This window comes from Candidatus Sulfotelmatobacter sp. (assembly GCA_035498555.1).
GTDB lineage: Bacteria > Eisenbacteria > RBG-16-71-46 > RBG-16-71-46 > RBG-16-71-46 > DATKAB01.
In genome coordinates this window covers 1-55,888 of record DATKAB010000021.1, presented here as the reverse complement: position 1 = coordinate 55,888, position 55,888 = coordinate 1, and the positions used below count along the sequence as shown (strand labels likewise).

Here is a 55,888-nt window from a genome sequence, read left to right as displayed (position 1 = left end):
CGACGCCACCACCGTGCTCGACCGCGCGATCTCGGAGCTCGGCATCTACCCGGCGGTGGATCCGCTCGGCTCGACCAGCCGCATCCTCGATCCGGCGATCGTCGGGGAGGAGCACTACAACACCGCGCGCACGGTGCAGCGGATTCTCCAGCGCTACAAGGATCTCCAGGATATCATCGCCATCCTCGGCATGGACGAGCTGTCGGAGGACGACAAGGTGACGGTGGGCCGCGCGCGCCGCATTCAGCGCTACCTCTCGCAGCCCTTCTTCGTCGCCGAAGTCTTCACCGGCACGCCCGGCCGGTACGTCAAGCTCGAGGACACCATCCGCGGCTTCAAGATGATCGTGAACGGCGAGCTGGACGACCTGCCCGAGCAGGCCTTCTACATGAAGGGTCCGATCGAGGAAGTGATTGAAGCCGGCGAGAAGCTCGCGGCGGCGGCGCGGTAGAGGCGACGATGGCGACCACCTTCCAGCTCGCGATTCTCACACCCGAGCGTTCGGTGTTCGACGGCGCGGTCGAGTACGTCCAGGTGCCCGGCGCCGAGGGCTACCTCGGCGTGCTCGCCCATCACGCCGCGCTGGTGACATCGCTCGGCGCGGGCGCGCTCACGGTTCGGCGCCCCGGCGGCCCCGAGGAGCAGCTGCGGGTGAGCGGCGGCTTCTTCGAGGTGAGCAACAATCGCGCGACGGTGCTGGCCGACAGCGTGAGCGGGGAGCTGCGGGCCTAGAACGCAGGTTCGGGCCCTGGCGAAGACTCGCGTGAACCCGGGGCGCGCCGGTCCATGAAACACCTCGACGACATCGACATCCAGACCGAAGAGTTCGCCGAATTCTACGACGAGCTGCCGCTGTGGTCGGCGCCGTTCGGGCTCGCGATGCTCGATCGCGTTCCGATCCGCGCGGGCCAGACCATTCTCGACGTCGGCGCCGGCTCCGGCTTCCTCAGCATCGAGCTGGCGCAGCGCTGCGGACCCGGCACTCGCGTGATCGCCGTGGATCCGTGGGCGCCGGTCGCGCGCCGATTGCGCCGGCGGCTGGCGCGTCTTGGCCTCGCCGGGGTCGAAGTCGTGGATCGCGATGCCGCCACGCTCGATCTACCCGGCGAATCCGTGGACCTGATCGTCTCCAATCTGGGCATCAACAATTTCGAGAACGCCGATCACGTGCTGCGGGTCTGCCATCGCGTGGCGAAGCCCGGCGCGAGCCTCGTCCTCACCACCAATCTCTCCGGCCACATGGCCGAGTTCTACGAAGTCCTTCGCGCCACGCTGGTCGAACTCGGCCAGCACGATCGCGTCGCCGGCCTCGAGCAGCACATCGCCCATCGCGGCACGGTGGAATCGGTGAGCGCGCGGCTCGTGAGCGCCGGCTTTCGAATCCACGACTTCGTGCGCTCCGGATTTCGCATGCGCTTCGCCGACGGCACCGCGCTGCTCCGCCACGCCTTCATCCGCATGGGCTTCATGCCGGCGTGGAAGGCGATCCTCCGCGACGGCACGGTCGCGGAGTCGATGGCGAAGCTCGAAGCCAACCTCAATGCGGTTGCCGCCCGCCGCGGCGAGCTCGCGCTCACCGTCCCGACCGCGCTGATCGAGGGCCGCAAGTAGGGCGACGCGAGCGCCGGCTCGAGCGGCTCATCGACCGCTCGGCGCGCGGCGTTCCGATCGAGGCGCTCGCGACCGCGAAGATCAGAGCTTCCCCTTGTCGACCTGCGTGAACCACGGGGTCGCGAGGTCCTGGATCTGATACTCGATGAAATAGTGTCGGAAGCACGCGATGTCTCGCGCCGCCGACGCCAGCAGAAGCACGGCCGCGAACGCGATCGCGATGGCGCGTGCTCGAGCCGGGCGCGCGACCGGGATCGCCCGCACCCCCGCGACCACCAGCGAACCCGCCAGCAACGCGATCGGGCCATAAATCGGGGAGAGGAAGCGCAGGTTCTTGGACGGGTAGCTGAACGAAACCGCGCTGAAGGCGATCGCGTAGATCGCGAGCGCCGCGAGCGCCGCTCCGGCGCGGGGCGCGTCGAGCCGGGCGAGCGGCCAGCGCGCGCGCAGCAGCGCCCAGATCGCCGCCAGGTAGCCGAGCATGAACGGAACCGGCTGAAGGATGCGGAATCCAGTCAGGTAGTACCCGATGCCGCCGCTCTGGTACTCGCGCATGTAGTCGTCGGGCGCGGTGGCTTCCTTGCTCAGCAGCCAGGTGGCGTGCAGCGCCTTCCAGCCGCCGTTCGCCGCCACGATCACCGCCGCGGCGAGCAGGCCCGCGGTGGCGCCGAGCGCGAGCACTCCGACTGGCGCCCGCCATCCTCCCGTGCGCCGCCACTCGATGAAGGCGAGCCCGGCGACGCCGAGCCCGACCGGAATGATCGAGCTCTCCTTCACCGTGAGCGCGAAGCAGGCGATCGCCATGAAGCCGAGCGAGGCGAGCCGCGTGCGGCGGTCGCCGTTCGCCGCCACCAGGAAGCACGCCACCATCCCCACCGACAGCAGGCTCATGACGTCGTCCTGCCAGGCCCGGCGGGCGAGCCCGAGGTCGAGCGGCGAAGCCGCGAGGAACAGCATCGCGATCACGCCCGCCCACGGATCGAGCGCCAGGAATCCGATGGCGCCGATGAGCCCGATCGCGCCGAGGCTCGATGCGGTCGAGAGCAGCTCACCGGTTTCGACGGTGCGGTGTCCGGTGACGCGCATGGCCACCGCCACCAGCGCCATGAAACCAAAGCGATTGGGCCACGGATAGTCCACGTCTTCACCGGCGTTGAACTGGCGCGTCAGCCGGGCCTGCCAGGCCGGCCCTTCCCGCGCGATCCCCGCGCCGAACTTCGTGTAGAGATCCTCATCCGGGGATCGTTCGGTGACGTGAAACCAGTGAGCCCGCAGCGCCAGCGCCAGAATGAACGTGGCGAACGCCGCGAGGTGCGCGGCGCCGAGCCGGCGGCCGAAGAACTTGAGCGTCACATCGCGATCCTAGCGCGCGGCAGCGCGCGGGCGAAGCGCGTGGCGCGGGGGTAGACTGTGGCCATGCCCCGCCTCGTCCTGCTCAACAAACCCTACGGCATGCTCTGTCAGTTCAGGGATCATGAGGGTCGCGCGACGCTCGCCGAGCTCGACGTGCCGCCCGGGCTCTATCCCGCCGGCCGGCTCGACGCCGACAGCGAAGGCCTGCTGGTGCTCACCGACGACGGTGCGCTGCAACACCGCATCACCGATCCGCGCCACAAGCTGCCCAAGACCTACTGGGTGCAGATCGAGGGCGTGCCCAGTCGCGAAGCGCTCGACGCGCTACGACGCGGCGTGGCGCTCAACGATGGGCGCACGCGGCCGGCGCGCGTCCGCGCCATCGCTGCGCCCAGGCTGTGGCCGCGCACGCCCCCGATTCGCGAGCGCTCTGCGATTCCCACCCACTGGCTCGAGCTCACCATCACCGAGGGCCGCAATCGTCAGGTCCGCCGCATGACCGCAGCGGTGGAACTTCCCACGCTGCGCCTGGTGCGCGTGCGGATCGGTCCATTCGACCTCGCGCGGCTCGCCCCCGGCGAGTGGCGCGAGATCGCGCCACCGCGCGAGCTGGCGGGCCGTTCGCGAACTTCGCGGGGGCGAGCTGGCCGGCCGGTCACGAATCGGACGTCGCCGCGTATCAGAATCGAACCCCAAGCGCCGGCCGCGGCGCCATCCCGACACGGAGGAGTGTCATGAGGTTGACTCGTGTTTTCGCCAGCCCGCTCGTGATCGTGGCGGTGCTCGGTGTGTTCTCTGCGGTGGCGCTCGCCGACACCAACCCGACCACTCGGGTCGAGAAGGCGACCGCAGCGCAGCCTGCTTCCGCAGCCCCGGCGAGCGTCAAGCCGGAGACCGCGATCTTCGCCGGCGGCTGCTTCTGGAGCATGGAGGTGCAATTTGAGTCGCGCCCCGGAGTGCTCTCGGTGGTCTCGGGCTACTCGGGCGGCCACACCTCGAATCCCACCTACGAAGAGGTGGGATCGGGAATGACCGGGCACAAGGAGTCGGTCGAGGTGAAGTTCGATCCGAGCAAGATCACGTACGAGCAGCTGCTTGACATCTACTGGCACGGCATCGATCCCACGCAGAGCGATGGCCAGTTCTGCGATCGCGGCGACGAGTACACCTCGGTCGTGTTCTACCGCGACGAGGCGCAGCACCAGGCGGCGCTCGCCTCCAAGGCCGGGATCGAGAAATCCGGCGTGCTGAAGAGACCCATCGTCACCGAGATCCGGAAGGCCGGCCCGTTTTACCCGGCGGAGGACTACCACCAGGACTTCTGGAAGAAGTCGTGGGACCATTACCACGCCTATCGTGTGGGCTGCGGGCGCGATCGCCAGCTGCAGGCGGTGTGGGGGAAGCTGGCGGTGCTGCCTGTGGCGTACTCGCAGACCAGCGCCTCGCACTGAGAGATAGCGAACCGCCCCGCAGAGTCATGCGGGGCGGTCGCGTAGGGAGGAGCCGGGCGGCCATCGCCACCTCCTGCTCCCGGCTGGGCTGGCGCGGCCCGCGGAGCCGCCACCAAACCCATGTTGAATCGTCCGTGAATCAGTGGACGAAGGTCACTCGCGTCTGAACCTGCTGTCCTCCAATGCGGCCCATCACGAAGTACAGACCGCTGCGGACCTGCGCACCGTCATCCTTCCGGCCGTCCCAGGTGATCTCGTACTGGCCGGGGGCACGGGTACCGCTGGTGAGCTGACGAACCAGACGGCCGCTGATGTCGTACACACCGATCGTGACGTCGGCCGGGCTGGCGGTCGATATCGCGAAGGCGAGCCGCGTCGACGAACTGAACGGGTTGGGCTCGAAAGTGCCGAGCGTGAGCGGGCCATCGAGGTCGTCCATGATCTCGGTGGACAGCGGCTCGGGGTCGGCGCCCGAAGCCAGCAGGGCGTCCATGTCGTCCACGGCGGCCGGCGACGTCGAAGCGTTCGACGCCGGCGGGTTGGTGTAGCAAGTCGGTCCGATACCGAGGCCGTGATTGATGTTCCAGGCGGTGCGGATCAGCGAGCGATAAGAGTCGCGCACGGTACGAATCCGGTCGTTGGTGCTATTGAGACGGGTCAGCTCCGACGACGCGAAGTCGAGGAACGACGCCACCGTGCCGGTGTAGCTCGGCAGCGACACATGGGTCGAAGGATCGAGCGCGATCGGCTGGCCATTGCGAGCGACGAGAGCCGCCTGACCCGCGCACACGTTGGCCCACACCGCCGCGGTCTGGCGGATGGCGCGGGTGCGGAGCGAACGCCGCCAACCCTGCATGACGCTGCAGAAGCCGGCGTCGGTGCTGTTCAGCATCGGCGCGTGGCTCGAGACGCAATCGGCGACCGGCAGCAGCACGTTGGCATCGATCCGATTGCCCCGGCGATCACGGCTCGGACACTCGGCCGACCACCACCAGGCCGGGCGCGGGCAGTTCTGAACCTGCGAGCAATCCGCGAAGGTCACGACCTGGGTGGTGGGAGTGCTCCAGCACCCGTCGGGCAGCGTCCGGATCTTGAGCTGGTAGCTGCCGGCATTCGACACGTTCACACAGGAGCTGGTGGCAAAGAAGCCGAATGGGCCGGTCCACTGATAACCGAAGCCGTCCGGCCCGCACAGCGAGACCGTGTTGTCGGTGCAGCCGTTGCTCGGACCGGCGATGGCCGGAGCGGCGGGCGGCGGCGTCGAGGTGATCGTCGTGGTGCACGGGGCCGACCAGTTGGTCCCGTCGAACACCGACAGCGAATAGACGCCCGCGGTCGACGCGGTGATGCAGGGATCGGAAGCGGTCGACCCGTCAGGGAACGTCCAGCGGAAGTCCCAGGCGTCGATCGGGCCGCACAGAGTGACCGGCGAGCCGCAGATCTGGGTCGCACCCGTGATCGAGCAATCGGCCGAGGCCCGGCCGGCCGCCAAGGTCACGGTGATGGCCAAAGCGAGGCCGCTAAGATGGCGGAGCGTTGTTCGGCGCATGATGTGTTCCCCCCAGGGTCGCGCGAATGAAGCCGCGCGGCCTACCGTCGGTCTTGAAAGAACGGGGCCAATCGTGCGCGGTGGCGAATTCGCCCGGTCGGGACGTGCGGGTTGCATGAAGGCTCGCGCGAATCGGGGGTTTTCGCGACGCGCCGGCCGGATCCTCCGCGCACTCGTGCAGGACGCGCGATCAGGACGGGCGCAACGCGCGCGAGCGGGGACCGACCGCCCGAGCCCGAATCGGGCAGGCCGCACGGCGATTCTGCGTTTTCAGTGTCCCCTGCGTGTGGTAATGCTCCGCGAATGCACGACGCCGCAGCCGCCGACCTGGCACCCGCCGAACGCCCCGCCGGAGCCCGCGAGCTCACCGTTCGCTCGCTGATCACCGCCATGGTGGTGGCGGCCGTGATCGGCGGCTCCTATCCCTACGTCGTGCTCAAGCTCGGCTTCGGCCCGAACATATCGGTGGTGTCCGCGTTCTTCGGCTACCTGGCGCTGGGCATCGCCTTTCGCAATTTCAATCGGTGGGAGAACAACATCGTCCAGACCGCCGGGACCTCGGCGGGGCAGACCGCTTTCCTGTGCGTGCTGATGGCGGCGTTCGACATGCTGCGCATGGATCCGGGTGCCCACTTCACCTTCGTGCTCACCCCCACCATGGCCTTTCTCTGGCTCACCACCGCGGGCATCCTCGGGGTGCTGCTGTCGGTGCCCATGCGCCAGCACTTCGTGGTGGATGAAAAGCTCACCTTCGCCGACGGCGTGGCGGCCGGAGAAACCCTGATCGTACTCGACTCACGCGGCGACGAATCAAAGAGCGCCGCGCGCTCGATGGCCCTGGGCGGCGTGCTCTCGGCCGTCCTCTTCGCCATTCGCGAGGATGCCCGCCTGATCGGCAAGGCGTGGTACCGCATTCCCGAGCTGCTGCCGCTCAGTGCCAACGGCGCCAAGATGAACGTCGGCATCAGCTGGAGCCTGCTCTCGCTCGGCTCGGGCATGCTGGTGGGTTTCCGGGTGACGGTCAGCATGCTGATCGGCTGCATTGTCGCCTGGGTGCTGATGCCGCCGTGGCTGCTCGCCAGCGGCTGGGTCCCTCACATGCTGCGGCGCGAGATGTTGCTGTGGATCATGTGGCCGGCGACCGGCGTGCTGGTGGCCGGCGGACTCACCGCGCTGGTGCTGCGCTGGAAGGTGCTGGTCAAGACCTTCAGGAATCTCACCATGGCCTCGATGGACAGCGGCGACTTCCCGATCCGCTGGGTGATCTGGGGGTCCTTGATCAGCGCGGCGGCGCTGGTGGCGGTGCAGGTATCACTCGGTATGTCGCCGTGGCTCACGATCGCGGCGATCATCCTCTCGCTGCCGCTCATGCTGGTGGGGATTCGCGTGCTCGGCGAGACCAACTGGGGACCGATCAGCACGCTCTCCAACATGATGCAGGGCATCTTCGGCGTACTCGCGCCCGGGCAACTGCTGCCCAACATCGTCTCGAGCGGCGTCACCGGTTCGGTTGCCTCCGCCTCGGAAGGTCTGATGCAGGACTACAAGACCGGTTACATGATCGGCAGCACGCCCAAGTACCTCACCTACGCACAGCTGCTGGCCGTGCCGGTGGGCGCCGCGGCGGTTTCGTTCGTCTATCCGCTGCTGCGCGACAGTTACGGCATTGGCGGCGACAACGGTCTCCAGTCGCCGATCTCGCAGCGCTTCGTCGGCTTCGGCATCATCCTGTCGAAGGGCTTGAGCGCGCTCCCGCACGGCGCGGTGGCGGCGCTGCTGGTCGGCGCGGCGATCGGGGTCGCGCTCACGCTCCTCGAGTCGACTTTCCTCAGGAAGTGGGTGCCGTCACCGGCCGGGCTCGGCATCGGCATGCTGGTGCCGGGCAGCGCGGTGTGCACGATGTTCCTGGGAGGGCTGCTCCAGGAGGTCTGGCGAATCGGCTCCAGGCGCTCGCAGGAGCGCTACGTCGTGCCGCTCTCTTCCGGGTTCATCGCCGGCGAGGCGCTGATCGCGACCCTGATTCCGATTCTCGTCGCGCTCAAGATCCTCCACCTCCAGGACTAGGCGGCGACGCCAGAGGCCGCCGGATTCTCAGCGCCGCTCGAGCGGCTGCGGCGTGGAAGTCGCGATCTCCTTGCCTTCCGACAGCGCCACCACCCGCACCAGCACCTTGCGATTCGGGTCGAGCATGAAGGGCAGCGTTCGCGCGTCGAGATCGAGGCTGGTGTCGGTGGCCGCCAGCGAGCCCAGCTTCGAGAGATCGGCCGCGTAGAGCCGCACCTCGTATCGATCGGCGCCCGCGGTCGCCGCCCACCGTGCCGTGAAGTGCCCGGCTTCGACGCGAGCGAAATCGAGCGCGAGATGCGCGCTCAACGAAGGCGTGCCTCGCAACATCACGTGCGCGGGGCCGGCGGTGGGCCGCGGCCATAGAAGCACCGCGGCGACGATCGCCACGCCCGCGAACGCGAGCGCCGGCTGGAGCCAGCTGAAGCGCGGTGCGTGCCGGGGGGCCGCCGCTCGAGCCGCGGCGCGCTCCGGCTCCGCCTCGGGCTCCGCTCCGATCTCGCGCGCGATGAAGGCCTTGAGCCGCGCCTCGGCCTCGTCCGCCTCGGCCGCGGTCACCGGTACGGGTGCGTCGCGATAGAGCTCGAAGGCGGCGACCAGCGCGCCGCACTTCGGGCACTCGCGCGCGTGCGCGCGGCGCGGATCGCCGGGTGGCGAGGCGAGCACGCGCTCGACGTCTTCGGGCGCGAAGCAAGGAACCGGGTTCACGAGACCTCCCCGGCGCGATCGAGCGCGGCGCGAAGCTTGCGGCGAGCGCGCTGGAGCAGCGCTCGCGCGCCGGTCGCGTTGTCGAGCTTCAGCGCGCGGCCGATGTCCTCGACCGAGAAGCGCTCCTCGCAGCGCAGCCATAGCGCGCGCCGCTCCTGATCGTCGAGGGTGCGTTCGAGCAGGGCGCGCAGGCGGTCCTCGTCGCGCAGCTCCTCGAACTCACGGGCGGGATCGTCCTGGGGATGCGGAAGGCTGTCGGGCTCCGCTTCGGGGTCGATCAACCAGCCCGGCTTGCGGACCGCCTTCAGGCACACGTTGCGCGCGATCACGAACAGCCACGAGCCGAACTGCGAGCGGCCTTCGAACTCGGGCAGCGCACGATAGGCGTTGAGCATCACGTCCTGAGCCAGCTCCATGGCATGCTCCGGATCCCGGGTGTAGCGCCGGCACCACAGATAGGTTCGCCGCGAGTGGCGCGAGAACAACTCCGAAGCGGCAGCCCGACCCGAGGCGAGAGCGCTCTCGCGCCGGTAGAGCTGCAGCAGTTCGTCATCGCTGGCGGCCTGAAGCCCGCGGCCCGTCACCAAATGAGACCCCCCGCGCGGGCAGGAATCACAGCCCGTCCGCCCCCTCGCTAACGCAAAGCGCCCAGCGCGGCTCCGGGAGCCTCGACGCCGTAGAGCGGGCCATACTTGCCCCAGAGGTAGCGCAGATAGGGCTCGATCCCGACCGGCTTGCCGGTCACGTTCTTGACCAACACTTCGGGTTCGAACTTGGCGCCCGGCCGATAGACCTTGTCCCGCAGCCAGTCGTGCAGCGCACCGAATCGGCCCCGCGCGATCTCGCCCGGAATGCCGGGCTGCGCCTGGCAGGCGGTCTCGAAGAACTGCGCGCTCAGGATGTTGCCGAGCGTGTAGCCTTGGAACTGACCTCCGATCGGCCCCGAAAACCAGTGGACGTCCTGGAGCACGCCGTCCTTGTCGTCGGGCACCACGATGCCGAGGTCGGACTTGATCCGCGCGCGCCAGGCTTCGGGCAGATCCTTCACCGCGAGCCGGCCTTCGAGCAGATCCAGCTCGCAATCGAAACGCAGCATGACGTGCAGGTTGTAGGTGACCTCGTCGGCGTCGGTGCGAATGAGCGAGGGTTGCACCTTGTTGATCGCGCGATAGAAGGTATCGAGCGGCACCGAGCGGAGCTGGGTGGGGAACACCTGCTGCAGCCGCGGATAGAAATACTCCCAGAAGCCGCGGCTCCGGCCCACCAGGTTCTCCCACAGGCGCGACTGGCTCTCGTGCACGCCGGCCGATGCCCCGTCGGCCAGCGGCGTCCCCTCGTACTTGCGATCGATGCCCTGCTCGTACATGGCGTGGCCCGACTCGTGGAGCGTGCTGAACAGCGCGTCGGTCACGTCGTCCTCGCGCACGCGCGTGGTGATGCGGATGTCGCCGAGCGAGAACTTGGTCATGAACGGATGGTGGGTCTTGTCCTGTCGGCCGCGCTCGAAGTCGTAGCCGAAGGCGCGGATCACCTCGAGACCGAACGCGAGCTGCTCGGCCTCGGGTGCGTGCTGCTTGAGGCACGAGTCGTCGGCCAGCGGCCGTGAAGTGATGGCCTTGACCAGCGGCACCAGCTGCTCGCGAAGCTGCGCGAACACGGCGCGCACGCTCGAGGCCTTCATGCCCGGGTCGGCCAGATCGATGAGCGGGTCGGCGATGTTCTCGCTGCCCGGGAAGTAGCCCGAAAAGCGGCGCGAGAGTTCGAGGGTCTTCTCGAGGATATCGCGCACACGCGAGAAATCGTTGGCCGGGCGCGCGCCGGTCCAGACCTGATAGGCGTGCGAAAAATGGTTCTGCATCTCCGAAACAAACTCCGACGGCAGCCGCACGGCGCGCTCGAACTCGCGGCGCGTCACGCGCACCAGCGCGGACTCGTCCGAGTCCGGCGGCAGCGAGGCGACCTCCTTCTGCAGCGCGTCGAGCAGCCTTCCGATCTCGGGGTCGGTCAGGCGCTCGTGCGCGAGCCTCGTCAACAGCGCCAGCTGCCGGCCGCGGGCTTCGGCCCCGCCCGGAGGCATGTAGGTGGTCTGGTCCCAACGCAGCAGGGACGCCGCCATGTTGAGGTCGAAGATGTCCATCAGGCGCGTTTTCAGCGCGTCGAGGCGTTCTCGCATCGCTTCCTCCGGGATCGGAATCGGCTGGAGCCGAGCGGACGATGCCGCGGCAAAGCGATGATGGGACCACCGATGCGTGCCGCGGTCAACCGCAATTCGCGGCGTGGAACGCGAACGCGGACCCGCCGGAACGGCGAGCCCGCGTCGCTCCCGCCGTTCGGCGGGCGTCGCAATCGCGAATTACTTCACTTCGATCGTAACCTTGGTCATCTTGAGCGGCTCGGTGGGCTTGCCCGCGCCAGGGCTGCCGCACTTCTCGAGCGCCTTCAGCGTCTCCATGCCCTCGACCACCTCGCCGAACAACGTGTGCTTGCCGTCGAGCCACGGCGTCGCGACGAAGGTGAGGAAGAACTGGCTGCCGTCGGTACCCGGGCCGGCGTTGGCCATCGAGAGCTTGCCGGGGCCGTCGTGCTTGACGGCCGGATCGAACTCGCCGCCGAAGCCGTAGCCGGGGCCGCCGGTGCCGTTGCCGATCGGATCGCCACCCTGGGCCATGAAGCCCGGAATCACGCGATGGAACGACAGCCCGTCGTAGAAGCCGAGCCGCGTCAGATAGATGAAGTTGGTGACGTGCATCGGCGCCACCTTGGGCAGGAACTTGATGAGGATCGGGCCCTTGTTGGTGACCATGCGCACGTAATAGGTCTTGGCGGGATCGAAGGTGGCGACGGTCGGTTGGGCCAGCGAGGTCTTCCAGTTGGGCTTCGACTTGTCGACCTTCGCGATCTGGGCGTCGATCATCATGATGGCCTTGTCCTTGGAGGTGGCGGCGGCGGTGGACGCACTGGACGCCGGAGCCTTCGCGGGCGAGGCCGGCTTGGCCGCCGCCGCGGGGGTCGAGGTCGAGGTGCTGTCCGCGATCGCCCGGGTCGCCGCGCCGGCGATCGCGAGCGCGAGGACCGCGGTGAGAATCCGCTTCATCGTGTGGGTTCTCCTGAGGTGAGGGCCCCCGGCGGCGGCGCCGCGCGGCGAGCCTGGGGTACTCGAGGGTTCGGACCGGGGAATCTAGCACGCGCTGGCCGGCGAAGCCGAGGGGACGAGAATGGGGCGAGTGGCCGCCCGCGTGACCTCGCGGCCCGCTTCCGGCTACAGTCCTCGAATGCTCCGTCCCACCGCCGTCGCGCGATCCGCGCTCTCGCTCTCCGTGGCTCTGGCGGTCGCCATCCTCGCCGCGCATCCCGCCGCCGGCCAGCTTCGAGCGCCCGACATGTCGAGCATGGACCGCTACGTTTTCGGGATCCTGTCGCGCGGGGCGAGCTGGACGCCGGAACGCACTCCCCGCACCGACAGCATTCAGGCCGGACACATGGCGAACATCCGGCGCATGGCCGCGCTCGGCGCCCTGATCGGCGCCGGGCCGTTCCAGGGCGACGGCGCGATGCGCGGCGTGTTCATATTCCGCGACCTGCCGCCCGATTCGATTCGAAAGCTGTGCGCGGACGACCCCGCGATCCGGTCGGGAAGGCTCGCGCTCGAGCTGCATCCGTGGATGGCGCCAGCGGGGATCGGCGACGCCTATCGTGAGCGCGCGAAGCAGCGCCCCGACAAGCCCGACAGCATGATCGCGATGCCGCTCGTGTTTCTGAGAGCGGGCAAGCGTTCGGCGGCGATCGATTCGACGCGCCGGGTCGCGCTCCAGCGCCAGCATCTCGACGGCATCATGGGCATGCTGCTTTCGGGCGAGCTGCTCTCGGCCGGGCCGTTCCTCGATCGGGGTGAGATCGCGGGCATTGGCGTGTTCAGCACCGACAGCGCCTCGGCGGCCGCACGCTTCGAGAACGATCCGCTGGTGCGAGCCGGCGAGCTGAGCGTGGACACCCGCGTGTGGTGGGCGGCATGGGGCGTGATTCCGCCGAGACCCACGGTGAGGCTGGCGCAGCCATGAGCGAAAGCAACGGCCGGAAGCCGCTGGCCGAAGACGACGTCCTGAATTTCGTCTGGATCGCCGATCCGCGGATTTCGCCGGATGGCGCGCGCGTGGCGTTCACGCGCGTTCACGTCGACCGCGAAGCCGACGAATACCGCGCCGCGATTTGGCTCGCCGACTCCGCCGAGGGTCCACGCCCGCTCACCTTCGGCAAGAAGGATCGCCAGGCGCGCTGGTCGCCCGACGGCAAGGCGCTGGCTTTCGTGCGCACGCCGGAGGGCGAGAAGGATGGCGAGCTGTGGATCCTGCCGATGACCGGCGGCGAGGCGCATCGGGTCGCGAAGCTGAAGGGCGGCGTGTCGTCGCCGGCGTGGTCGCCGGATGGGCTCAAGCTCGCCTTCTTGAGCCCGCATCATCCCGAACTCGACGACGAGGCTCGGAAGCAGCCGAAGAACGAGCCGGCGCGCGTCGTCAATCGGCCGGTCTTTCGTGAGAACGACGTCGGTTTCACGGATTTCGAGCGGCGGGATCACGTCTGGGTGGTCGAGGCGCCCGGAGGCACTCCGCGCGCGCTGACGCGCGGCCGGTACGCCGAGCGCGAGCCGCGCTGGAGCGACGACGGGGCGCGCGTGCTGTTCCTCTCCGACCGGCGGCCGGAGCCCTGGTTCGGAGCGGATGAGGCGATCCTGTATGCGGTCGAGGCGGATCGCGGCGAGCCCACCGACGGCGAGGGCCTGGCGACCGTGGTGGACCCGAAGGGCGGACCGGCGGCATGGATCGCGGGGCCGGGTGGGCGCCTGGCGATGATCTCGACGCGCACGCCGGCGCGGCCCAACTCCTACGACCAGCCGACATTGCTGGTTGCCGACGGTCCGGGGAAGGCCGTGCGCGAGCTGGGAGCCGTCGCCGACGTGGCTTTCGGCGAAACCGTGGCTTCGGATCAGCATCCTCCGCGTGGCGGGGGCGATATTCCTTTGTGGTTCGCGGAGGGCGGCCGCGCTGTGATAGCGCGCGTGTGCTCGAAGGGCGCCTCCGCCCTGGCGCGTGTGGACGTCGAGACCGGCGAGCTGAAGCTCCTGACGCCGCCCAAGCTCGACGTGATCGCCGGCACCGCGACGCCCGACGGCCGCCGCTGGGCGCTCACCATCGGCAGTCTCGGTTCGCCGGGGGATCTCTACTTCTTCGACGCCACCTCGGGAACGCTGACGGGACTCTACGCCCCCAATCAGGCGTTGCTCGAAGCCCGCGCGCTGGCCGAAGCGGAGGAGTTCTGGTGCGACGCGTTCGACGGGAGGAAGCTCCACGGCTGGATCTTCAAGCCGCCCGGATTCGATGCCAACCGGAAGTACCCGATGGTGCTGCAGATCCACGGCGGCCCGCACACCGCTTACGGCCACGGTTTCTTCCACGAATTCCATCATCTGGCCGGCGCCGGCTACGTCGTGCTGTTCACCAATCCTCGCGGCAGCACCAGCTACGGCCAGGAATTCGCCAACGTCATCCAGTACAAGTATCCGGGTGACGACTACCTCGATCTGATGAGCTGCGTGGATCACGTGCTCGGCCGCGGCTACGTCGACGAGCAGCGGCTCGGCGTCACGGGCGGGAGCGGCGGCGGGCTGCTCACCAACTGGATCATCGTCCAGACACACCGGTTCGCGGCGGCGGTGACCCAGCGTTGCGTGGCCGACTGGGCGGCGATGTACTACTCGTGCGACTTCGCGCTGTTCACGCCGAGCTGGTTCAGGAAGCCGCCGTTCGAGAGTCCGGCCGAGTACGCCGAGCGCTCGCCGGTGACCTACGCGTCGCGCATCCAGACTCCGCTGATGGTGATCCACAGCGAGGAGGACTGGCGGACGCCGATCCACGAGGGCGAGGCGATGTTCCGCGCCCTCAAGCAGCAGAACAAGACCGCGGTGATGGTCCGCTTCCCGGGCGAGAGCCACGAGCTGTCGCGCAGCGGAACGCCCTCTCGCCGGGTGCAGAATCAGCACCACATCCGCTCGTGGTTCGACAAGTACCTGCTGGGTTCGCCGGTGACGGAGTACGACGTCTGATCGCGCCCGACCGCGCAGGCGGTCCGGCGCAGCCGAGGAGAACACGATGAGGTGCCGGGCCGTTTTCGCGACGTTTGCCGCATTGGGAATCGGTCTCACGTCGGGTGGTACCTCCGCGCGGGCCGCCGAGACCGGAAAGATCGTCAAGTCGGGCAACGTCTCGCTGTTCGTCGAGACGCGCGGCGCGGGCGGCGCGCGGCCGCTGATCATGGTGAACGGCGGGCCGGGATTCGATCATCTGTACGTGCACTGCTCCAGCGCCTGGGACACGCTCGCGAAGCATCGCCGCGTGATCTTCTACGATCAGCGCGGCACCGGACGCTCCACCGCCTACAAGGCCGGCATGTCGTGCACGCTCGCCGATCAGATCGCCGACCTCGAGGCGGTGCGCGCCTCGCTCGGCTCGCCGAAGATCGATCTGCTCGGACACTCGTGGGGCGGGTATCTGGTGATGGCTTACGCCGCGCGGCATCCGGAAGCCATCGCCCATCTGATGATCATCGACTCGGCGGCGCCCAAGTGGGGCGACACCGAGTTCATCTTCAAGTACATCTTTCCCGACGCGCTCGAGCGCCAGGAGGCGTTCCAGTTCGCCGAGGCGCTGGGCGACACCGAGGCGGCCCGCCAGGACGTTCACGAGTACCTCCAGCTGCTGTTCTACGATCCCGCGCACCGGGACGAGTTCATGTCGCACGCCGATGGCTACCACTACTACCCGGCGGTGAATCAGGCCCTGAACGGCGACCTCGCCCGGTACGACCTCGGGCCCGAGCTCAAGAAGTACAGATTTCCGACCCTGGTCGCGACCGGCCGCTACGACATCAACGTCGCGCCCTCGACCGCCTGGAAGATTCACAACCTGATCCCGGGCTCGAAGTTCGTGGTGTTCGAGAAGAGCGGGCACCTTCCGTATTTCGAGGAACCGGAGAAGTTCGTGGCCGCGATCGAGGATTTCCTCGCCCACTGAGGCGGGGCGCGTGTCGTGCGCAGGCGCCGGTGGCTTCGCTTCTTCGCGCTCGCTCTTCTGCTGTTGCTCGTGCTGCTGGCGACACCGATCGTCCTGATTCGGCGCACGCTTCCTCCCGACGACGAACAGCGCCGGCTCCCGGGCCTCGATGGCGTGGTGACGATCGACTACGACGCGCTCGGCGTTCCGACCATCCACGCCGGCACCGATCGCGACGCGGCCTTCGCGCAGGGCTATGTCCACGCCCGCGACCGGCGCTTTCAGATCGAGCTGATCCGCCGCAACGCCGCCGGGCGGCTGGCGGAGATCTTCGGCCCGCGCGCCCTGCCCGCCGATCGCCACGCGCGGCGCCTCGGGTACGCGGCGGTGGTGGATTCGGCGATGACGATGCTCGATTCCGACCGCCGCGCGCGGCTCGAGGCCTATGCCGCCGGCATCAACGCCTGGGACGCTCACCATCCCGCGCCGCCCGAGTTCCTGGTGCTGGGTATTCCGCGCGAGCCCTGGCGCCCGCGCGACTGCATGCTGGTGCTGGCCTCGATGTTCGATGACCTGCAGTTCGCGGGAGAGACCGAGCGCATGGTCGAAGTCATGGATGCGACCCTCCCCCGCGTGCTGGTGGACTTCCTGACCCCGGAGTCCACTCCGTTCGACGTCGCGCTCGATGGCCAGCCCGCACCGAAGCCGCCTCCGACCCCGACCTCCGCGCAATTCGATCTTCGCTCGGGAGCGGGAGCGCGCGCGGCTCTGGCCGCGCCGGGGGGCGGAGGGTTCGCCGATCGGGCGGATCCGATGCGCGGAGAGCCCGCCTTCGGCAGCAACAACTGGGTGATCGCCGGAGCGCGCACTCGGGATCACCGTCCGATCGTCTGCAACGATCCGCATCTCGGCCTCCGCGTCCCGGTGATCTGGCAACGCCAGCGGCTGCTCGCGCCCGGTCTCCACGTGATCGGGGTGAGCCTTCCGGGGCTGCCCGGGGTGGTGATCGGGAGCAACGGAGACGTGGCCTGGGGGTTCACCAATCTCGAAGGCGATTTCCTCGACTGGGTCCGCGTGCGTCCGGCGGGTTCCGACAGTTCGCGCTACCGCGTCCCCGGCGGGGACGAGGCGTTTCGCTTGCGACGCGAAGTGATTCGCGTGAGCGGCGCGCCACCGGAGACGCTCGAGGTCCGTGAGACTCGCTGGGGCCCGGTGATCGATCACTCGGACGACGGTGGCTGGCTGGCGCTGCAGTGGGGCGGGATCGCCCCGGATTCGTACTGCATGGACCTGTCGGCCGAGGACCGCTCGCGTGATCTGCGCGAGCTGTTCGCCGCGCTCGACGGCTACACCGGTCCCGCCCAGAACGTGGTGGCCGCCGACGCCCGGCACATCGGCTGGCGCATCATCGGGCGACTGCCGCGCCGGGAAGGCTTCGATCCGCGCCGCCCGCGCGAGGGCGACGCCGCGGGTGGCTGGCGGGGCTGGTGGCCGCAGGACTCGATGCCGCGTGTGGAGGATCCGCCCGCGGGATTCCTCGGGACCGCCAATCAGCGCACCGTCGGGGGCCGAAACTGGGCGCGCGTCGGCACCGGGGCGGCGATGCCGTGGCGCGCACGCCGCATCCACGACGTGCTGGCGTCACGCTCCGACTGGGACGTGGCCGGCGCGGAGGCGCTGCAGAACGATCTCGACGACGCGGTCGTGGGGCCGGCGGCGCGGGCGCTCGACCGCGCGCTCACGCCCGAATCCTGCCGCGCCGACACCGATTTGGCCGCGGCGCGGCGCCTGCTCGATGCGTGGAGGCATCGCGCCGACACCACCTCGGCCTCCCACGCCTTCCTGCGCTTCGCTCGGGTGGCGATCCATCAGGAGCTGCTGGCGCCGATCGTCGCACCGTGTCACGCGCGCGATGCTCGATTCGACTATTCGTGGAGCCTGGAAGACGAGGTGATCCGCCGCCTGCTCGACGAGCGGCCCATGAACCTGCTGAACCCGCGCTACGCCGACTACGACGCGCTGGTGCGCGCCGCGGCCGACTCGGCGGCGAATCAGCTGCGCGCGCGCGTTCCCGGCCTGCCGCTCGAGCGCATCACCTGGGGGCTCGTCAATCGCGCCCGCATCAACCATCCGCTGGGCGCGGCCGTGCCCTATCTCGATCCCTGGCTCGACATGCCGCACGCTCAGCTCGCCGGCGGCTCGAGCGTGGTGCGAGTGACGCGGCCGGCGAGCGGCGCCTCGATGCGGATGGTGGTCGAGATCGGGGATCCGGCCGCCGGCCGCTTTTCGCTGCCGGGCGGGCAGAGCGGGCACTTCCTGTCCGCCCACTACGCCGACGAGTTCGCCGACTGGGTGGCGGGCCGCTACGTGGCGTTCGTGCCCGGCGCGGCGAGCCACACGCTCACGCTCACGCCGCGTTAGGCGCGGCCGGCGCGCGGCCGCGCCGGGCTCATCCGCTTTCCCAGAGCGCGTCGCGCCCGATCGCCGCGATCGACGTCAACCCCATCAGCGCCATCGCGCCGCGGAACTCGAGGTCGAGCAGCTCGACCACGCGCTGCACTCCGCTCGCGCCGGCGACCGCGAGCCCGTGCAGATAGGGCCGGCCGATCAGCACCGCGCTCGCGCCCAGCGCGAGCGCCTTCACCACGTCGGTGCCGCGGCGCACGCCGCCGTCCAGCAGCACCGGGATGCGTCCGCCCACCGCGCGCACCACGCCCGGCAGCGCTTCGATGCTGGCCGGGGCGGTGTCGAGATTGCGACCGCCGTGGTTCGAAACCAGGACGCCCGCCGCGCCGTGCTCGACCGCGAGGCGCGCGTCCTCGGCGGCGAGCACCCCCTTCACCAGCACCGGCAGTCGCGTGAGCGAGCGTAGCCACTCGAAGTCCTTCCAGGTGAGCGTGGGATCGAGGTAGGGGTTGTAGATGTCGTGCGGATCGTGGTGCTGGTTGGGCCCGTACCCCCCGGGAAGCGGCGGGAAATTCGACATCTCGAGCCCGGCGGGGAGCTGGAAGCGCACGCGTTTCTCGCGGTGTCGCGCGCCGAGGACCGGCGTATCGACGGTCAGCACGAACGCCTCGTAACCGGAACGCTCGGCGAGGCGCACCTGCTGCTCGGTCCAGGCGCGATCGCGCTGGCAATAGATCTGGTACCAGAGCCTGGCCGTGGTGGCGCGGGCCACCTCGTCGAGCGGCGTGTTGGCGACCGAACTCACCACCAGCGTGACCTGGGCCGCGTCCGCGCCGCGCGCGGTCTCACACTCGCCCTGCGCGTGGAACAGCCGCTGGTAGCCGGTCGGCGCGAGCAGGACCGGCAGCCGGTGCTCGCGCCCGAACAGCGTGATCCGCGTGTCGATCCGGCTCACGTCGCGCAGGATGCGGGGCTTCAGCCGCAGGTCGCCGAACGCGGCGCGATTCCGGCCCAGAGTCGATTCGTCGCCCGCGCCGCCGGTGATGTACTCCCACGCCATCGCCGGCAGCCGGTCCCGCGCCGCCGCCTCGAAATCGGAAAGGGCCGCGAGCGTGGTCAGGTCCTGCTCGTTCATTCGATCAACCGCCATGGTCATCCTCCATCACCAGCATGCCGGTCATGAGCCCGGCGCGAATGTACTCGAGCACCGGCGCGCGCACCTCGTCGGGCGTGGCGTCGCACCGCTCGGCGTATCCGCGGACGGCGGCCTCGAGGTCGGGCGAATTCTCCAGCAGCGAGGCCAGCACCAGCCCCTCGTCGGTCACGATCTGCTCGAGCGCCGGCCAGCGCTCGCCAAAGCGCACGCGATGCTCGGACTGTTCGCCCTCCGGCCGGGTCCGGCGGCTCACCCATTCGGCGTCGGGCGCCACGCGAATGCGCTGGGCGGTGAGGGCGCGATCGGCTGCCCGCGCGCATTCGGTGGCGGCCCAGAGTCGCTCGCGCACCACGGGCGTCGCGCCGCGCGGATTGCGCACCGCGACCATCGCGATCGAGGCGGCGTCCGAATCCGAAACCGGGCGCGCCACGAACAGCGCCTGCCGGACGCGGGTGATCCCGATCTTCTCGAGGTGCGTGAGATAGGCGCGGGCCAGCGCGAGGTAGCGCGGCCCCAGCCCGCCGCCGGTCTGGTACGAGGCGTAGGACATGGCCTGCACGTCCGGCTCCGGCCCTACCGCGTGGAGGAGCAGCACGCGCAGCGGCACCTGACCGAGTCGTGCCGCAACGTAGCTCTCGAGCTCTTCGCCCGCGAGCAGGGAGACGTCGGACAATACCAGTGCCTCACCCCCGGGTGCGATCACCGCCGGCAGCTCGCGAATCAGGCGCAGGGTCAGCGTGTCGCCGCGCTCGCCGCCGTGCATGAACAGGATCTCCGGGGTGTCGGGCGGATGGAAGAGGTAGGGCGGCTGTGCGACCACCAGGTCGAAGCGCTCGCCCGCCGCGGGCGCGGTGAGATCGCCGACGCGGAACTCCGCCTCCAGCCGATTGAGCCGTGCGTTGAAGCGCGCGATCGCTATCGCGCGCTCGCTGAGATCGGTGCCCAGCACGCGACGCGCCCCACGCCGCGCGGCGAGGAGCGCGACCCCTCCCGGCCCGCACGCCACCTCGAACACCGAGCCGGCGATCGCCTCCGGCAGGATCTCGCCGAGCTGCTCGGTGGTGGGGCCGGGCGGCATCACCGACTCGGGCTCGCCCACGCTGCCGTCGGCGACGATCCACAGGCCGAAGAACGGCTCGATCCGGAACCGGCTCGTGATTCCGGTCTCGCTGAGCTTCAGAATTCCGGCGTCGAGCAGCCTCCCGGTCAGCTCGGCGCCGAGCAGCGCTTCGACTTCTTCGCGAGGCAGGCTGCCGCCGAAGTTGAACAGCAGCGCGAGCCGGATCGGCGCCTCGCGGCGGCGTTCGAGGTGCCAGCGCACCACCGGAATGCGCGCTTCGTAGAGGGCGAGCGGCGCGATGCGATCGATGGCGTCGAAGGTCCGCGAGTCGAACGAGTGCCGCTCGAACGCACGGGTCCAGCGCGCGAGCCAGTCGTCCGATAACGCCTCGAGACCGGAAACGGAAGGCAATGTCACCCGTACCTCCGAGCTGGAGCAGACCGCCAAGACTTAGGTCATGCTCCGAAGATCGCGGTTGGCCGGCAGAAGCCCAAGCCGTTCCATAGGTTCCGGCGACCCTGAGGGAAAATCAGGCCAGGAGCTTGCGGCGCAACCGTCGGCCCTCCCGCCGACTGCAATCTTCGGAGCACCACCCAAAACTTAGCAGACTGCGGGGCTCGAGAACGCTGCGATCGACGGACGCGGATGCCGGGGCTCAATCGCCGCCCGGGGGCGGACGACCACGTCCTTCCCCGGGCTGGCGTTCCGGACGACGCACGGGTTAGCGTGCCCCGCCATCCATTCACCCCGCCCCTAGCATGGTGCTCATGACTCAGGAACTGCCGCTGGTCTCGGTGGTCATGCCGGTCCGCAACGAGGCCGGCTTCATCGCCCGCAATCTCGAGGCGGTGACGAGCCAGGACTATCCCGCCGATCGGCTCGAAATCCTGGTGGCCGACGGAATGTCCGATGACGGCACGCGCGACATCGTGCGCGGATTCATGACGTCCTCGGGAAGCCGCAGCGGGGCCCGAGTCGAGCTGGTGGACAATCCCGAGCGGATCATGCCCACCGGCACCAATGCCGCGATCCGCCGTGCGCGCGGCGAGGTGATCCTGCTGCTCGGCGGGCACGCGTCGCTGCCTTCGAACTACATTCGCGCCTGCGTCGAGGAGCTGCTGCGCAGCGACGCGGACTGCGTGGGCGGCGCGATGGTCTCGGTAGGCGACGGGCCGACCGGCGAGACGATCGCGGCGGCGATGAGCTCACCGTTCGGGATCGGCAACTCCGGGTTTCGCACCGGCGCCTCGGGCGATGAGGCCCGTCCCGCCGACACCGTGCCGTTCGGCGCGTTTCGCCGGCGGGTGTTCGAACGCATCGGGCTCTTCAATCCCCACATGGTTCGCCATCAGGATTACGAATTGAACTACCGCCTGCGCGCCTCGGGCGGGCGGATCCTGCTGCTGCCGTCGCTGCGGGCGGTGTACCACGTGCGGCCATCGCTCACCGGACTCGCGCGCCAGTACTGGCAGTACGGCATCTGGAAGGGTCGCTTCGTGCGCAATTATCCCGACTCGCTGCGGCCGCGGCATCTGGCGCCGGCGCTGCTGGTGCTGGCGCTGGTGGCGGGCGCGATCGCGGCGCTGTTCTCGCCGATCGGCCGTGTCGCGTTTCTGATCCTGCTCGCGATGTACGCGCTGTTTCTGCTGGTGGCGACGCTTGCGATGCGCGGGCGACTCGCGCCCGATCGCCTGCTTCGACTGCCCTGGGTGATCGTGATCCTGCACACCAGCTACGGCGCGGGCATGTGGAACGGCCTGCGCATGGCGCCCGTGCCGCCGGCGCCGCGGCTCTGATGCGGGTCGCCGTCACCGGCGCGAGCGGCTACGTCGGCGGGGCGGTGCGCCGTGCCCTGCTCGCGCGCGGCGATTCGATCGCCGCGCTCTCTCGGCGGCCGCCGGCGAATCCGGCCACCGGCGAGGAATGGATCGCGGGCGAGCTTTCGGAGATGGCGGCATTGGATCGGTTGCTACGTGGCGCCGACGCGGTGGTACATGCTGCCGCCTGGGTGCATCACGAGACGCCCGACGCCGCCGCGCGCGAGGCCTGCTTCGCGGTCAATCTTCGCGGCACCCAACGGCTGGTCGACTCGGTGGCTCGCGCCGGACACGCCCCGCGCTTCGTGTACGTGAGCACGACGGCGGTGTACGGCGAACGCTTTGAGAACCGCGACGAGTCCGAGGCGCCGGCGCCGGCTGGAGCGTATGGCGAGAGCAAGCTGGCCGCGGAGCGGGCGGTGCTCGCGGCTCACGCCGCGCGAAGCCTGTCCGCCGCCGTGCTGCGCCCGGCGATGGTCTACGGCCGCGGCGCGCCGGGGAATCTCGCCCGGATGATCCGGCTGGTGCGGCGCGGTGCCGCCCCGCTCGTGGCGGGGGGCCGAAATCGCAAGAGCATGGTACACGCCGACGATCTGGCCGCCACGATCCTGCGGGCGATCGACGAGCCGCGCGCGGCGGGCGGCGTGTTCAACGTGGCCGGCGAGCCGGCGCCCACCATGCGAGAAGTGGGCGAGGCGCTGGCGAGCGGGATGAAGCGGCGATTGATCTGGGTGCCGGTCCCCGGCGCGCTCTGGTCCTTGGGCGCGGCGCTCGGGCATGTTCCAACGCGCGCGAGCGGCGGTCGCTACGCCGATCTCGGACGCGCGATGGAGGTATTCGCGGCGACCACCACGGTGCGCGCGGCCCGCGTGCGCGAGACGCTGGGCGTGAGCTTTCGCGACGTGATCGAGGGGCTCGGCGACGCCGCGCGAACATGAGCGGTCGCACTTCGCTCCACTCCTGAGGCCGCCGCTCGCGCTTCGATGGCCGCCTGGCGTTTGCCGTTCATCAGCGCGAACCCGAGTCTTCGCTCGGCCTCGATCAGAGGGTGGGCGCAGCAGAGGAGTCTTGGATTTTCGAACGTGCGCTCGCCGCCGCGTGCCACCGGGAACAGCTGCCGGAAAGTTACTTCTCGATCGAGTGCCCGCGGTGGCAGCCGATGCACTGCGCCGTTTCACCGGGCGTGCCGGCGTTGTAGCCGGCGACGTGGGCAGCGCCAAGCGACGACACCAGTACGTTGCCACGATCATCCACGAGTTGCTCGAACATCGGGATCCCGGCCGGGAGCGAGCGCTCATCCACGCGTCCGCTTCTCTGCACCGGAACCTCACGCACCAGCACCAGCGTGTCGCGCTGGCCCGCGCCGCCCGGCAGCTCGGCCCAGAAGCGGATCCGCACCTGGGCCGCGCCGCGGTGCACCGCGGTCGCGAGCTTGCCGTAGGCACGCGCGAAGACGTCGCGATTCGCGAATCTGAACGTCTCGGGCCAGCCCGCCAGTCGAGTGGCGTCGATCGGCAAGTCGCGCCGCGCAATCGCGGGGCGGCGCGCCGGAGGTAGCGCGCGCGTCACCACCGGGGCCGGATCCAGCTCGAGCGTTCCCGGCAGATTGACCAGCATGACCGGAGCGCTTCCGTCCAGCGCCCCCACCCACAGCCCGAAGTCGCCGCGCGAACCCGGATCGTAGGAGAACACGACGCGTCCATCGGGAAGCGCCGCCGGCGAGCATGCCGAGGGTGCGCTCAGGCCTCTCGCGCTGCCATAGGCCGGGACGTCGGCGGGATCGAATCGGGCGCCGGCCACATGCCGGGGTGGAGCATGCGGGCTCGCGAACCAGACCAGCTCGGTCGCGCCCGGCCGCGGCGAGAGCCCGAGCTCGTCCGCCACCACGCCGATCACGCCACCGCCCGGCAGCACGGCCGGCTGATCGAGCGACTCCATGCGCCGGTCGCGAAATGCTCCGGCGAACAGACGCGGATGCGAGCCGTCCGAGCGAATCGCGATCGCCTGCCAGAGATTCGCGCGGTCACCCACCAGGGCCCGCGTCGAGTCGACCGTCACGCTGGCCCGAGCGTCGCCGCCATCGGCGTCCCGCGCCGGCCACCAGCGATTGAACCACCAGCGCGAGTAGACGATGTCGCCGCTGCGCGGATCCACGCAGGGTTCCTCGACCCCGTTGCGCTCGGAGGTGATGCGAACGCAGGCGCCGTCGTCGAGTGACAGTCGCCAGAGCTGCGGCGCGGGCGAGCCGTCGTACTGCGTCTTCCAGCCCGAGCGCGTGCTCGCGAACACGATCGTGCGCGCGTCGAGCCAGACCGGATCGAGATCGTCGTCGCCGACCCCGCGCGGCGCGGTCAGGAAGCGCGGTGCGCCGCCATCGGCGCCCACCTCGCAGATGCGCCAGGCGCTGTCGGCGCCCGGGGTGCCCGCGAACACGATCGAGTGCGCGTCAGGCGAAACCGAGGGATCGCTGACGTCGAACAGCGCGCCAGCCGGCAGCAGTTCGCGGAGACTCCCGCCCGGTTCGCGCAACAGCAGCCGGCCCCCCGGCGCCGCGGCGCGATGGAGCGGCCCGAGGCCCGGGATCGCGCCGTGCTCGGCGAGCGGCTTGCGCGACACGAACACGATCGGCGGGAGCGGGGCGCTCGGACCGGCGGCGCGGGGTTCGCTCAGGCTGGCGGCGCTGCCTTTGCTCCGGGCCGCGAACGCGGCGATCAGCGCGGGAAGGAGGACGAGAACCGGAAGGGATCGAAGCCGCACGCGCGAATGCTACGCCGCCGGAGCGCGCCAGGCGAGGTGCTACACTCGCTACCCCGAATCCACCCCTGGTGACTGGAGCCCGCCGTGACCGAAATGCTGATCGTGTGGAGTTCGTTCGCCAGCCTCGCGGATGCCGAACGCGTGATTCGTGCGCTGGTCGAAGAACGCCTGATCGCATGTGGCACGGTGCTGGGTGGGGCCCGCTCGATCTACCGGTGGCAGGGCGAGATTCACAATGAGGCCGAAGTCCTGGCGATGATGAAGACTCGCAAGCAGGATTGGACCGCCCTGCTGTCGCGCCTTCACGAGCTCCATCCCTACGACACTCCCGAGTGTCTCGCGGTGCGCGTCGCGGCCGGCGCGCCGAAGTACCTGGCGTGGCTCGAGGAGATGCTGTCGCCGGAGGAGCGCGCGTGAGCCGGGCCGAGCATCTGGTGCTCGGCATCGAGAGCTCGTGCGACGACAGCTCGGTGGCGGTGCTGGAAGACGGCCATACGCTGCGCGCCCATCTGATCGCCTCGCAGGACGTTCATCGTCTCTACGGCGGCGTGGTGCCCGAGCTCGCGGCGCGCGCGCATCTCGAGTACCTGCCGCGCCTCGTCCGTCAGGCGCTCGAGGAAGCCCGCCTCGATGCCACCGAGATCACCGGCATCGCCGTAACGCGCGCGCCCGGGCTGGTCGGATCGTTGGTCGTGGGCGTGGCCTTCGCCAAGGCGCTCGGGCTCGCGATCGGCGTTCCGGTGACCGGCGTCAACCACATCGAGGCGCATCTGCACGCCGGCACGCTCGAGCACGGCGAGAGCCCGCTTCCGGCGCTGGCGCTGGTGGTGTCGGGCGGGCACACCGAGCTGGTCGAAGTGCTCGGCTTCCGTCGCTACCGCTGGCTCGGCAGCACGCGCGACGACGCGGTGGGCGAGGCCTTCGACAAGGTCGCCAAGCTCCTCCGCCTCGGTTTTCCCGGCGGTCCCGCGATCCAGAGGGTCGCGACGGACGGAAACCCGCGGGCCTTCGCGTTCCCGCGCCCGATGGTGGATCAGCCCGGCTTCGATTTCTCGTTCTCGGGACTCAAGACCGCGGTGGCGCTCGCGCTCCAGTCGCTCGCCGCCGATCAGCGCGAAGCGCGCACCGCGGATCTCGCCGCTTCGTTCCAGGCCGCGGCGATCGATTCGCTGGTGGCGAAGACGCGCGCCGCGCTCGATCACACCCGCGCGCGCGCGCTCAATCTCGGTGGCGGTGTCGCCGCCAATCGCGCGCTCCGCGAGCGCCTCAGCGAGCTGTGCTCCGAGCGCGGCGTCGCGCTGCGCATGCCCTCGATGCGCCTGTGCGCCGACAACGCCGCTATGATCGCGCTGGTCGGCGCCTGGCAGCTCGAGCGCGGGCTCGAGACGGGTCCCGAGCTCGACGCCACCGCCTCGCTCGAAGAGTCGGGCCTGCCGATCGCGAGCTGAGACCGGGGATCGGCCGGCCAGCGGCTGACCGGGTTTTCGCCCGACCGGTTGCATCCTGCCCGGCGATCCCCGGGCGCCCCGCGTTTCCCGCCGCCAAACGCCGGGCCAAGCCGTTGCCAATACGAGGCCTGATTCCGGCTCCCGCGGCCCATGGCAACGCCCGCGCAAGCGATTGCGTGGCATAGGCGTTGCGATTGCGGAAGTGGGGGCTCGCCCGTCGTCGGGGCTCACCAGGGATCCGGAGTCCTTTCCGACGTGAACAAACCACGTGTTCTGATCGCAGAAGACGAACCGCATCTGCGTGAGGTCCTGCGCTTCCAGCTCGAAGCGGCGGGCTTCGAGGTGCTGGTGGCCGAGGACGGTCAGCGCGCCGTCGACCTCGCGCTCGAGCAGCTTCCCGACGTCCTGCTCTGCGACGTGATGATGCCCCACCTCGACGGCTTCGAGGTGACGCATCGCCTGCGCGCGGCCTATGCCACGCGACACATCCCGATCGTCATGCTCACCGCCAAGGCCGAGGCCGACGACAAGGTGCACGGGCTGCAGGGCGGCGCCAACGACTACGTCACCAAGCCCTGGCAGCAGAAGGAGCTGGTGCTGCGCATCCGCAACGTGCTCGAGTGGAGCCGGCAGCAGCGGTCGGCGAGTCCGCTCACGGGTCTGCCCGGCAATCTCTCGATCAACGAAGAGGTGGAGCGGCGACTGGCGAGCGGGGAGCCGTTCGCGTTCCTGCAGATCGACATCGACTTCTTCAAGGCCTTCAACGACCGCTACGGCTACGCGCGCGGCGACCAGGCCATCCAGGCGCTGGCGCGGATCATCGTCGAAACCGTGCAGCGCCATGGCCAGAGCAATTTCGTCGGGCACATCGGCGGCGACGATTTCATCGTGGTCAGCACGCCTCCCGTGGCGGAAGCGCTCGGCCGCGACATCCTGGCCCAGTTCGACGCCGCGGCGAAGGCGTTCTACGACGCCGAGGATCTCGATCGCGGTCACGTCGAGGTGCACAACCGGCGGCACGTGCTCGAGCGCTTTCCGCTGATGAGCCTCACCATCGCGCTGGTCAGCACCGACCGCATGCCGGTCACTCACCTCGCCCAGCTCACCGACATCTCGCAGGAGTTGAAGGCGCACGGCAAGAGCATGCCGGGCAGCGTGCTGGTGAACGAGCGCCGCCAGGGCGGCGAGTCGGCCGATCGGAATGCCGCGGCATGAGCACGATCCTTCCCGACATCCGGCCCGAGGCGACTCCGGAATCCGCGCTGGCCTCGCTCGCGCAGGCGATGCTGGCGCTGCGCAGCGCCGGCGATCTCGGCACCGCCTGCTCGATCGCCGGCGCCTGCGCCATGCAGGGCGCCGGCGCGTCCGACTGGCGGATGCTGCGGGTGGATCCGCGCAGCGGGACCCTGATCTGCATGGATCCTGCCGGCACCGAGAGCGCCTATCTCGCCGACGCCGAAGGACCGGTCGAGTGGACGCTGCAACAGGAGATGGCCGCTTACGACGACGGCATCGAGCAGCCGGAGGCTCCGCGCGAAGCGTCGCTGTGGACTGATCCTCCCGCGGCGCTCGCGACGGTGCCGCTGATTTCGGGCGGCACGGTCTGTGGCGTGCTGCTGGTGGCGTTCTCGAGCCCGCATCCGTTCACGCAGACCGACCGGCTGCTGCTGCAGACGCTCGGCGACGGAGTGGCGCTGACGCTCGAGCGCGCCGAGCTGCGGCGGCTGTTCGAGGACGCGCGCCGGCAGAGCGCCCGCCTCGAGCGGCGGGTGGCCGAGGGCGAAGAGACCGCTTCGAGCCTCATGTCGGTCGTGGCGCACGAGATTCGCAGTCCGCTGACCGCGATCAAGGCTTACGCCGAGGCGCTGCTCGAAAGCCTGCAGAACGCGCAGGCGCCGCGCGAGCGCTTCCTCAGCATCATCAACGTCGAGTGCGATCGCCTGTCGCGGCTGGTCACCGACATCCTGGACCTCTCGCGTCTCGAATCCGGCCAGCGCCCGCTCCGGCTCTCGCGCCTCGAGCCCGAGACCCTGGTGCGCGAGACCCTCGAAGGACTGCAGCCGGTGCTGCACGCGCGCCGCATCAAGACCGCGTTCCAGATCGATCCCGGGCTCAAGCTCGAGGCCGACGCCGATCTGCTGCGGCGGCTGCTGATCAATCTCCTCGGCAACGCCGCCAAGTTCTCGCCCATCGGCGGCGAAGTGCGCATCACCGCGGTGCCGAACGGGGAAGAGATCATGGTGTCGGTGGAGGACCAGGGTCCCGGCATCCCGGCCGAGGACCTGCCCCACGTCTTCGAGCGCTTCTTCCGCTCGCGGCAGGCCGGCGAGCAGGAGAGCGAGGGCACCGGGCTGGGCCTGGCGATCGCTCGCGGCATCGTCGAGCTCCATGGCGGCGGCATCCGGGTCGAGATCCCGGAGAAGAGCGGCACGCGCTTCGTGTTCCAGCTGCCCATGCGCCAGCTGGCGACGCCGCGCGCCCGCCGCATCGCCCGCGGGGTGATGGCGCGTCCCGACCTCTGCACGCTGTTCGATCACACCGTCGAGATGGTGGCGGCGGCGATGAATGCCGAGATCGTGTCGATGATGCTGGTGGATCCCGAGCGCGGCGATCTGTCGATCGTGGCCCAGCGCGGCCTCGACGGACAGCAGCTCGGCGCGCGTCGCACCACGCTGCGCTCGGGCGTCGCCGGCTCGGTGGCGGCCTGGGGCCGCCCGTTGCTGGTGAACAACATCGAGACCGACCGCCGATTCCGCCGGCTCAACCATCCGCAGTACAAGACCAAGTCGCTGCTGTGCGTGCCGCTCCACGTCGAGCGCGAGGTGATCGGCGTCCTGAACGTCAACAACAAGCGCTCGGGCGAGGCGTTCGATGACGACGATCTGGCGGTGCTCACCGCGCTGGTGGAGCGCGTCGGCAGCGCGGTCGAGCGCGCCAGCCAACATCCCGACAGCCCGCGTCTGGTGGACGAGGCGCTGCAGGCGGTGCGCAGCATCACGCGCCTCAAGCGCGAGAGCCTGCTCGGCGGCCGCCAGCAGGTGCATCTCGCCCGGGCGCTGGCGCGCGAGCTCCAGCTCCCCGAGACCGAGGTGGATCTGATCGGGTACGTCGCCAGCATCCACGACATCGGCATGGCGGCGGTGCGCGACGAAGTCGCTCACGGCGAGCCGCTCGACGATCGGGGACGATCCGAGGTGCAGAAGCATCCCGAGGTCAGCGTCGAGATCATGAGGCCGCTGGAGTACCAGCTCGCGGTGCGCGACGTGATCCTGACGCATCACGAGCGCTGGGACGGCCACGGCTATCCTCGCGGCTTGCGCGGCCTCGAGATTCCGCTGGGTGGACGGGTGCTGGCGGTGGTGGACGCGTGGGAGAGCATGACGCGCGGCCGGCCGTTCCGCGCGCCGGTGCCGCGCGAAGCGGCGGTCGCCGAGCTCCGGCGGTCGTCCGGCGCGCAATTCGATCCCGACGTGGTGACGGCCTTCGTGCGCGTGCTGGAGCGCGAGGGAGGCGCATCGTGAACACGAAGGCCACTCCCGGGGAAGGGGGCGGGGCGTGAAGAAGAAAGCCAGCCCCAAGGCCGGCATGCCGCCTTCGGTGGTGGAGCTGCGGCTCCGCTCCGACCTCGACGTGGCGCGCGCCGAGATCCAGAAGCTGCGAAAGGAAGCGGCCGAACGCAACGGCGAGTCGGGGGTCGCGAATCCCCCCAGTCCGGCGGACGAAGCGGCCGCGATCCTCGCCGCCCCCGATCCCGGCCCGCCGCAGTCGCTCGATCCGGCCGCGCTGCTCAAGCAGGTGGAGGAGCTGTCGCGCACCCGCCAGCGTCTCTCCAAGCTCTACTTCAATCAGGTCGAGGAGAATCGCAAGCGCGCGACCAAACTGCACCTGATCCTCGAGAACATTTACCGCATCAACTCGGAGCTCGACCTCGACGCGTTGCTCTCGCGGCTCGCCGAGACCCTGCGCGAGACCCTGCGCTTCCAGGTGGTGCTGATCCGCATCCTCGAGCCCGGCACCGACCGCATGGTGGCGCGCGCCTTCGCCGGGATTGACGAGGAGACGCGCGTCCGGCTGTCGCGTGAGGACATCAGCGTCGCCGAGTTCCAGTCGTGGCTGCGCGAGGAGTTCCGCATCAGCCGCTCGTACTTCATCAGCCACTCGCACGAGTTCAATCGCGAGCTGCCCGAGGGCTATCGGCCGGATCTGGGGCCGCGCGAGGACTGGGAGTGGCACGAGGACGACGTGCTTCTGGTGCCGCTCCACGGCCGCGACGGCCAGCCGGTCGCCTATTTCTCGGTGGACGATCCCGAGGATCGCCTGGTGCCGTCCAAGGAGACCATCGAGCTGGTCGAGATCTTCGGCAACCATGCCGTGGTCGCGATCGAGAACGCGCGGCTCTACCAGCAGCTCGAGAGGCACACCCGCGAGCTGGAGTCGGCCGGCCAGCGCATGCAGGAGATGAACGCCCTGCGCAGCAACTTCGTCTCGACGGTGTCGCACGAGCTGCGCACCCCGCTCACCGCGATCCGCGCCTACGTCGACACGGTGCTCGGCGCTCAGCCCGCCGAGATGAGCCAGGAGCAGCTCGCGCGGTTCATGGGGATCATCAGCGAGGAGGCCGAGCGCCTCACCCGGCTGATCGAGTCGCTGCTCGACCTCAACCGCTTCGATTCCGGCAACATGAAGATGGCCCGCCAGTCGGTGGACCTGGCGGAAGTCTTCGAGGAAACCGCCCGACTGTTGCAGCCGGTGGCCCAGGCCGCCCGCATCGCTCTCAAGGTGGAGATCGGGGCGGCCGATACCCGTGCGGACGGGGATCGCGATCAGCTCCGCCAACTTGCGCTGCATCTGGGGAGCAACGCGGTCAAATTCACGCCGCCCGGCGGCTCGGTCACGCTTTCACTGACCGGGGACGACCGCGACGTGACCATGGTGGTGCGGGACACCGGCATCGGCATTCCCGAACCGATGCTGGAAAAGATCTTTGAACGCTTCTTCCAGGTGGACTCCTCGCTGGTGCGCCGCTATGGCGGGACCGGCCTGGGGCTCGCGATCTGCAAATCGATCGTCGAGTGGCACGGCGGACGAATCTTCGCCGAGAGCCAGCCGGAGAAGGGTTCGACGTTCACGGTGGTGCTGCCGCGCCGTACGGGGCCGCGGGTTTCGGTGCGCCCGACCCCCAAAGCGCACGCCGCACCCGAAGATGTCTTGAGGCTGGCGATCGAGATGGTGGCGGAGGTCATGAACGCTCGCGTGGTGTCCCTGCTCGCGCCCGGGCCGGACGGCGACCTGGTGATCCAGGCGGCGCTGGGCGTGGACGAGACCGTCATGCGCGAGGCCTCGATCCGCATCGGTTCGGGAGTCGCCGGCTGGGTCGCCGAATCGCGCCGCCCGGTGTGCGTGACGGGCTCGGCCGATCCCCATCCGGTTCACGGCTCGGGCCGCAAGCACTACCGCACCGGCACCTTCCTCTCGGTGCCGATCGAGAGCGAGAGTGGACTTCTCGGCGTGCTCAACGTCACCGATCCGGTGAGCGAAGAACCATTCGACGCCGAGGACTGCCAGCTGCTGCTCCAGCTCGCCGAGCGCGTTGCGGCCGCCTGGGAGCAGGCGCGCGCGATGGACGCACGGCGGTCCGATCTCGACGACGCCGATCGCGCGGTGCGGGCGATCCTCAAGGGCGCCGACCGCTCGCCGCGCGGCGTCACCGGGCGGGTTCGCCTGGCGACCGCCCTCGCGCGTGCGCTCGAGCTGCCCGAGTCCGACGTCGGCGTGATCGCGCACGCCGCCTCGATGCGCGACGTGGACCTGCCGGCGCCGGGGGGTGAAGCGCCGCGCAACGAGCTGAGCCAGGAGCTGCTGCGGCCGATCGACGCCGCCGGCGTGGTGCGCGACGTGCTGGTCTCGCAGAACGAATGGTGGGACGGCAGCGGCTACCCGCAGGGCCTCTCGGGCGAAGAGATCCCGATGGGCGGCCGCATTCTCGCGGTGGTGGAAGCCTTCGAGAGTCTCACGCAGGGGCGTTGGGGCCGACCCGCCCTGACGCGACAGGAAGCCATGGAGGAGCTGAAGAAGCTGTCCGGGCGGCGGTTCGACCCGGAGCTGGTGAGCGTGTTCGAGAACGCGTGGCGCGACGTGGAGCACTTCACGCGCGCGCCCGTGAGCGAGACGCCACAACTCAAGTCCAGGGAACGGAGGTGAGTCGCATGGCCAAGGGCAAAATCCTGGTGGTGGACGACGAGATCTACATCGTTCACATCCTGGATTTCAGCTTGGGGATGGAGGGATACGAGGTCCTCACCGCGCTCGACGGCGAGCAGGCGCTCGAGAAGGCGCACGCCGAGCACCCGGACCTCATCGTGCTCGACATCATGATGCCGAAGCTCGACGGCTACGAAACCTGCAAGATGCTCAAGTCCGACGAGTCCACGCGAGCCATCCCGGTCATCCTGCTCTCCGCCAAGGGGCGCAACGTCGACCAGAAGATCGGCTTCGAGGTCGGTGCGGACGACTACATCACCAAGCCGTTCAGTCCGCGCAAGCTGGTCGAACGGATCAACGCCATCCTCGGGCAGACCAGCAGCCAGCGCATGCAGGCCTAGGCCTCCGGCCGACGTCGTTCCTCATCGCCGGAGGCCCTGCCCGGGATCAGGGCACGCTTCCCGCCGGGGCGCACTTGCGATCGCGCCATCCACGCCTCAAGCTGCGCGCGTCGCCCCTCGATCCCAAGCGCCCGGTCGCCGCCGCATCCACCCGCCACCCGCACACGAGCACATGTCATTCGCGCAGGTTGCGCTCCCGCTCCCCTTGCGGCGCACGTTCGTCTATCGCGTTCCCGATTCGCTCGGCTCCACGGTTCAGCCGGGGGTCCAGGTCGAAGTGCCGTTCCGGGGCCGCACGCGTCGCGGCCACGTCCTCGAGCTGAGCGGCCACACCGATGTGGCCGAGGTGCGCGACATCGCCGCGGTCACGCCGGCCCCTCGACTCACGCCGCACCTGATGGCTCTGGCCCGCTGGGTCGCCGACTACTACCTGGCGCCGATCGGCGAAGTGCTGGCGGCGACGCTTCCTGGCGGACTCGAGGGCTTCGCACGCTCGCGCGCGCGCAAGGAAGCGCGCGAGGACCCGGTGATGCGCCTGCCGCTGCCCCAGCGCCTCACGCTCACCCCGGCGCAACGCAGCGCGGTGGAGGCCCTCGAGAGCGCGATCTCGACCGGCGGCTTCAAGGCGTTCCTTCTCCACGGCGTCACCGCCAGCGGCAAGACCGAAGTCTACATGCGCGCGGCGCGCGCCGCCCGCGAGCTCGGCGGTCAGGCGCTGGTGCTGGTACCGGAGGTGGCGCTCGGCTCGCAGGTGGTGCGCGAGTTCGAACGCCGCTTCGGCGGCCGCGTGGGCGTGCTCCACAGCTACCTCGGCGTCGGCGAGCGCCGGCGCAACTGGGAGCTGGCGCGCCGCGGCGCGCTCGACGTGGTGGTGGGCGCACGCTCGGCGGTGTTCGCGCCCTTGCCGGGGCTGAAATTGATGGTGGTCGACGAGGAGCAGGACGCGGCCTACAAGCAGAGCGAGCAACTCCGTTACCACGGCCGCGATGTCGCGGTGCGGCGCGCGCAACTGTTGGGAATCCCGGTGGTGCTGGGCTCGGCGACCCCGAGTCTCGAGTCGCTCGCCAACGCGGCGCGCGGCAAGTACACGCGGCTGCGGCTCCCCGAGCGCGTGGATCGGCGGCCGCTGCCCGAAGTGCGCGTCGTGGATCTGCGCGGCGAGGGCGTGACCGACGCGCTGCTTTCCCGGCCGCTGCGCCAGAGCCTGGCGGAGCGGCTCGAGAAGGGTGAGCCGTCGGTGCTGTTCCTCAATCGCCGCGGCCACTCGCATCACACCCAGTGCCGCGCCTGCGGCTGGGTGCCGCGCTGCCCGCACTGCGATATCGCCCTGATCCTCCACCTGAGGCCGAGCGAATGGCGCTGCCATTACTGCGACCATCGCGAACCGGCACGCGGCGCCTGTCCGCAATGCGGCGCCCGGCTGCTGCGACTCTCCGGCGCCGGCACGCAGCGCGTCGAGCGCGAGCTGGCCGAGGTGTTCCCGAAGGCGCGCGTGTTGCGCCTCGACACCGACGTGGCGCGCGAGCGCGGCCGCCCCGCCGAAATCCTCCGGGCGTTCGCGAACGGCGAGGCCGACGTCCTGCTCGGCACGCAGATGGTGGCGAAGGGGCTCGACTTTCCACGCGTGACGCTGGTCGGCGTGCTGGACGCCGACGTGGCGCTCCATCTGCCCGACTTCCGCGCCGCCGAGCGCACCTTCCAGTTGCTGGTGCAGGTGGCGGGGCGCTCGGGGCGAGGACCGGCTCGCGGCGAAGTGTTCGTGCAGACCTGCACGCCCGACCATCCCGCCATCGAGGCGGCAGTGCGCCACGACGACGCGGCGTTTCTCGAACGCGAACTGAACGAGCGTCGCGAGGCCGGATATCCACCCTTCAAGCGGCTGGCAACGATCCTCTTCTCGGGCAAGGACGAGGCGCGGATCGAGGCGCTGGCGACCGGTGTCGAGGAAGCCCTCGCGTCGGAGGCCGCCGAGGCCGGTGTGGAGATGCTGGGTCCGGCGCCGCAGGCGCTGGCGCGGCTGCGCGGGCAGCATCGCTGGCACCTGCTGCTCAAGGCCGAAAACGCCGCGAAGCTCCACCAGATCGCCGCGCGCGGCCTCGAGCTGGCGGAAGGGCACGAACACGCGGCCAGCGTGCGCGTCGTGGCGGATGTGGACCCGGTGGACGTGCTGTAGCGGCCCCGCCACGGCTCGGAAGCCGGTCTCTCCACAACCCCGGAACATCGGCCCCCGCTCTTGACGCATCTCGAAGGGCGTGCCTAGATTGCGGCCGCTCCCCGCGCCGGTTCCATGCACCGGCCGACGGCACGATTCCCGCTCGCCATGAGAATCCTGTGACCAATCACATCGCCCCCTCCAGCCCTGACAAGGCGGCCGACAAGGCCGGGGACATCGTCACGTTCGAAGCGGTCAAGGAGAACCGCCGCGCCCGGGCCTACATCCGAGGCGCCGACCAGGCGCTGGCCGAGATCGGCTACACCGAGCACGGCGAGCGCCACGTCGGGCTGGTGGCGCGCATCGCCTTCAACGTCCTCAAGCGCCTCGGCCACCCCGAGCGCGAGGCCGAGCTGGCGGCGATCGCCGGCTGGCTGCACGACATTGGCAACGCGGTGAATCGGGATCAGCACGCGCAGACCGGCGCGACCATGGCCATGCAGATCCTGCACGAGATGGGGATGCCCGACGACGAGATCTGCACCGTGATCGGAGCGATCGGCAATCATCACGAGAACGACGGCGAGCCGGTGAGCCGCGTGGCGGCAGCGCTGATCCTGGCCGACAAGAGCGACGTCCATCGCACCCGCGTGCGCAATCCCGAGCAGATCAAGTTCGACATCCACGATCGCGTGAACTACGCGGTGGAGAAGAGCTTTCTCAACGTGGACGAGGCCCAGAAGCAGATCACGCTCGAGCTGACCGTCGACACCAAGATCTCGCAGGTGATGGAGTACTTCGAGATTTTCATGACCCGGATGCAGGCTTCCCGCAAGGCGGCGACGTATCTCGGCTCCCGGTTCGGGGTGACCGTGAACGGCTTCCGCCTCACGTCGTGAAGGAGGGTGCAGTGAATCTTCGACGGCTCGGCTGTGGCGCCGTGGTGCTCGCGCTGCTCGCGTGGGGCACGGCGGCCGAAGCCCGCAACCCGCATTGCGCCGGAGGCATTCAGTACGTGGTGGGAGGGCTTCGCGACAAGCAGAACGGCAACACCGAGGACTACATGCGCCAGATGAACAAGGCGGTGGCGCAGCTCGAGCAGTGCGCGGCCGAGGACCCCGACGACGCCGAGGCGCTCGGCTATCTCGGTTGGGCGTACGCCGAGATCGACAGCTCGTGCCAGGCCGGCAAGGTGTTCGCCTCGGCGATCGAGAAGCTCAAGGCCAAGGGCGACGCGAAGAAAGCGGAATGGGCCGCGAACAATCGCGATTCCTACTGGGCCAACGCCTTCAACGACGGCATCGGCAAGATCAACGCCGCGCAGGCGGCCTATCCCGACTACACCAAGAATCCCGAGAACGACGCCGACAAGACCCTGAAGGAAGAGGCGGGCAAGAACTACCAGCAGGCGATCGCCAGCCTCGATCGCGCGAACTGTCTCCGGCCCAATCACCCGCAGACCATCCGCAATCTCGGCTCGGTGTACGTGTTCCTGGGCGACTACAAGACCGCCTCGGACATCTACACGGCCGGCCTCAAGGTGGCGCCCTCGGACTCGTCGCTGATCGCGGGGCTCAAGTCGGCACGCACCGGCTACGCCAATCAACTGCTCGAGGACAAGAAGTACGACGAGGCGGTTTCGTACTATCAGGATCTGCTCAAGGGCGACCCGACCAATTCCGAGCTGCAAAGCAGCATCGCCGACGCTCGCTTCCAGCAGGCTCAGAAGGACACCAGCAAGGCCGGCAAGGCCGCCTACTTCAAGCAGGCGGGCGACGCCTACGCCAAGGCCTTCACCATGAAGAGCGACAACGCCGATCTCGCCTTCAACGCCGCTCTGGCCTACCAGAACGCCGGCGAGCCGACGCTGTCCGAAGCCCAGTGGCGGAATGCGCTCAAGCTCAAGCCCAACGACGCCGACGCGCTCTCGTCACTGGCGGCGGTGCTCGCCGATCAGAAGAAGTACGACGAGGCCAGCAAGATCCTGCTCCAGGCGCTGGCCAGCAATCCGCAGAACAAGACCCTTCACCGGCAGCTGGGAGGCGTCTACACGCGCGGCGGATACAACGCCAAGGCCAACGAAGAGCTGATGATCTTCCTGGCCATGCAGAACGGGCAGCCGGCGGCGGACGCCGCCGCCGCGGCCAAGGGCAACACGTCCGCGGGCGCGGCCGGTGCCAAGGCGCTGGCCTCGAACGGTGCTCCCGATCAGGTGATCGACTGGGAGGCGAGCGGCGAGAAGTATTCGACCTGGTTCTACTGGTCGAAGAAGCAGGCGCTCCACTTCAAGGATGGCGCGCTGATCGTCACCTCGGACTGGAGCGCGGGACCCTCCGGCAAGAAGTAACGCGAGCCGGCCCGCTCCCATGAGCGCAGCGCCCGAGATTCGCGCGGTCGCCGTGCTCGGTTACGGCAATCAGGGCGAGGCGCACGCGCGTGCGCTGCGCCGGGCCGGCATCCCGGTCGCGGTCGGCGCTCGTCGCGAGGGCGCCGGCGCCCGGCGGGCAGTCGAGCATGGCTTCGCTCCCACCGGGCTCGCGCAGGCGATGAAGGACGCCGACCTGGTGGCGGTGATGCTGCCCGACGAAGCGCTGCCGCCGCTGTGGCCGGCGCTCCGCCCGGCGCTCCGCCCCGGCGCCGCGGTCCTGTTCGCGCACGGCTTCAATCTGCTCTACGGCGGCCTCGACTTCCCGGCGGATTCCGATGTGGTGCTGGTTTCACCGACCGCGCCCGGCCGCGTGCTGCGGCTGCTGCGCGAGCGCGGCGAGAGGATTCCGGCGTACCTGGCGGTGCATCGCGACGCGAGCGGCGGCGCCTGGGAGCTGGCCGAGCGTTATGCCGGCTGGCTCGGCCTCGCGCCGCTCTGGCGCACCACGGTCGCCGAAGAGACCGAAGTGGATCTGTTCGGCGAGCAGAGCGTGCTGTGCGGCGGGATGAATGCGCTGGTCACCGCGGCGTTCGAGACTCTGACCGCGGCCGGCTATGCGCCCGAGATCGCCTACCTCGAGTGCGTGCACCAGCTTCGCTACCTGGCCGAGCTCCTGAACGAGCGCGGCGTGGCCGGCATGCGCGAGGGAATCAGCGGCACCGCGCTGTTCGGCGATCTGACCCGCGGGCCGCGCGTGATCGGCGCCGACTCGCGCGCCGCGATGCGCGACATCCTGGGCGAGATCCGCAGCGGCCAGTTCGCCCGCGAGTGGGCGGCCGAGGCCGCGGCCGGCCGGCCGAAGAGCCGTTCGGAGCTCGCCGCCGCGGCCCGGCATCCGATCGAGGCGGCGAGGCGGCGCGCTCTCGGTGAGCCGACCGAGGGGAAGCCCCCGGCCTGACCCGCCCGGCCTCCGGCAACCCGAGGAATCCCGCAAGGCCTTGGAAAAAAACTGCCTTGACCGGTTTTCGATCCCCTTGCTAGCCTCGCATTTGCACGAGACGCGTCCGTCATACCGGTCGACGAGACCGAGCCGAGCGTCGGGGCTTCAGGAGGTCGCAATGACCAAAGCGGATATCGTGGACCAGATCGCCGAACGCACCGGCCTCACCAAGAAGGACGTGGCCGAGACCGTGGACTCCTTTCTCAACGCCGTGGCCAGGGCTCTCGCCAGCGGCCATCACATCGAGATCCGGGGGTTCGGGACGTTCCGCGTGAAGGATCGCAAGGCGCGCATCGCGCGCAACCCGAGAACCGGCGAGCCGGTGCCCGTGGATCCGCGCAAGGTCCCGGTGTTCAAGGTCTCGAAAGAGCTGAAGGACATGGTTTCACAGGGCTAGCCTTCGCCCGGGCGGACCGAAACAAGATGGGGTGGGAGGCCTGGCCTCCCACCCCGTTCGTCATTCAGGCCCGCGGACTAGCGCCGGCTGTCGCGGATCAGGATCAGCCGAATCAGCTGCAGCGCCGCCATCGCCGCGGCGGCCACGTAAGTCAGAGCTGCCGCGTCCAGGACCTGCTTGGCGCCGGCGACTTCCTGAGGCATCACGGCGCCGCTCGAGGTGAGCTGGGCGAGCGCGCGCTTCGAAGCGTCGAACTCGACCGGCAGCGTCACCAGATGGAACACCACCGCGGCGCTGAAGAACAGGATGCCGAGATCCATGAGCATCGGAGAAATTCCCGGGATGCGGAAGAACAGGCCGATGAAGAACAGCGGGAACGCCGCCATGCTCGCGAATCCGACCACCGGCGCCATCGCCGACCGCAGGTTGAGCAAGGCGTACCCCTGCGCGTGCTGGAGCACGTGGCCGACTTCGTGGGCCGCCACCGCGATCGAGGAGATCGAGTCCCCCTGATAGATCGGTGCGGACAGCGACACGGTCTTGTTCCGCGGGTCGTAGTGGTCGCTGAGCGTGCCGCCGACCGGCTGCACCTGAACGTCGCTGATGCCGTTCCGCTGCATGATGCTCTGCGCCATCTGGCGGCCGGTCAAACCATTCGCCGCGCGCACTTGCGCCCATTTCTGATAGGTGTGCTGGACCCGCCACTGCGCCCAGAAGGCGAAGATCATCGCCGGGATCAGCAGCGCCCAGGTCGGATCGAAACCGAACATGAAAGGCATGAAACACTCCTTAGCCAGGGCCGCGGCGCGCTCTTCGCGAGTGGCCGGCGGCGGAGGGATGACGTCGTCTACCGGGCTTTGGATGCGCGAGCGACGAGACGCGGCGCATGGCCAGACCCGACAGGACCTTACGTTCCCTCCAGCACAATGCACCCCGCGGCGGCAGTTGTCACGGCGCTGTCAGCCGGCCTGCGATCGCGTAGACTCAGACGGTTCTGGATTCCAACCTCCCTCGCGAGGCCTTTACTCATGAGCGAACTGCCGATCGTCGATCTCCGCAGCGACACCGTCACTCGTCCGACCACCGCCATGCGTCGCGCCATGGCCGAAGCCGAGGTCGGCGACGACGTGTTCGGCGACGATCCCACGGTGCAGGAGCTGGAGCGTCGGGTCGCCGCGCTGGCCGGCAAGGAGGCGGCGCTGTATGTGCCGAGCGGCACCATGGGCAATCAGCTGGCGGTCGCGAGCCAGACCGAGCCGGGCGACGAGGTGCTGCTCGAATCCGAAAGCCACATCTTCTTCTACGAGCAGGGCGGGATCGCCGCCAACTCCGGCTGTCTCGCGCATATCGTGCGCGGGGAGCGCGGCGTGATCCCGGCGCGGGCGCTGTTGCAGTCGCTGCGGGGCGAGGACGACCACGTCGCGCATCTGCGGCTGGTGTGCGCGGAGAACACCCACAACCGCGCCGGCGGCGCCATCGTGCCGCTGGCCGCGCTTCGCGAGCTGGGCGCTGCGGCGCGCGAGCGCGGGGTGCGGGTGCACCTCGACGGTGCGCGCCTGTGGAACGCGAGCGTCGCGACCGGCATCCCGATCGCGGAATGGGCGGCGTGCGCCGACACGGTGATGATGTGCTTCTCCAAGGGGCTCGGCGCCCCGATCGGCTCGATTCTGGTGGGCTCGGCCGAAGTGGTTCGCCGCGCGCGCCGGCTGCGCAAGCGCTTCGGCGGCGGCATGCGCCAGGTCGGGATTCTCGCCGCCGCGTGCCTGCACGCGCTCGACCACCACGTCGAGCGGCTGGCCGAGGATCACGCGCGCACGCGCCGGCTGGCGGCGGCGTGGCGATCGATTCCCGGCGTGCGCGTGGTGGAGCCCGACACCAATATCCTGTTCGTCGAGCTGCAGCATCCCGCGCTCGACCCCGCCTCGATCCTCTCCGAGCTCGAATCGCGCGGGATCCGCATGTCCAAGTACGGGCCCAAGCTGCTGCGCGCCATCGTCCACCTCGACGTGGACGATGCCGGACTGGAGCGCGCCGCGCGCGCGTTCCAGGCCGCGATCGGCGCGCGCCTCGAACAGGCGACCGCACGCTGAATTCGAGCATTTCGAACCCCCCGGCCGATGGACGCTCCCTGCCGGCCGTGCTACCTTGCCTCGCGCTCCTCAACGGCGGCGCGCCATCCACGCGGTCATGACTCAGGTGAGCCGAGTCCGCCCCTCCGGCGACGGAGGAACTCTGTATCTCGTGGCCACTCCGATCGGAAATCTCGCCGACCTCACGCAACGTGCCGTGCGCACGCTGAGCGAGGTGGACGTGATCGCCGCGGAAGACACGCGCACCACGCGGCGATTGCTCGATCATCACGGGATCCAGGCGAAGCTGGTGAGCCTGTTCGAGCACAACGAGCGCGCTCGAGTGCCCGAGCTGCTCTCGCGGCTTCGAGGCGGGGAGTCGGTGGCGGTGGTGACCGACGCGGGCTCGCCGGGGATCTCGGATCCCGGCTTCCCGCTGGTCCGGGCGGCCGTCGAGGCCGGCATTCGCGTGCGGAGCGTGCCGGGGCCGAGCGCGGTGATCGCCGCGCTGCAGGTCAGCGGGCTGCCCACCGACAGTTTCACGTTCATCGGGTTCCTGCCTCCGAAGCGGGCGGCGCGCGTGCGGCGGCTGGAGAGCCTGCGCGAGCGGCCCGAGACGCTGGTGGCGTTCGAGTCGCCGCATCGCATCGTCGCCTGCCTCGAGGATCTCGAGCAGGTGTGGGAGACGCGGCCGATCGCACTGGCCCGAGAGCTGACCAAGATGTTCGAAGACGTGCTGCACGGCAGCGCGCGCGACGTGCGTGAGGCGCTGACGAGAGAGCAGCAACGGGGGGAAATGGTGCTGGTGCTGAGCGGGTGGACGCGCGCGCGACGCGCGCTGGAGAGATCGTGAGCGTCCCCCTGTCGGGAACTCGCTCCGGCCGCGTGCCGCTCAAGGAGTCGCTCAAACGGTTCGCGCACGTGGCGCTCGATCCCCTGGTGCGGGCGCTGGCTCGGGCCGGCGTTCGGCCCGATCACCTCACCTTTCTCGGATTGATCCTGAGTCTGGCCTCGGGTCTGGCGTTCGCGCTCGGTCACTTCCGTTCCGGCGCGGCCTTCGCCACCGCCGCCGGCATCTGCGACATCCTCGATGGCCAGCTGGCTCGCGCGACCGGGCACGTCTCGCGCTTCGGAGCGTTTCTCGACTCGACGCTCGACCGCATCGCCGAGGCGGCGCTGCTGGTCGGCATCGCGAGCTTCTACACCGGCACGCTGGTGGACCTGGCGGTCAATCCCGAGCGCGTGGCGCAGCAGCTTGCCCGCGGGCTGGAGCCGGTCACCTGGGCCGCCATCAGCCTGCTGGCGATGCTGGCGCTGGTGGGCTCGTTCATGGTGTCCTATACCCGCGCGCGCGCCGAGGGCCTCGGCCTGGAGTGCCGCGTGGGCTGGTTCGAGCGGCCCGAACGCATGATCGTGCTGATCATCGCCGGCTTCGCGGGGCTCGGTCCCATCATGCCGGCGGCGTTGCTGCTGCTGGTCGCGTTCTCATTCGCCACGGCGTTTCAGCGCATGGCGTACGTCTGGAAGAACACCCGCGGCGCGGGTCGCGACGTATAAGGAGGTCGTGAGAGTCATGGGCAAGGTTCGGGTAGCGATCATCGGCGTGGGCAACTGCGCATCGTCGTTCGTTCAGGGCCTGCACTACTACCGCAACGCGAAGGAGTCGGATCGCGTGCCCGGCCTCATGCACGTGAATCTCGGCGGCTATCACGTCCGCGACGTGGAGATCTCGGCGGCGATCGACATCGACAAGAACAAGGTCGGCCGCGACGTCTCGGAAGCCATCGGGGCGTGGCCCAACAACACCTACGTGTTCACCAAGGTGCCGAAGTCGGGCGTGACGGTGCAGCGCGGCATGACCCACGACGGGCTCGGCAAGTACCTCTCGAAGATCATCGAGAAGGCCCCCGGCTCGACGGTGGACATCGTGCGCCTGCTGAAGGATACCGGCACCGACGTGGTGGTGAACTACCTCCCGGTGGGCTCGGAAGAGGCCACCAAGTGGTACGTCGAGCAGGTGCTCGAAGCCGGGTGCGCGTTCGTCAATTGCATTCCGGTGTTCATCGCGCGCGAGAAATACTGGCAGCAGCGGTTCGAGAAGAAGGGACTGCCGGTGATCGGCGACGACATCAAGTCGCAGGTCGGCGCCACCATCACCCACCGCGTGCTGGCGCATCTGTTCGTCGAGCGCGGCGTGCGCATCGATCGCACCTACCAGCTCAATTTCGGCGGCAACACCGACTTCCTCAACATGCTCGAGCGAGAGCGACTCGAGTCGAAGAAGATCAGCAAGACCTCGGCGGTGACCAGCAACATTCCCTACGAGCTGTCTCCCGAGAACGTGCACGTGGGGCCGTCGGACTACGTGCCCTGGCTCAAGGACCGCAAGTGGTGCCACATCCGGATGGAGGGCACGACGTTCGGCGACGTGCCGCTCAACCTCGAGATGAAGCTCGAGGTCTGGGACTCGCCCAACTCGGCCGGCATCGTGATCGACGCGGTGCGCTGCGCGAAGCTCGGGCTGGAGCACGGGCTCAAGGGCGCGTTGATCGCCCCGTCGAGCTACTTCAAGAAGTCGCCACCGGTGCAGATCCCCGACGATCGCGCGCGCGAGCTGGTCGAGCAGTTCATCCGCGATCCCAAGGCCACCGAGCGCCAGCTGCGCGAGAAAGGTGCGCCGACCGTGAAGAAGGATGCGGCGCCGATCGCGCGCAAGGCGGCCCGCCCCGTGGCCGCGCCTTCGCACAACGGTGCGAACGGTGCCAACGGAAGCTCCAGCGCGACTCCTCGCCGCGCGCGTGCCCGGCGTCGCAAGGCCGTCGCCGCGCGCTGAGCTCACCCGGCATGCCGGGCCTGTTCATCACCTTCGAGGGCGGCGAGGGCACGGGAAAGTCCACCCAGATCGAGAAACTCGCGGCGCGCCTGCGCGCGCGCGGTCTCGATCCGCTGCTCACGCGTGAGCCCGGCGGCACGCCGCTGGCGGAGAGCGTTCGCGCGCTGCTGCTCGCGCCCGGGCGCGGACCCGAGCCGCTCAGCGAGGCGTTCCTCATGGAGGCGGCGCGCGCCGAGCTGGTGGCCGGTGTGATCCGCCCGGCGCTGGCGGCGGGGCGCGTGGTGCTCTGCGACCGCTACGACGACTCGACGCTGGCCTATCAGGGTGGCGGGCGACAGCTCGATGACGCGTTGTTGCGCGCCATGAATCGCGCGGCGACCGGCGGGCTCAGGCCGGACCTCACGCTGCTGTTCGATCTCGATCCCGAGCGCGGGCTCGACCGGCGCGCCGGCGCCTCGGGCGCCACCAATCGGCTGGATCAGGAGCCGCTCGAGTTTCACCGCCGCGTGCGGGAGCGCTATCGGGCGCTCGCGGCCGCCGAGCCTCGGCGCTGGCGCGTGCTGGATGCCGGGCTGTCCGCGGAAGCGCTCGAGGAGCAGGTGTGGGCCGCGGTCGAAGCCCGGCTGCGTCCGTAAAGCGTCGCGCGGCGCCGCCCGCGCGCGAGCCCGGCCGCGGGCCGACGCGGGTCGCGCTGGCCATCGCCCTGATTTTCGCGCTCGGGCTGCTGGTGCGCGCCAACGCGCTGCAGGGTCCCCATCTCGAGAACGACGAGCAGGTCTATCGTGCGCTGACCGTTCAGCTGCTCGAGCATCGCGGCTACAACCTGCTCGGCACCGATGCGCCCCCCGAAGTGCTGCCGCGCGAGATGTACGGCCGGCCGCTCTTCTATCACCATCCGCCGGGGGGGATCGCGTTGTTCGCGGTACTGCTCGGGACCATCGGGCCGCTCGGATTCGGGGTCGCGCAGCTGCTGGCGTACGCCGCCTACTTCATCGGCCTGTTGCGGCTGCGGGCGGCCGCGTTCGGCGCCGGCACTGCCATCGAACGCCTCACCGTCGCGGTGCTCGCCGCGTTCTCGCCGATTGGCGCCCACGTCGGCGTCCACCACTGGCTCGACGGACCGCTGCTAGCGGCGGCCACGCTGGCGGCCGCGCCACTGCTCGATGCGCTGCGCGCGCGCGACCTCCATCGGGCCGCGCTGGCCGGCGCGCTGGTGGGTCTCGCGAGCTGGGTCAAGGTGACGGCGCTGCTGGTGCTGCCGGGAGTGGCGCTCCTGGCCTGGGCTCTCGAGCCCGGCGCCGGGCGCGACGCGCGCATGTGGCGGGCGGTGGCGGTCGCGGTGGCCGCCGCCCTGGTGGTGCTGGCGCCGTGGCCGCTCTGGCAGTGGGTGGTACTCGGTCCGCCCTGGCTGCTGGATCCGGGAAAGCCGACCGCCGCGCTGATCGCGAGCAATCCATTCGAACATCGGGTGGTGGCCGAACGCACCGCGTGGTCGTATCTCCCGCTGCTCGTCACCACGCTCTGGACGCTGGTCCCGGCCGCACTGATCGCGCTCACCGGCGGGCGCCAGGTTCGGCGCGTCGCGCTGGCGCTGCTCGGCTGGATGGCGGTGGTGGTGATTCCTCACATGGTGCTCGGAGCGCGGGGCTACCCCAAGTTGCTGCGTTTCGTGATCCTGGCCACGCCGGCCGCTGCACTGCTGGCGGGGCTGGCGGTGCGCCGCCTGATCGGCTCCCGCGGGGGCGGGCGGCCACCCGCGTGGTGGTGGGCGAGCTGCGCGGCGCTGGGCATTGGGGTCGCGCTCGAGGTGGCGCACGGCATCGTGGTTGCCGTGATCCAGAATCAGGCTCTGATCCTGCCTCTGTTCGACTGATTCGGCCCCGCTCGCGATCCCGCCCCCGGCCGGAGCATCCAATCGCGTGTCAGTCGGTGAGAACCGACCCTGTGTTATATTCGTCGCCGCTCTGGAGCCGCGCCCGATCTCCATTGCCGGCTCTCGATTCCGCCTGCCGAGCCGCCTCCTCAAGGGAGTGAACTCCTCGATGTCTCGACGACTCCTGCTGGCCGCCTCGCTGATCGCCCTGTTCGCGGTGGGCTGGTGGGCGGGTCGCGGCGGCGCCACCAACGGTCTCTACGGCAACATGGACGACTTCGTCGAAGTCCTCCATCGGGTCGAGGAGAGCTACGTGAATCCGGTCGCGCCCGGACCGCTGGTGGACGGGGCGATCAAGGGCCTGTTCAGGCAGCTCGACCCGTTCTCGCAGTTCCTCGATCACGACGCGCTGGCGCGCCTGCAGGGCACCACCGAGGGCGAGTTCGGCGGCATCGGCGTGCTGGTCAGCGTCCGGGACAATCACCCGACGGTGATTTCGCCGGTCGAAGGCAGTCCGGCGTGGCGCGCCGGGCTGCGCCCCGGTGACGCGATCCTGCACATCGATGGCAAGTCCACCGCCGGCTTCACCATCGACGACACCTCGAAACTGCTGCGCGGCGAGCGCGGCACGTCGGTACGGCTGGGCGTGCTCGGCGAGGGCGACACCCAGGAACGCGACGTGACGCTCGAGCGTGACATCATCAAGACCAAGAGCGTCCCCTACGCGTTCATGGTGGACAAGGAAATCGGGTACCTCCGGCTGGCGAGCTTTTCCGAGCGCTCGTCGAGCGAGGTGCGCGAGGGGCTCGACCAGCTCAAACGCCAGGGCGCGAAGAAGCTGCTGCTCGACTTGCGCTCCAATCCCGGCGGCGTGCTCGATCAGGCGGTGGCGATCGCCGAGCAGTTCCTGCCGCGCGGCTCGCTGGTGGTGTCGACGCGTGGCCGCGATGCTTCACAGGATCAGCGCTACACCGTGCAGAGCCCCGGCGCCGAGAGCGGCTGGCCACTGGTGGTGCTGGTGGACGGCGGCAGCGCCTCGGCCTCCGAGGTGCTGACCGGCGCGCTGCAGGATTTGGACCGCGCGCTGGTCGTCGGGCACACCACCTTCGGCAAGGGGCTCGTGCAACGCGTGTTCCCGCTGCGCGGCACCGGCGACGCGGTCAAGCTGACCACGGCGCGCTACTACACGCCGAGCGGCCGTTGCATCAATCGTCTGCCGACGGTGCAATCCGACGCCGACGACGAATCGGGTGACGATGAAGAGGGCGCCCCCGCCGAATCGTCGAAGAGCGAACCGTTGTTCCACACCACTTCCGGCCGGCCGGTGCGCGGCGGCGGCGGGATCGCGCCCGATCTGGCGATCGAGCCCGACTCCCTCACCCCGCTGATGACCGACGTCGAGCGCCGCTTGCTCTCGTTCCGCTTCGCCAATCGCTGGGTGAACGGGCATCCCGACACCCGGCTCACGGCCGACGTCAGCCCGGACCTGTGGAGCGCCTTCACCGACTTCCTGCAGCAGGAGAAGCTGGCCGCGGATCCGGCGGCGCTCGCGGCCCAGCGCCCGCAGCTCGAGCAGTCGCTGCGCCGCGAGCTGGCGCGGCGACTCGAGGGAGATGCGGCGGCGGCGCGTGTGGCGCTGGAATCGGATCCGGTCTATCGCGCCGGTCTCAAGGCGCTGCTCGGAGCGCGCTCGTCGAAGGACGTGTTCGCGGTCGCGCGCCCGGCCGAATCCCCGCGATCCGGCAAGCGCGAGACCGTCTCGACTCGATGAGGGTCGCCTGGCTCTGTGATTTCGACGGGACGCTCTCGCCCGCCGACGTCGGGGCGTCGCTGATCGCGCGCTTCGCGCCGGACGGCGCGGAACGGCGCCGCGAGTTGCTGGCGCGCTGGCAGCGCGACGAAATCGGGAGCCGGGATCTGACCGTCGAGGAATGCCGTGACCTGCGGGTCAGCGAACCCGAGGCACTGGCGTTCGTGCGGGGATTCGCTCTGGATCCGGGTTTCGCGGCGTTTTCGAGCGCGGCGCTGGCGCGCGGCGACGAGGTGCTGGTGGTGAGCGACGGATTCGATTTCTACATTCGCGAGCTGCTGGCGCGCGATGGTCTCGGGAACATCCCGTACCTTGCCAATCGCGCGCGCTTCGAGAACGGCGGGCTCTACCCGGAGTTCCCGCACGCCGGCGGTTGCGGCCGATGCGGAAACTGCAAGGCCGAACCGGTTCGCCGCTTCCGCGCCATGGGACTGCACACGGTGGTGGTGGGCGACGGGCTCTCGGACCGCTGTGGCGCGCGCGAGGCCGACCGCGTGGTGGCGCGAGGCGGGCTGCTCGAATGGTGCCGCCGGGAGGGCCGCGAGGTGGTGCCGTTCGAGGGATTCGCCCGCCTGCGACCGGGCGCGGCGGTTCGCGCATGCTGAAGATCGGCGAGGTCGCGATCGATTCGCCGTTCCTGCTGGCGCCGCTCGCCGGGGTCAGCGATTCACCCTTCCGCCAGCTGGCGCGCGAGCAGGGAGCGGCCGCCGTGTACACCGAGATGGTCTCGGCCGACGGCCTGGTGCGCGGCCAGCAGGCGACTCTCGACTACATCGGCTTCGAGCCGCACGAGCGGCCGATCGGCATCCAGCTGTTCGGCTCGGACCCCGGCGTCATGACCGACGCCGTACGATTCCTGTGCGAGCTTCCGGAAGGCCGGCGGCCCGACCTGATCGACATCAACATGGGCTGTCCGGTGCGCAAGGTGGTCAATCGGTGCGCCGGCGCGGCGCTGCTCCAGGACGTGCCGCTGATCTCCCGGATCGTCTCGAAGATGAGCGAGGCCAGCGCGCTTCCGGTTACCGCCAAGATCCGGCTGGGATGGGACGGCAACTCGCGAAACGTGGTCGAGGTGACGCGCGCGCTCGAAGATTCCGGAGCGAAGGCGGTGGCGATTCATGCCCGTACGCGCGCCGAGAAATTCGAGGGCGAGGCACACTGGGAAATGATCGGAGAGGCCAAGCGCGCGGTGCGCATTCCCGTGATCGGCAACGGCGACGTGCGCGACCCCGAGAGCGCGCTGCGCATGCTGGAAACCACCGGGTGTGACGGGGTGATGCTGGGCCGCGCGGCGTTCGGCGATCCGTGGGTGTTCCGGCGCGTGCGGGCCGCCTGGGAGCGTGGCGAAACCCTGCCGCTTCCCACCGCGCGCGAACGGCTCGAGGCCGGCGTGCGCCATCTGCGCATGATGGTGCGCTCGGTGGGTGAGGATCGCGCCGCGCGCGAGATGCGCAAGCACGTCGCCTGGTACGTGAAGGGACTGCCCAACAGCGCGCGTGTCCGCGAGCAGGTGAACCGCACCCGCACGGTGGATGAGATGGTCGAGCTGCTGACCCGCTACCTGACCGAAATCGAGGAGGCGGCCGACCCCGGGCCCTCGCAGGCGGCCGCCGGAGTGGAGGGACATGCAGCGCTCTGAGCTGCGCGCGCTGCTCCGCCGCGTCCGCCGCGGCGACGTGGCGCCGGCGGCGGCGGCGCGCAGCATCGAGGGCGAGCCGATCGAGCGCCTGGCCTTTGCCACCCTGGACCACCAGCGTACCCTTCGCACCGGGTTCGCCGAGGTGGTGTTCGGACAGGGAAAGACCCCGGCGCAACTGGTGGCGATCATGGGCCGGCTGCTGAGCCGGAGCGGCGTGGTGCTGGCGACGCGCGTTGACGACGCCGGGCGGCAGGCGCTGGCCGGGGCGTTCCCAAACGCCGAGATCCACCACCGAGCGCGCTGCGTCGTGCTGAGGAGACGCCGCGTCCGCGCGGCTCGGCGCGCCGTCCGCAACGGCGTGCTCGTGATCTCGGCGGGCACCTCGGATCTGCCGGTCGCCGAGGAGGCCCTGATCACCGCCCGGACGCTCGGCAGCCCCGCCGAGCTGGTTGCCGACGTCGGGGTCGCCGGGCTCCATCGGCTGCTGGCTCATCGCGAGCGACTGCGCGATGCTCGGGCGCTGGTGGTGGTGGCGGGCCTCGAGGGGGCGCTGCCGAGCGTGGTCGGCGGACTCACCGATCGGCCGTTGATCGCGGTGCCGACCAGCGTCGGCTACGGCGCCCACTTCAAGGGGCTCGCGCCCCTGCTCGCCATGCTGAATTCGTGCGCGGCGGGAGTGATGGTGGTGAACGTGGACAATGGCTTCGGCGCGGGCTACGCGGCGCATCTCATCGTGCGCGGGGCGCGCGCGCGCTGAATCGAAAGAGCCGATGCGCATCGCCTACTTCGACTGCTTTGCCGGCATCAGCGGCGACATGACGCTCGGGGCGCTGGTGAGCGCGGGCTGGGACCGCTCGGCGCTCGAATCCCTGCCCCGGCGCCTGAAGCTGGACGGTGTGCGCGTCAGCTTCGACGACGTGAAGCGCGGGCCGTTCCACGCGCTGCAGGTCAAGGTCGAGGTCGCCGAGGCCCGCCAGCCGCACCGGCATCTGCGCCACGTCGAGCAGATCCTCGAGCAGGCCGAGCTCGACGAAGCGCCACGCGCCCGGGCGCTGGCCATCTTCCAGCGGCTCGCCGAAGCCGAGGCCGAGGTCCACGGCAGCACGATCGAGAAAGTGCACTTCCACGAGGTCGGCGCGGCGGATGCGCTGGTGGACGTCGCGGGTGCCGCCGAGGGGCTCGCAGCACTCGGGATCGAACGAGTGTTCGCCTCGGCCCCGCGCCTCGGGGGCGGCGAGGTGATGTCGCAGCACGGCCGCATTCCGGTGCCGGCGCCGGCGACCGTGGCCCTGCTTCGCGGTGCCCCGGTCGAGCTCGGGCCCATCGCCAGCGAGCTCACCACGCCCACCGGCGCCGCGCTGCTTGCGACCCTGGTGGAGAGCTGGGCGGCGCCGCCCGCCTTCCGGCTGGAGCGGACCGGGATCGGAGCGGGGAGCCGCGATCCGAAGGAGCTCGCGAACGTGCTGCGCGTGCTGGTCGGCACCGTCGACCCGGCGAAGACCGCTCGTCAGCAGGTTGCGGTGCTCGAAACCTCGCTCGACGACGAGAATCCTCAACTGGTCGGCGCCCTGCTTCCCCGCCTGCTCGCCGCCGGCGCGCTCGACGCGATGGTGGTGCCCACGGTCATGAAGAAGGGCCGCCCGGGTCTCTGGCTGGTGGTGATCGCGCCGCCGGATCGTGCCGACGAGCTGGGCGGACTCCTGCTTCGGGAATCCTCCACGCTGGGAGTGCGGATGCGCATCGAGGAGCGCCTCGAGCTGGAGCGCCGCACGGTCAGCGTCTCGACCTCCCACGGGCCGGTCACGCTCAAGATCGCGCGCCTTCCGGACGGCACCGAGCGCGCGGTCCCCGAGTTCGAATCGGTTCGCGAGGTGGCCGAGCGCTCGGGCCAGCCGCATCGCGAAGTCGCCGAGTCCGCCATCGCCGCGTGGAGGGCCGGCCGGGGCGCGAGCTGATGCGGCTGGAGCTGCTGGACGTGTCGGTGGCCCCGCCCGGGGCGCCGCAGCCGGTTCTCGAGGGTTTTTCACTGGCGGTGGACTCGGGAGAGTGGGTGGCGCTCGGGGGCCCGAACGGCAGCGGCAAGACCACTCTGCTGCTGGTGGCGGCGGGCCTGAGGCCGCCGCGAGGCGGGGCGCGCCGAATCGAAGGCACCGCGCCCGCCGGAGCGCCGCGGAATGGCGTTCGCGCAGACGGTGATCCGATCATCGCCACCCTGCTCCAGGACCCCAGCTCTCAGCTGCTGCGCTCGACGGTCGCGGAAGAGATCGCCATGTCGGCCGAGAACCTCGGCGTCTCGCCGGCCGAGATCGACGCCGAGACGAGGCATGTCGCCGAGCGCCTCGGTCTCTCGCGCGACCTGCAGATCGATCCGCGCACGCTCTCGGCCGGCCGCCAGCAGCTGGTGCTGCTGGCCTCGTCGCTGGTCGGCCGTCCCGATTTCCTGATCGCCGACGAGCCCGGCGCGCATCTCGACCTCGAGTCGCGGGCGCGCGTTCTCGGTCTGGTTCGCGATCGAGTGCGGGGGGGAATGGGCGTCCTCTGGGCGACCCAGAATTCGATCGAAGCCGCAGCCGCCGATCGGCGGCTGGCGATCGGCGGGAGTTTCGAGCCAGCGCCGCGCGAGGCAGTCCCCGCCATCGGGACCCCGGGAGGTGAGCGGCTCGTGCTCGAGGTCGCCCCCGACCGCGGAGCGCCGGGCCCGAGAGTCCGCACCCACGCGGGGTTCGTCGTACGCCTTCCCGAAAGCGGCGTGGTGGCGCTGACCGGGCCGAACGGAGCGGGCAAGAGCGTGCTGCTGGGCGCCGCGGTCGGGGTCATCGATTGCCCTCAGGTGCGGCGGGCCATGGCCCCGGACCGTCCTGGAATCCTGGTGGGTCAGTATCCCGAGCTCCAGATTTTCGAGGATGGGGTTGCCGCCGAGCTGCGATATGCCGCGGAACAACGGGGACGAAACGCCCGTGAGACGGTCGACGAGGCCCGGGCGATCCTGCGACGGCTCGGACTCGGAGTCAGCTTCCTGGAACGCCGGACCTGGGAGTTGTCGGCGGGGGAGAAGCGGTTGGTGCTGCTGGTCGCCGCCCTGGTGGCCCCGGCCTCGTTTCTGGCCCTGGACGAGCCCACGGCCGGGCTGGATGCCTCCCGAAAGGCGGCGCTGGCCGCGATCCTGGCCCGCCAGGCGCAAAGCACGCCGATCCTGCTGGCCAGCCAGGACCCAGGGTGGCTCGGATCCCTGGGGGCCAGCGTCCTCCCGATTCCGGACGAATGATCTGCCAAGTCCCAGCAAAAAAACGGATTGACACGGACCTGTGAAGGGCACTAGCCTTTGTTACGTGCTGGAGTGGTTGGTGCTCCCTTGAATCCCCTGGGAACACCTCGAGATTCCGCGGTTCGATCGGGGCGAATGCTGGCAGCGGCTTCGGGCCGGTCGAACTCGTCAACGAGCTGATCGCACAACTCAGTGTCACGCCGTGCTCGAACTGCCTAAGGGTGCGGCGCGACAGCGGAAAGGGGGGATAGGCACACTTCAGTGCACCTGTCTGCCGTCGGCGAACTCGCGCAGCGCGAGCCCCCGCCGGCCGATTCGTTTCAGCGACACCTCGCTCGCAATCCGTACTAGGAAGACTTCGCATTGCCCATGCATTGCGACGGTGGAGGTAGTCACATGAGAAAGTCGTTCGTCGCGCTGCTTCTCCTCATGGGAGCTGCTGCGGCCTTGGCGACCTCGGCGTTTGCCGTCACCGATGAACTCGGCGGCGACAACACGAGCGCCAAGCTCATCAACGCCCAACTGATGCGCGACATGCATTCCGCGGTCGCGCAGACTGGCGTTTCGGGCCCCATCGACACCACCTACCTCGGCTTCGTGCCCGGCAAGGTGACGGCGACCAATTACTGGGGTCTCGGCGTCGGGAACTTCAAGGTGTTCTCGACCAACGCCGCCGACTATGGCTACTGGGGTTGGGACAACGATGCCGTGCACAACAACATTGGTGAGGTGCACGGTGACTCGCTGTTCGGCTGGTGGCCGTATCGCAACATCATGAACGGCGCCGGCGGCCTCACGTTGACCGATGATCAGCGTCCCTGGTGGGCGATCGACATCGGCAACAACGCCAACTACATCATCAGCCAGGACGCCGCGCACAAGCGCACGTACGGTGTCGTCGGTGTGTGGCACCGCGACAACGGCAGCGCCAGCGGCGGCGGAGTGGCCTGGAGCGCTCTGGGCGGCAGCTTCTCGCTGTGGTGCGGTCTGCGCCGCGACGGGGACAACTCGTTCGTGGATCCGATCACGAACAACCCGTTCAACGCGCGTGTGCTGGCGAACAGCGGTATCGCCGGCGGTACCAACACCGTGACCACCGGTCCGCCTTACAACGGCGGTATCGGCACGAACCAGAAGTTCCCCGGTTACGGTTCGCAGTGGGACCAGCTCGCCTATCACGATCTGGATGTGACGGGCAAGCCCTCGGTCACGCTGCGCTTCAAGTTCCGCACCAACATGTCGACCGGCTACGGCACCGCGAATGCCACGCGGACCGGCTGGTTCGACAAGGATCCGTTGAACCACCTCGCGCCGAACAACTTCATCAGCAGCAGCGCGGCGGGTTCGGCGGCTCCGATCGACTCGTTCATGGTGTACGTCGGCGCGGCGGTTCCGTACCTTTCGGGTACGTTCGTCGGTTCCGACGGCCTCACCCACAACGTGTTCGATCCGCAGCGCCGCTGGCTCGCGGAGACGATTCGCGTCAACGAGCCCAGCGTTCCGTACTACGAAGTCTTCACGACCTACGGTGACAATGCTGCGCAGACCAAGGTGTCGCTCACGGCGCCCGTGTCGGGCACCTGGAGCAACAAGGCTCGCATCGTGTTCCGCAGCAAGACCAACCGTGGCTTCGACGATGAAGGCGGCAGCGTTGCTGGCGCTTACACGTCGGGTGGCCAGGGCGCGGTCGTGATCGACGATGTCGAAGTGTCCTACGATGGTGGGGCGACTTACACGCCGGTCGGCGGCGGGACCTTTGAGAACGCCAGCGACATCGACAACGGCACCGGCACCGATCCGCTGAGCGCGTGGAAGACCACCGGCAAGCCGCCGGGCGCCTTCCACCACGTCCACAGCTACGACACGCTGGTCTATGAAGACCTCTGTGGACCATTCGGCAGCTCGCTCCGCACCTGTAACCTCGGCGGCGACGTGATCTCGATGGGCGATCACGACAACTCCGAGGCCGCCAGCGGCCCGTTCGGAACGGCGGAGCAGGAGCGTTGGGACGGAATCATCTCGCCCACGATCAACCTGCGGAACGGCGGCGGCACGAACGAGATGGGGGTCAACAACTCCATCGCGACGGCCACCGAGGACTATTACATCGACTACGACATCTATACGGGAATCTTCGACCCGTTCTCTCAGGGCAACCTGTGGCGGTTCGGGTTCCAGTCGTACCCGGCGGTGCAGGTCGACAACATCAAGTGCTGGGGTGACTGGCGGTTCCCTGGATTCATCATCTTCAATCCTGACAAGCAGTGCTTCCAGGATCAGGAAGGTGGCTTCCAGAACGGCATCATCCGCTGGAGCACGCTGGACGCCGAGAACGGGGCCAACTACCCCGACTCGCTCCGCATCTTCCTTGGCAAGCGCCAGGAGTGCTACCGCTTCGGCGTGACCACCGGTTGCTCGCCCACCGACGGCGGCTACTTCGACAACGTGTCGCTCGCGTTCGTCGATGGTCTGGCCCCGCCGATGACGATCGACATCTGGCAGCTGATCAACGACACGTTCACGGTCAACGGTCTGAATCGCAATGGCGTCGCGCCGGGAACGGCGAACTTCGACACCACGGCGGCTCTGGTCAAGACCGGTCTGAACATCGCCCAGACCACCGGCAATACGTCGCGTTACGACGTGCCTGGCGACACGACGGTCGTGAATGCGGACGGTGCAAACTTCCGCATCGACATGATCTTCCGTATCTCGCCGGGACCGGGCAACTACGTGACGCTCGGCAACCGCGGAAGCGGTCTGCGCCGGGTTCCCACCAGCACGACGCCGGTCGATTACTCGAACGCGACGAACAATGGGAACTTCTGGGCCGAGTATCTGCGCGACAACGGGGAGAAGGGCACCCCGGGTGGACATCCGGCCGGCGCCACCAACGGTGGCAAGGACTGGAGCCCGCTGGTGTGGAACGGCGCTCGTTGCGACACGGCCGAGACCAACATCTGGCGCATCGCGGCCCGCAACATCGGTGGCCCGACTCAGGGCTTGTGGCAGACGTCGTACCACGAGTCGGATCCCAAGTACACGAAGCTGGGTCTCGCCAAGAACCGTTGCTGGCTGATTGACCCGACGGCTGCCGTGACCTTCGCCAATACCACCTGCGACATCGGTGCGACGCTGGCCAACTGGCCGGTGACCGCGGGTTACGTGGCGGAGAACGGTCTGCCTCTCGGACAGACCTACGAGTACACGAAGATCCTGCCGGACGGCTACTTCACCCCCGGAACTCACGTGGAATACTTCTTCCGTCGTGAGGACAACGGCGACCCGAACATCGGTTACGGTCCGGACACGACCGTCGTGTTCCCGCAGCTGACCGAAGGTTCGACCGACGCTCACCGGTGGCAGGAGTTCACCGTTCTGCCGGACGCCTGGAAGAACACCGCCTACGGTGGTCTCGGCCAGGCCTGCCTGCTGTTCGTGGACAATCATGATCGCC

Annotated in this window: 46 protein-coding genes; 36 read left to right on the top strand and 10 right to left on the bottom strand. The window is 69.4% G+C overall.

Features of this window, described 5'->3' with window-relative positions; genetic code table 11:
• From VMJ70_02310 to VMJ70_02300, 3 genes are all read left to right on the top strand, one after another.
• The coding region (locus VMJ70_02310) for a hypothetical protein (GenBank protein ID HTO89941.1) at nt 1-451 on the top strand (451 nt) is incomplete at its 5' end.
• An 8-nt stretch (nt 452-459) separates the two neighbouring features.
• On the top strand, nt 460-732 hold the full coding sequence (gene atpC, locus VMJ70_02305; GenBank protein ID HTO89940.1) for an ATP synthase F1 subunit epsilon: 273 nt from the start codon (nt 460-462) through the stop codon (nt 730-732).
• 54 nt (nt 733-786) lie between these two features.
• Nucleotides 787-1,611, top strand: coding sequence for a class I SAM-dependent methyltransferase (locus tag VMJ70_02300; GenBank protein HTO89939.1), 825 nt, complete (start codon nt 787-789; stop codon nt 1,609-1,611).
• Between the two features lie 81 nt (nt 1,612-1,692).
• On the opposite strand, the gene VMJ70_02295 is transcribed toward VMJ70_02300, so the two are convergent.
• Nucleotides 1,693-2,964, bottom strand: coding sequence for a hypothetical protein (locus VMJ70_02295; protein ID HTO89938.1), 1,272 nt, complete (start codon nt 2,962-2,964; stop codon nt 1,693-1,695).
• 63 nt (nt 2,965-3,027) lie between these two features.
• Here VMJ70_02295 and VMJ70_02290 point away from each other — a divergent pair, with 63 nt between their 5' ends.
• Both VMJ70_02290 and msrA read left to right on the top strand, forming a co-directional pair.
• Nucleotides 3,028-3,702, top strand: a complete 675-nt coding sequence (locus tag VMJ70_02290; protein HTO89937.1) for a pseudouridine synthase — start codon at nt 3,028-3,030, stop codon at nt 3,700-3,702.
• Nucleotides 3,699-4,415 carry a peptide-methionine (S)-S-oxide reductase MsrA gene (gene msrA / locus VMJ70_02285; protein ID HTO89936.1) on the top strand — a complete coding sequence of 239 codons (717 nt, stop codon included), beginning with the start codon at nt 3,699-3,701 and terminating at the stop codon, nt 4,413-4,415. Before VMJ70_02290 ends, msrA begins: the two co-directional genes overlap by 4 nt.
• A 139-nt stretch (nt 4,416-4,554) precedes the next feature.
• On the opposite strand, the gene VMJ70_02280 is transcribed toward msrA, so the two are convergent.
• Nucleotides 4,555-5,913 carry a FlgD immunoglobulin-like domain containing protein gene (locus tag VMJ70_02280; protein ID HTO89935.1) on the bottom strand — a complete coding sequence of 453 codons (1,359 nt, stop codon included), beginning with the start codon at nt 5,911-5,913 and terminating at the stop codon, nt 4,555-4,557.
• Nucleotides 5,914-6,267: 354 nt separating this feature from the next.
• On the opposite strand from VMJ70_02280, the gene VMJ70_02275 reads away from it, so the two are divergent.
• On the top strand, nt 6,268-8,028 hold the full coding sequence (locus tag VMJ70_02275; protein HTO89934.1) for an OPT family oligopeptide transporter: 1,761 nt from the start codon (nt 6,268-6,270) through the stop codon (nt 8,026-8,028).
• 27 nt (nt 8,029-8,055) lie between these two features.
• On the opposite strand, the gene VMJ70_02270 is transcribed toward VMJ70_02275, so the two are convergent.
• The 4 genes from VMJ70_02270 to VMJ70_02255 all read right to left on the bottom strand — a co-directional run bounded on the left by VMJ70_02270 (nt 8,056) and on the right by VMJ70_02255 (nt 11,830).
• Nucleotides 8,056-8,736, bottom strand: coding sequence for a hypothetical protein (locus tag VMJ70_02270; protein HTO89933.1), 681 nt, complete (start codon nt 8,734-8,736; stop codon nt 8,056-8,058).
• Nucleotides 8,733-9,320 carry a sigma-70 family RNA polymerase sigma factor gene (locus VMJ70_02265; GenBank protein ID HTO89932.1) on the bottom strand — a complete coding sequence of 196 codons (588 nt, stop codon included), beginning with the start codon at nt 9,318-9,320 and terminating at the stop codon, nt 8,733-8,735. Before VMJ70_02265 ends, VMJ70_02270 begins: the two co-directional genes overlap by 4 nt.
• A 50-nt stretch (nt 9,321-9,370) precedes the next feature.
• Nucleotides 9,371-10,909 carry a carboxypeptidase M32 gene (locus tag VMJ70_02260; protein HTO89931.1) on the bottom strand — a complete coding sequence of 513 codons (1,539 nt, stop codon included), beginning with the start codon at nt 10,907-10,909 and terminating at the stop codon, nt 9,371-9,373.
• A 180-nt stretch (nt 10,910-11,089) separates the two neighbouring features.
• On the bottom strand, nt 11,090-11,830 hold the full coding sequence (locus tag VMJ70_02255; GenBank protein HTO89930.1) for a peptidylprolyl isomerase: 741 nt from the start codon (nt 11,828-11,830) through the stop codon (nt 11,090-11,092).
• Nucleotides 11,831-12,008: 178 nt separating this feature from the next.
• Between VMJ70_02255 and VMJ70_02250 the strand changes: the two genes are divergently transcribed.
• From VMJ70_02250 to VMJ70_02235, 4 genes are read left to right on the top strand one after another with little or no spacing between them, the layout of a single operon-like run.
• Nucleotides 12,009-12,794: a hypothetical protein gene (locus VMJ70_02250; protein ID HTO89929.1), complete on the top strand. Its 786-nt coding sequence runs from the start codon at nt 12,009-12,011 to the stop codon at nt 12,792-12,794.
• On the top strand, nt 12,791-14,833 hold the full coding sequence (locus VMJ70_02245; GenBank protein HTO89928.1) for a S9 family peptidase: 2,043 nt from the start codon (nt 12,791-12,793) through the stop codon (nt 14,831-14,833). Before VMJ70_02250 ends, VMJ70_02245 begins: the two co-directional genes overlap by 4 nt.
• Before the next feature lie 46 nt (nt 14,834-14,879).
• Nucleotides 14,880-15,800 (top strand): alpha/beta fold hydrolase, encoded by a 921-nt coding sequence (locus VMJ70_02240; GenBank protein ID HTO89927.1) that lies wholly within the window; start codon nt 14,880-14,882, stop codon nt 15,798-15,800.
• Between the two features lie 15 nt (nt 15,801-15,815).
• Nucleotides 15,816-18,200: a penicillin acylase family protein gene (locus tag VMJ70_02235; GenBank protein ID HTO89926.1), complete on the top strand. Its 2,385-nt coding sequence runs from the start codon at nt 15,816-15,818 to the stop codon at nt 18,198-18,200.
• Nucleotides 18,201-18,228: 28 nt separating this feature from the next.
• Here VMJ70_02235 and VMJ70_02230 read toward each other — a convergent pair whose 3' ends face one another.
• On the bottom strand, nt 18,229-19,335 hold the full coding sequence (locus VMJ70_02230; protein HTO89925.1) for an alpha-hydroxy acid oxidase: 1,107 nt from the start codon (nt 19,333-19,335) through the stop codon (nt 18,229-18,231).
• Nucleotides 19,325-20,818, bottom strand: coding sequence for a methyltransferase domain-containing protein (locus VMJ70_02225; protein HTO89924.1), 1,494 nt, complete (start codon nt 20,816-20,818; stop codon nt 19,325-19,327). The genes VMJ70_02230 and VMJ70_02225 overlap by 11 nt, the downstream gene beginning before the upstream one ends.
• Before the next feature lie 350 nt (nt 20,819-21,168).
• Between VMJ70_02225 and VMJ70_02220 the strand changes: the two genes are divergently transcribed.
• A complete protein-coding gene (locus VMJ70_02220; protein ID HTO89923.1) occupies nt 21,169-22,197 on the top strand; it encodes a glycosyltransferase family 2 protein in 1,029 nt (342 codons plus the stop codon).
• On the top strand, nt 22,197-23,156 hold the full coding sequence (locus tag VMJ70_02215) for an NAD-dependent epimerase/dehydratase family protein (protein HTO89922.1): 960 nt from the start codon (nt 22,197-22,199) through the stop codon (nt 23,154-23,156). The genes VMJ70_02220 and VMJ70_02215 overlap by 1 nt, the downstream gene beginning before the upstream one ends.
• 187 nt (nt 23,157-23,343) lie before the next feature.
• On the opposite strand, the gene VMJ70_02210 is transcribed toward VMJ70_02215, so the two are convergent.
• Nucleotides 23,344-24,975 carry a hypothetical protein gene (locus tag VMJ70_02210; GenBank protein ID HTO89921.1) on the bottom strand — a complete coding sequence of 544 codons (1,632 nt, stop codon included), beginning with the start codon at nt 24,973-24,975 and terminating at the stop codon, nt 23,344-23,346.
• 93 nt (nt 24,976-25,068) lie between these two features.
• Between VMJ70_02210 and cutA the strand changes: the two genes are divergently transcribed.
• From cutA to VMJ70_02155, 11 genes are all read left to right on the top strand, one after another.
• Nucleotides 25,069-25,392, top strand: coding sequence for a divalent-cation tolerance protein CutA (gene cutA, locus VMJ70_02205; GenBank protein HTO89920.1), 324 nt, complete (start codon nt 25,069-25,071; stop codon nt 25,390-25,392).
• A complete protein-coding gene (gene tsaD / locus VMJ70_02200; GenBank protein ID HTO89919.1) occupies nt 25,389-26,423 on the top strand; it encodes a tRNA (adenosine(37)-N6)-threonylcarbamoyltransferase complex transferase subunit TsaD in 1,035 nt (344 codons plus the stop codon). The genes cutA and tsaD overlap by 4 nt, the downstream gene beginning before the upstream one ends.
• Before the next feature lie 255 nt (nt 26,424-26,678).
• Complete coding sequence (locus VMJ70_02195) at nt 26,679-27,638, top strand: response regulator (protein ID HTO89918.1); 960 nt, start codon at nt 26,679-26,681, stop codon at nt 27,636-27,638.
• Entirely contained in the window at nt 27,635-29,944 is a 2,310-nt protein-coding gene (locus VMJ70_02190) for an HD domain-containing phosphohydrolase (GenBank protein HTO89917.1), read from the top strand. The genes VMJ70_02195 and VMJ70_02190 overlap by 4 nt, the downstream gene beginning before the upstream one ends.
• A 34-nt stretch (nt 29,945-29,978) precedes the next feature.
• Nucleotides 29,979-32,624, top strand: coding sequence for an ATP-binding protein (locus VMJ70_02185; GenBank protein HTO89916.1), 2,646 nt, complete (start codon nt 29,979-29,981; stop codon nt 32,622-32,624).
• Nucleotides 32,625-32,629: 5 nt separating this feature from the next.
• Nucleotides 32,630-33,025 (top strand): response regulator, encoded by a 396-nt coding sequence (locus VMJ70_02180; GenBank protein ID HTO89915.1) that lies wholly within the window; start codon nt 32,630-32,632, stop codon nt 33,023-33,025.
• Nucleotides 33,026-33,197: 172 nt separating this feature from the next.
• Entirely contained in the window at nt 33,198-35,198 is a 2,001-nt protein-coding gene (gene priA, locus VMJ70_02175; protein ID HTO89914.1) for a primosomal protein N', read from the top strand.
• 158 nt (nt 35,199-35,356) lie between these two features.
• Nucleotides 35,357-36,076, top strand: a complete 720-nt coding sequence (locus VMJ70_02170; GenBank protein HTO89913.1) for an HD domain-containing protein — start codon at nt 35,357-35,359, stop codon at nt 36,074-36,076.
• Nucleotides 36,077-36,087: 11 nt separating this feature from the next.
• Nucleotides 36,088-37,524 (top strand): tetratricopeptide repeat protein, encoded by a 1,437-nt coding sequence (locus VMJ70_02165; protein HTO89912.1) that lies wholly within the window; start codon nt 36,088-36,090, stop codon nt 37,522-37,524.
• A gap of 19 nt (nt 37,525-37,543) precedes the next feature.
• Nucleotides 37,544-38,503, top strand: a complete 960-nt coding sequence (ilvC, locus tag VMJ70_02160) for a ketol-acid reductoisomerase (GenBank protein ID HTO89911.1) — start codon at nt 37,544-37,546, stop codon at nt 38,501-38,503.
• Complete coding sequence (locus VMJ70_02155; protein HTO89910.1) at nt 38,472-38,942, top strand: HU family DNA-binding protein; 471 nt, start codon at nt 38,472-38,474, stop codon at nt 38,940-38,942. The genes ilvC and VMJ70_02155 overlap by 32 nt, the downstream gene beginning before the upstream one ends.
• A gap of 77 nt (nt 38,943-39,019) precedes the next feature.
• Here the strand turns inward: VMJ70_02155 and VMJ70_02150 are convergent, their stop codons facing one another.
• Entirely contained in the window at nt 39,020-39,721 is a 702-nt protein-coding gene (locus VMJ70_02150) for a zinc metallopeptidase (GenBank protein ID HTO89909.1), read from the bottom strand.
• Between the two features lie 249 nt (nt 39,722-39,970).
• On the opposite strand from VMJ70_02150, the gene VMJ70_02145 reads away from it, so the two are divergent.
• The 13 genes from VMJ70_02145 to VMJ70_02085 all read left to right on the top strand — a co-directional run.
• Nucleotides 39,971-41,032, top strand: coding sequence for a GntG family PLP-dependent aldolase (locus VMJ70_02145; protein ID HTO89908.1), 1,062 nt, complete (start codon nt 39,971-39,973; stop codon nt 41,030-41,032).
• A gap of 151 nt (nt 41,033-41,183) precedes the next feature.
• Entirely contained in the window at nt 41,184-41,864 is a 681-nt protein-coding gene (gene rsmI / locus VMJ70_02140; GenBank protein HTO89907.1) for a 16S rRNA (cytidine(1402)-2'-O)-methyltransferase, read from the top strand.
• Nucleotides 41,861-42,568 carry a CDP-alcohol phosphatidyltransferase family protein gene (locus VMJ70_02135; protein ID HTO89906.1) on the top strand — a complete coding sequence of 236 codons (708 nt, stop codon included), beginning with the start codon at nt 41,861-41,863 and terminating at the stop codon, nt 42,566-42,568. Before rsmI ends, VMJ70_02135 begins: the two co-directional genes overlap by 4 nt.
• 16 nt (nt 42,569-42,584) lie before the next feature.
• Nucleotides 42,585-43,844 (top strand): hypothetical protein, encoded by a 1,260-nt coding sequence (locus VMJ70_02130; protein ID HTO89905.1) that lies wholly within the window; start codon nt 42,585-42,587, stop codon nt 43,842-43,844.
• An 11-nt stretch (nt 43,845-43,855) separates the two neighbouring features.
• The gene (gene tmk, locus VMJ70_02125; GenBank protein HTO89904.1) at nt 43,856-44,479 is read left to right on the top strand and encodes a dTMP kinase; all 624 of its coding nucleotides are present in this window, start codon (nt 43,856-43,858) and stop codon (nt 44,477-44,479) included.
• A complete protein-coding gene (locus tag VMJ70_02120) occupies nt 44,446-45,717 on the top strand; it encodes a hypothetical protein (protein ID HTO89903.1) in 1,272 nt (423 codons plus the stop codon). The genes tmk and VMJ70_02120 overlap by 34 nt, the downstream gene beginning before the upstream one ends.
• 169 nt (nt 45,718-45,886) lie before the next feature.
• Entirely contained in the window at nt 45,887-47,488 is a 1,602-nt protein-coding gene (locus tag VMJ70_02115) for a S41 family peptidase (GenBank protein ID HTO89902.1), read from the top strand.
• Nucleotides 47,485-48,132, top strand: a complete 648-nt coding sequence (locus VMJ70_02110) for an HAD-IB family phosphatase (protein HTO89901.1) — start codon at nt 47,485-47,487, stop codon at nt 48,130-48,132. The genes VMJ70_02115 and VMJ70_02110 overlap by 4 nt, the downstream gene beginning before the upstream one ends.
• On the top strand, nt 48,126-49,166 hold the full coding sequence (gene dusB, locus VMJ70_02105) for a tRNA dihydrouridine synthase DusB (protein HTO89900.1): 1,041 nt from the start codon (nt 48,126-48,128) through the stop codon (nt 49,164-49,166). Before VMJ70_02110 ends, dusB begins: the two co-directional genes overlap by 7 nt.
• Nucleotides 49,153-49,923 (top strand): nickel pincer cofactor biosynthesis protein LarB, encoded by a 771-nt coding sequence (gene larB / locus VMJ70_02100; protein ID HTO89899.1) that lies wholly within the window; start codon nt 49,153-49,155, stop codon nt 49,921-49,923. The genes dusB and larB overlap by 14 nt, the downstream gene beginning before the upstream one ends.
• Nucleotides 49,924-49,936: 13 nt before the next feature.
• Nucleotides 49,937-51,121 (top strand): nickel pincer cofactor biosynthesis protein LarC, encoded by a 1,185-nt coding sequence (gene larC / locus VMJ70_02095; protein ID HTO89898.1) that lies wholly within the window; start codon nt 49,937-49,939, stop codon nt 51,119-51,121.
• Complete coding sequence (locus tag VMJ70_02090) at nt 51,094-52,431, top strand: ATP-binding cassette domain-containing protein (protein HTO89897.1); 1,338 nt, start codon at nt 51,094-51,096, stop codon at nt 52,429-52,431. Before larC ends, VMJ70_02090 begins: the two co-directional genes overlap by 28 nt.
• A gap of 396 nt (nt 52,432-52,827) precedes the next feature.
• On the top strand, nt 52,828-55,888 hold a 3,061-nt coding region (locus tag VMJ70_02085), incomplete at its 3' end, for a hypothetical protein (GenBank protein HTO89896.1).

Coding starts and splice junctions, on each gene's coding strand:
- atpC (HTO89940.1), top strand. CDS start 460: ATGGCGACCACCTTCCAGCTCGCGATTCTCACACCCGAGCGTTCGGTG.
- VMJ70_02300 (HTO89939.1), top strand. CDS start 787: ATGAAACACCTCGACGACATCGACATCCAGACCGAAGAGTTCGCCGAA.
- VMJ70_02290 (HTO89937.1), top strand. CDS start 3,028: ATGCCCCGCCTCGTCCTGCTCAACAAACCCTACGGCATGCTCTGTCAG.
- msrA (HTO89936.1), top strand. CDS start 3,699: ATGAGGTTGACTCGTGTTTTCGCCAGCCCGCTCGTGATCGTGGCGGTG.
- VMJ70_02275 (HTO89934.1), top strand. CDS start 6,268: ATGCACGACGCCGCAGCCGCCGACCTGGCACCCGCCGAACGCCCCGCC.
- VMJ70_02260 (HTO89931.1), bottom strand. CDS start 10,909: ATGCGAGAACGCCTCGACGCGCTGAAAACGCGCCTGATGGACATCTTC.
- VMJ70_02255 (HTO89930.1), bottom strand. CDS start 11,830: ATGAAGCGGATTCTCACCGCGGTCCTCGCGCTCGCGATCGCCGGCGCG.
- VMJ70_02250 (HTO89929.1), top strand. CDS start 12,009: ATGCTCCGTCCCACCGCCGTCGCGCGATCCGCGCTCTCGCTCTCCGTG.
- VMJ70_02245 (HTO89928.1), top strand. CDS start 12,791: ATGAGCGAAAGCAACGGCCGGAAGCCGCTGGCCGAAGACGACGTCCTG.
- VMJ70_02240 (HTO89927.1), top strand. CDS start 14,880: ATGAGGTGCCGGGCCGTTTTCGCGACGTTTGCCGCATTGGGAATCGGT.
- VMJ70_02230 (HTO89925.1), bottom strand. CDS start 19,335: ATGGCGGTTGATCGAATGAACGAGCAGGACCTGACCACGCTCGCGGCC.
- VMJ70_02220 (HTO89923.1), top strand. CDS start 21,169: ATGACTCAGGAACTGCCGCTGGTCTCGGTGGTCATGCCGGTCCGCAAC.
- VMJ70_02215 (HTO89922.1), top strand. CDS start 22,197: ATGCGGGTCGCCGTCACCGGCGCGAGCGGCTACGTCGGCGGGGCGGTG.
- cutA (HTO89920.1), top strand. CDS start 25,069: ATGCTGATCGTGTGGAGTTCGTTCGCCAGCCTCGCGGATGCCGAACGC.
- VMJ70_02190 (HTO89917.1), top strand. CDS start 27,635: ATGAGCACGATCCTTCCCGACATCCGGCCCGAGGCGACTCCGGAATCC.
- VMJ70_02180 (HTO89915.1), top strand. CDS start 32,630: ATGGCCAAGGGCAAAATCCTGGTGGTGGACGACGAGATCTACATCGTT.
- priA (HTO89914.1), top strand. CDS start 33,198: ATGTCATTCGCGCAGGTTGCGCTCCCGCTCCCCTTGCGGCGCACGTTC.
- ilvC (HTO89911.1), top strand. CDS start 37,544: ATGAGCGCAGCGCCCGAGATTCGCGCGGTCGCCGTGCTCGGTTACGGC.
- VMJ70_02150 (HTO89909.1), bottom strand. CDS start 39,721: ATGCCTTTCATGTTCGGTTTCGATCCGACCTGGGCGCTGCTGATCCCG.
- VMJ70_02145 (HTO89908.1), top strand. CDS start 39,971: ATGAGCGAACTGCCGATCGTCGATCTCCGCAGCGACACCGTCACTCGT.
- VMJ70_02130 (HTO89905.1), top strand. CDS start 42,585: ATGGGCAAGGTTCGGGTAGCGATCATCGGCGTGGGCAACTGCGCATCG.
- tmk (HTO89904.1), top strand. CDS start 43,856: ATGCCGGGCCTGTTCATCACCTTCGAGGGCGGCGAGGGCACGGGAAAG.
- VMJ70_02115 (HTO89902.1), top strand. CDS start 45,887: ATGTCTCGACGACTCCTGCTGGCCGCCTCGCTGATCGCCCTGTTCGCG.
- VMJ70_02110 (HTO89901.1), top strand. CDS start 47,485: ATGAGGGTCGCCTGGCTCTGTGATTTCGACGGGACGCTCTCGCCCGCC.
- dusB (HTO89900.1), top strand. CDS start 48,126: ATGCTGAAGATCGGCGAGGTCGCGATCGATTCGCCGTTCCTGCTGGCG.
- larB (HTO89899.1), top strand. CDS start 49,153: ATGCAGCGCTCTGAGCTGCGCGCGCTGCTCCGCCGCGTCCGCCGCGGC.
- larC (HTO89898.1), top strand. CDS start 49,937: ATGCGCATCGCCTACTTCGACTGCTTTGCCGGCATCAGCGGCGACATG.